The 57169-nt window shown below is 64.3% G+C and carries 50 protein-coding genes and 1 tRNA gene (1 of these 51 cut by a window edge); 36 read left to right on the top strand and 15 right to left on the bottom strand.

The window, feature by feature from the left end; translation table 11 throughout:
* Positions 1-1373, bottom strand: partial view of a CehA/McbA family metallohydrolase gene (locus AC1RDJ_RS16965; protein WP_493028191.1) — the 5' portion only. 466 nt of this gene lie to the left of the window's left edge; 1373 of the gene's 1839 nt are visible here — the first part of the coding sequence; it begins with the start codon at positions 1371-1373; its stop codon lies beyond the left edge, outside the window.
* 332 nt (positions 1374-1705) lie between these two features.
* On the opposite strand from AC1RDJ_RS16965, the gene AC1RDJ_RS16960 reads away from it, so the two are divergent.
* The 7 genes from AC1RDJ_RS16960 (at position 1706) to AC1RDJ_RS16930 (ending at position 12493) form a co-directional block, all read left to right on the top strand.
* A complete protein-coding gene (locus AC1RDJ_RS16960) occupies positions 1706-3001 on the top strand; it encodes an MFS transporter (RefSeq protein ID WP_493028190.1) in 1296 nt (431 codons plus the stop codon).
* Between the two features lie 10 nt (positions 3002-3011).
* Entirely contained in the window at positions 3012-5564 is a 2553-nt protein-coding gene (nirB, locus tag AC1RDJ_RS16955; RefSeq protein WP_493028189.1) for a nitrite reductase large subunit NirB, read from the top strand.
* A 3-nt stretch (positions 5565-5567) separates the two neighbouring features.
* Positions 5568-5930, top strand: coding sequence for a nitrite reductase small subunit NirD (gene nirD, locus AC1RDJ_RS16950; protein ID WP_071322976.1), 363 nt, complete (start codon positions 5568-5570; stop codon positions 5928-5930).
* Positions 5927-7153, top strand: a complete 1227-nt coding sequence (locus AC1RDJ_RS16945) for an NAD(P)/FAD-dependent oxidoreductase (RefSeq protein ID WP_493028188.1) — start codon at positions 5927-5929, stop codon at positions 7151-7153. Before nirD ends, AC1RDJ_RS16945 begins: the two co-directional genes overlap by 4 nt.
* An 11-nt stretch (positions 7154-7164) precedes the next feature.
* Positions 7165-9852 carry a molybdopterin-dependent oxidoreductase gene (locus tag AC1RDJ_RS16940; RefSeq protein ID WP_493028187.1) on the top strand — a complete coding sequence of 896 codons (2688 nt, stop codon included), beginning with the start codon at positions 7165-7167 and terminating at the stop codon, positions 9850-9852.
* A 95-nt stretch (positions 9853-9947) separates the two neighbouring features.
* Entirely contained in the window at positions 9948-10487 is a 540-nt protein-coding gene (cysC, locus tag AC1RDJ_RS16935) for an adenylyl-sulfate kinase (RefSeq protein WP_071322979.1), read from the top strand.
* Positions 10484-12493: a diguanylate cyclase domain-containing protein gene (locus AC1RDJ_RS16930; protein WP_493028185.1), complete on the top strand. Its 2010-nt coding sequence runs from the start codon at positions 10484-10486 to the stop codon at positions 12491-12493. Before cysC ends, AC1RDJ_RS16930 begins: the two co-directional genes overlap by 4 nt.
* Positions 12494-12497: 4 nt before the next feature.
* Here the strand turns inward: AC1RDJ_RS16930 and AC1RDJ_RS16925 are convergent, their stop codons facing one another.
* Positions 12498-13415, bottom strand: a complete 918-nt coding sequence (locus AC1RDJ_RS16925) for a pyridoxal-phosphate dependent enzyme (RefSeq protein WP_071322980.1) — start codon at positions 13413-13415, stop codon at positions 12498-12500.
* Positions 13416-13588: 173 nt separating this feature from the next.
* Here AC1RDJ_RS16925 and AC1RDJ_RS16920 point away from each other — a divergent pair, with 173 nt between their 5' ends.
* Complete coding sequence (locus tag AC1RDJ_RS16920; RefSeq protein ID WP_071322981.1) at positions 13589-13924, top strand: hypothetical protein; 336 nt, start codon at positions 13589-13591, stop codon at positions 13922-13924.
* Positions 13925-13991: 67 nt separating this feature from the next.
* On the opposite strand, the gene AC1RDJ_RS16915 is transcribed toward AC1RDJ_RS16920, so the two are convergent.
* Together AC1RDJ_RS16915 and AC1RDJ_RS16910 are read right to left on the bottom strand one after the other, a co-directional pair.
* Positions 13992-14495 carry a MarR family winged helix-turn-helix transcriptional regulator gene (locus tag AC1RDJ_RS16915; protein ID WP_071322982.1) on the bottom strand — a complete coding sequence of 168 codons (504 nt, stop codon included), beginning with the start codon at positions 14493-14495 and terminating at the stop codon, positions 13992-13994.
* 340 nt (positions 14496-14835) lie between these two features.
* Complete coding sequence (locus AC1RDJ_RS16910; protein ID WP_493028184.1) at positions 14836-15594, bottom strand: DeoR/GlpR family DNA-binding transcription regulator; 759 nt, start codon at positions 15592-15594, stop codon at positions 14836-14838.
* Between the two features lie 191 nt (positions 15595-15785).
* Between AC1RDJ_RS16910 and glpD the strand changes: the two genes are divergently transcribed.
* The 8 genes from glpD to glpK all read left to right on the top strand — a co-directional run bounded on the left by glpD (position 15786) and on the right by glpK (position 25040).
* On the top strand, positions 15786-17336 hold the full coding sequence (gene glpD / locus AC1RDJ_RS16905) for a glycerol-3-phosphate dehydrogenase (protein ID WP_493028183.1): 1551 nt from the start codon (positions 15786-15788) through the stop codon (positions 17334-17336).
* An 81-nt stretch (positions 17337-17417) separates the two neighbouring features.
* Positions 17418-18521, top strand: coding sequence for an ABC transporter ATP-binding protein (locus AC1RDJ_RS16900; RefSeq protein ID WP_071322984.1), 1104 nt, complete (start codon positions 17418-17420; stop codon positions 18519-18521).
* Between the two features lies 1 nt (position 18522).
* Positions 18523-19626 carry an ABC transporter ATP-binding protein gene (locus AC1RDJ_RS16895; RefSeq protein ID WP_493028182.1) on the top strand — a complete coding sequence of 368 codons (1104 nt, stop codon included), beginning with the start codon at positions 18523-18525 and terminating at the stop codon, positions 19624-19626.
* On the top strand, positions 19626-20510 hold the full coding sequence (locus tag AC1RDJ_RS16890; protein ID WP_493028180.1) for a carbohydrate ABC transporter permease: 885 nt from the start codon (positions 19626-19628) through the stop codon (positions 20508-20510). The genes AC1RDJ_RS16895 and AC1RDJ_RS16890 overlap by 1 nt, the downstream gene beginning before the upstream one ends.
* Positions 20507-21313 carry a carbohydrate ABC transporter permease gene (locus tag AC1RDJ_RS16885; RefSeq protein WP_442905900.1) on the top strand — a complete coding sequence of 269 codons (807 nt, stop codon included), beginning with the start codon at positions 20507-20509 and terminating at the stop codon, positions 21311-21313. The genes AC1RDJ_RS16890 and AC1RDJ_RS16885 overlap by 4 nt, the downstream gene beginning before the upstream one ends.
* A 31-nt stretch (positions 21314-21344) precedes the next feature.
* On the top strand, positions 21345-21620 hold the full coding sequence (locus AC1RDJ_RS16880) for a DUF2160 domain-containing protein (RefSeq protein ID WP_071326346.1): 276 nt from the start codon (positions 21345-21347) through the stop codon (positions 21618-21620).
* Between the two features lie 117 nt (positions 21621-21737).
* Positions 21738-23465, top strand: a complete 1728-nt coding sequence (locus AC1RDJ_RS16875; protein WP_493028179.1) for an ABC transporter substrate-binding protein — start codon at positions 21738-21740, stop codon at positions 23463-23465.
* Between the two features lie 81 nt (positions 23466-23546).
* Complete coding sequence (glpK, locus tag AC1RDJ_RS16870; RefSeq protein WP_493028178.1) at positions 23547-25040, top strand: glycerol kinase GlpK; 1494 nt, start codon at positions 23547-23549, stop codon at positions 25038-25040.
* 199 nt (positions 25041-25239) lie between these two features.
* Here glpK and AC1RDJ_RS16865 read toward each other — a convergent pair whose 3' ends face one another.
* On the bottom strand, positions 25240-25800 hold the full coding sequence (locus AC1RDJ_RS16865; RefSeq protein WP_493028177.1) for a YdcF family protein: 561 nt from the start codon (positions 25798-25800) through the stop codon (positions 25240-25242).
* Positions 25801-25951: 151 nt separating this feature from the next.
* Here AC1RDJ_RS16865 and AC1RDJ_RS16860 point away from each other — a divergent pair, with 151 nt between their 5' ends.
* A complete protein-coding gene (locus tag AC1RDJ_RS16860) occupies positions 25952-26461 on the top strand; it encodes a hypothetical protein (RefSeq protein WP_493028176.1) in 510 nt (169 codons plus the stop codon).
* Positions 26462-26470: 9 nt separating this feature from the next.
* Here the strand turns inward: AC1RDJ_RS16860 and AC1RDJ_RS16855 are convergent, their stop codons facing one another.
* Entirely contained in the window at positions 26471-27118 is a 648-nt protein-coding gene (locus tag AC1RDJ_RS16855; RefSeq protein WP_493028175.1) for a cysteine hydrolase family protein, read from the bottom strand.
* Positions 27119-27260: 142 nt separating this feature from the next.
* On the opposite strand from AC1RDJ_RS16855, the gene AC1RDJ_RS16850 reads away from it, so the two are divergent.
* Positions 27261-28223, top strand: a complete 963-nt coding sequence (locus tag AC1RDJ_RS16850; RefSeq protein WP_493028317.1) for a GlxA family transcriptional regulator — start codon at positions 27261-27263, stop codon at positions 28221-28223.
* On the opposite strand, the gene AC1RDJ_RS16845 is transcribed toward AC1RDJ_RS16850, so the two are convergent.
* The 3 genes from AC1RDJ_RS16845 to AC1RDJ_RS16835 all read right to left on the bottom strand — a co-directional run bounded on the left by AC1RDJ_RS16845 (position 28220) and on the right by AC1RDJ_RS16835 (position 31910).
* Entirely contained in the window at positions 28220-29086 is an 867-nt protein-coding gene (locus AC1RDJ_RS16845) for a tetratricopeptide repeat protein (RefSeq protein ID WP_493028174.1), read from the bottom strand. The two genes, AC1RDJ_RS16850 and AC1RDJ_RS16845, sit on opposite strands and share 4 nt — an antisense overlap.
* Before the next feature lie 99 nt (positions 29087-29185).
* Positions 29186-29830, bottom strand: coding sequence for a response regulator transcription factor (locus AC1RDJ_RS16840; protein ID WP_493028173.1), 645 nt, complete (start codon positions 29828-29830; stop codon positions 29186-29188).
* Positions 29823-31910, bottom strand: a complete 2088-nt coding sequence (locus AC1RDJ_RS16835) for a sensor histidine kinase (protein WP_493028172.1) — start codon at positions 31908-31910, stop codon at positions 29823-29825. Before AC1RDJ_RS16835 ends, AC1RDJ_RS16840 begins: the two co-directional genes overlap by 8 nt.
* 193 nt (positions 31911-32103) lie before the next feature.
* Between AC1RDJ_RS16835 and AC1RDJ_RS16830 the strand changes: the two genes are divergently transcribed.
* Positions 32104-33204 carry a GGDEF domain-containing protein gene (locus AC1RDJ_RS16830; protein WP_493028171.1) on the top strand — a complete coding sequence of 367 codons (1101 nt, stop codon included), beginning with the start codon at positions 32104-32106 and terminating at the stop codon, positions 33202-33204.
* A gap of 74 nt (positions 33205-33278) precedes the next feature.
* Entirely contained in the window at positions 33279-34931 is a 1653-nt protein-coding gene (locus tag AC1RDJ_RS16825) for a methyl-accepting chemotaxis protein (RefSeq protein WP_493028170.1), read from the top strand.
* A 26-nt stretch (positions 34932-34957) separates the two neighbouring features.
* Here the strand turns inward: AC1RDJ_RS16825 and AC1RDJ_RS16820 are convergent, their stop codons facing one another.
* Both AC1RDJ_RS16820 and AC1RDJ_RS16815 read right to left on the bottom strand, forming a co-directional pair.
* Positions 34958-35305, bottom strand: a complete 348-nt coding sequence (locus tag AC1RDJ_RS16820) for a hypothetical protein (protein WP_156894739.1) — start codon at positions 35303-35305, stop codon at positions 34958-34960.
* 148 nt (positions 35306-35453) lie between these two features.
* Positions 35454-35954, bottom strand: a complete 501-nt coding sequence (locus tag AC1RDJ_RS16815) for an Lrp/AsnC ligand binding domain-containing protein (RefSeq protein WP_071322999.1) — start codon at positions 35952-35954, stop codon at positions 35454-35456.
* Positions 35955-36059: 105 nt separating this feature from the next.
* Between AC1RDJ_RS16815 and AC1RDJ_RS16810 the strand changes: the two genes are divergently transcribed.
* The 13 genes from AC1RDJ_RS16810 (at position 36060) to AC1RDJ_RS16750 (ending at position 49934) form a co-directional block, all read left to right on the top strand.
* The gene (locus tag AC1RDJ_RS16810) at positions 36060-37349 is read left to right on the top strand and encodes a D-amino acid dehydrogenase (RefSeq protein WP_071323000.1); all 1290 of its coding nucleotides are present in this window, start codon (positions 36060-36062) and stop codon (positions 37347-37349) included.
* Between the two features lie 13 nt (positions 37350-37362).
* Positions 37363-38481, top strand: coding sequence for an alanine racemase (alr, locus tag AC1RDJ_RS16805; protein WP_232251193.1), 1119 nt, complete (start codon positions 37363-37365; stop codon positions 38479-38481).
* Between the two features lie 88 nt (positions 38482-38569).
* Complete coding sequence (locus tag AC1RDJ_RS16800) at positions 38570-39127, top strand: NADPH-dependent FMN reductase (protein WP_071323002.1); 558 nt, start codon at positions 38570-38572, stop codon at positions 39125-39127.
* A gap of 195 nt (positions 39128-39322) precedes the next feature.
* Entirely contained in the window at positions 39323-40897 is a 1575-nt protein-coding gene (locus AC1RDJ_RS16795) for a diguanylate cyclase (protein ID WP_493028168.1), read from the top strand.
* 134 nt (positions 40898-41031) lie between these two features.
* Positions 41032-41577: a hypothetical protein gene (locus AC1RDJ_RS16790; RefSeq protein WP_493028167.1), complete on the top strand. Its 546-nt coding sequence runs from the start codon at positions 41032-41034 to the stop codon at positions 41575-41577.
* Between the two features lie 33 nt (positions 41578-41610).
* Positions 41611-42048 (top strand): hypothetical protein, encoded by a 438-nt coding sequence (locus AC1RDJ_RS16785; RefSeq protein ID WP_071323005.1) that lies wholly within the window; start codon positions 41611-41613, stop codon positions 42046-42048.
* A gap of 113 nt (positions 42049-42161) precedes the next feature.
* Entirely contained in the window at positions 42162-42554 is a 393-nt protein-coding gene (locus tag AC1RDJ_RS16780) for a hypothetical protein (protein WP_493028166.1), read from the top strand.
* A gap of 1 nt (position 42555) precedes the next feature.
* Positions 42556-43914 (top strand): TolC family protein, encoded by a 1359-nt coding sequence (locus AC1RDJ_RS16775; protein WP_493028165.1) that lies wholly within the window; start codon positions 42556-42558, stop codon positions 43912-43914.
* 2 nt (positions 43915-43916) lie between these two features.
* Positions 43917-45299, top strand: a complete 1383-nt coding sequence (locus tag AC1RDJ_RS16770; RefSeq protein WP_493028164.1) for a multicopper oxidase family protein — start codon at positions 43917-43919, stop codon at positions 45297-45299.
* Between the two features lie 202 nt (positions 45300-45501).
* A complete protein-coding gene (locus AC1RDJ_RS16765; RefSeq protein WP_289885981.1) occupies positions 45502-47157 on the top strand; it encodes a methyl-accepting chemotaxis protein in 1656 nt (551 codons plus the stop codon).
* A 117-nt stretch (positions 47158-47274) separates the two neighbouring features.
* On the top strand, positions 47275-48012 hold the full coding sequence (locus AC1RDJ_RS16760; RefSeq protein ID WP_493028163.1) for a transporter: 738 nt from the start codon (positions 47275-47277) through the stop codon (positions 48010-48012).
* A gap of 93 nt (positions 48013-48105) precedes the next feature.
* Positions 48106-48615 carry a hypothetical protein gene (locus AC1RDJ_RS16755; RefSeq protein WP_493028162.1) on the top strand — a complete coding sequence of 170 codons (510 nt, stop codon included), beginning with the start codon at positions 48106-48108 and terminating at the stop codon, positions 48613-48615.
* 20 nt (positions 48616-48635) lie between these two features.
* On the top strand, positions 48636-49934 hold the full coding sequence (locus tag AC1RDJ_RS16750; protein WP_493028161.1) for an NAD(P)/FAD-dependent oxidoreductase: 1299 nt from the start codon (positions 48636-48638) through the stop codon (positions 49932-49934).
* A gap of 58 nt (positions 49935-49992) precedes the next feature.
* Here AC1RDJ_RS16750 and AC1RDJ_RS16745 read toward each other — a convergent pair whose 3' ends face one another.
* Positions 49993-50508 (bottom strand): DUF6265 family protein, encoded by a 516-nt coding sequence (locus tag AC1RDJ_RS16745; RefSeq protein WP_071323012.1) that lies wholly within the window; start codon positions 50506-50508, stop codon positions 49993-49995.
* 146 nt (positions 50509-50654) lie between these two features.
* On the opposite strand from AC1RDJ_RS16745, the gene AC1RDJ_RS16740 reads away from it, so the two are divergent.
* On the top strand, positions 50655-51251 hold the full coding sequence (locus AC1RDJ_RS16740) for a hypothetical protein (protein ID WP_493028159.1): 597 nt from the start codon (positions 50655-50657) through the stop codon (positions 51249-51251).
* A 12-nt stretch (positions 51252-51263) separates the two neighbouring features.
* On the opposite strand, the gene AC1RDJ_RS16735 is transcribed toward AC1RDJ_RS16740, so the two are convergent.
* The gene (locus AC1RDJ_RS16735; protein ID WP_493028158.1) at positions 51264-51977 is read right to left on the bottom strand and encodes a sensor histidine kinase; all 714 of its coding nucleotides are present in this window, start codon (positions 51975-51977) and stop codon (positions 51264-51266) included.
* Positions 51978-52298: 321 nt separating this feature from the next.
* Here AC1RDJ_RS16735 and AC1RDJ_RS16730 point away from each other — a divergent pair, with 321 nt between their 5' ends.
* Positions 52299-52694 (top strand): hypothetical protein, encoded by a 396-nt coding sequence (locus AC1RDJ_RS16730; RefSeq protein WP_493028157.1) that lies wholly within the window; start codon positions 52299-52301, stop codon positions 52692-52694.
* Positions 52695-52768: 74 nt separating this feature from the next.
* Here the strand turns inward: AC1RDJ_RS16730 and AC1RDJ_RS16725 are convergent, their stop codons facing one another.
* Positions 52769-53752, bottom strand: a complete 984-nt coding sequence (locus AC1RDJ_RS16725; RefSeq protein ID WP_071323016.1) for a GGDEF domain-containing response regulator — start codon at positions 53750-53752, stop codon at positions 52769-52771.
* 331 nt (positions 53753-54083) lie between these two features.
* Complete coding sequence (locus AC1RDJ_RS16720) at positions 54084-56585, bottom strand: hybrid sensor histidine kinase/response regulator (RefSeq protein WP_493028156.1); 2502 nt, start codon at positions 56583-56585, stop codon at positions 54084-54086.
* A gap of 507 nt (positions 56586-57092) precedes the next feature.
* Here AC1RDJ_RS16720 and AC1RDJ_RS16715 point away from each other — a divergent pair.
* Positions 57093-57169 (top strand) — tRNA-Arg (locus AC1RDJ_RS16715).

Raw genomic sequence — 57169 nt, 5'->3', positions numbered from 1 at the left:
CCGGCCGCCAGGGCCCGGTTGCAGGCCGCCTCGTAATTGCTGCGCCGGTTTTCCGTTTCCTGCTCATTCGTGGAAAACGCGGACGTGTTCATCACCTCGCACAACACCATGGCGGCATCGCCAGCGGGCGTATAGCCGAGCGGCTGGCCGTTGACGAGAAACTGGCCCGCGTAGGCAGGGTGGTTGAACTGGCCCAGCCAGCCGCGCTCGCGCATCAGCGCGTACAGGGCCGCGTAGTCGCCCTTGGGCGTCTCCACATCGGCCAGCAGCTCGCCGCGGGCATTTTTTTCCCAGCCCAGCAGCTGGTCGCTGTTGAAGAGATTCAGGTGGCCGCCCTTGTTGATGACGCCCCATTCCATGCCGTACAGGGCCAGGAAGCCGGGATGGGCGGCCGTATAGGCCGCCGCTTCGGCCAGGCCCGTCTGGAACAGGGCTTTCGCTTCGGCAGGATTGGCAAGTGGATTCGTGCCGTCCGAACCGTCATACATATGGTTGTGCTCGGACGCCAGCAGCACGTCCAGCCCATGGTGTTGCGCATACAGATAGGCATCGATGGGGTCGAAAGGCGCCGTCTGCGGCTCCTGCGCGCCGCGGCAGGCGTCGAGTGCCGCACCGCCATCGCTGTGGCGCGTCTGGCTGTGCAGGTTGGCGTAGGCGATGCGGTAGTCCGCCTGGCCATCGAGACTGGGCAACTGTTGCAGTCCGGTATTGAAGGCGGGCACGCGCGGTGCCGCGCTGCGTCCCCGCTGCACCTGGATTTGCCATTGCTGCTCCACCTGCGCTTCCTGCGGCGTGCCGGGATCCGCCACGGCCAGCAGGCGCAGCTGGTACAAGCCGTCGGCGACCTGCGCGCGCCGCCCGCGCGCATCGGCGTCGGCGCGGCCATCCCAGGGCAGCGCCAGGCTCACGGTGCGGGCGCCGACGCTTGCGCGTCCCGACCACTGGCGCCGCACCGCCCCCTGCGGGCCGGGTCCCGACAGGGTCAGGCGCCAGGCGACCGGGTGTGCCATGTGTGCCGGAAGGGCGCCCGCGCTGCCCACGCTGCCCACGCCCGCCGCGCCCGCCGTGTCGCCAGAACCGGCAGCGCGGCCAGTGCCCCCTGTGTCGCCACTTTCAGCAGTGCGGCCTATGCCGCCAGGATAGGCGAGGCGCACGATGAAGGTGCGCGCCTGCGTGGCGCGGGCGCCGGGCGCGGCGTGGAAGGGCGCTTGCACCGTTGCATCGAGCTCGCTATGCTCGCCGGGCTCGACGCTGCCAGCAAGCGGCGCTTGCGCTGCGGCGCTATTGCTCCAGACAAGCATGAAGACGCCGATGCACGCGCACGCCACCCATTTGGCTTGCCGCCAGAGTTGCCCGCAGAGTTGGCCACGCATTTGGCCCTCCCGCTTCTTGCTGTCGATAATATTTAGACAAGCGTGATCCCTGGCGGTTCCCCGCATGCACCAACAAGTGGCGTGTTTGCACCGCCATCGGCCATGATCTGGCGCAAAGCCCGTGCAGTTTGGGGCCAGAGCGCCTGGTTGCCCCGGAACCGATCTGGCACGGCGCTTGCTAAACAGGAGATACGGATCAACGGCGATCCCCTGAACACAACGGTCCAACGACGGACCACATGGACAACGGCGTCCGCCCAGGCTGATTCTCATCGGCAGGGGCGGGCGCCGTTTTGTATTTTTGTGATTAACGGGATACTTCGGGAACCATCATGGCCAGCCAAAAAGCAACGCGCATCGCGCTCTTCTCCCTCGCCACGCCGCCCATGCGCGCATTCCACCTGACGTGGATGGCATTTTTCGTGTGTTTTTTCGCCTGGTTCGCCTGCGCGCCCCTGATGCCCGTCATCAAGGGCGAATTTGGCCTGTCCCTGGCGCAAGTGGCGAATATCAATATCGCGGCCGTCGCCATCACCATCCTCGTGCGCCTGATCGTCGGGCCATTGTGCGACCGCTACGGCCCGCGCAAGACGTATACGGGCTTGCTGCTGCTGGGCGCCATTCCCGTGCTGGGCGTGGCCGCTTCGCAAAGCTATGAAAGCTTTCTGTTCTTCCGCCTGGGTATCGGCGCCGTGGGCGCCAGTTTTGTCATCACGCAATATCACACCTCCGTGATGTTCGCGCCCAGGGTCGTCGGCACGGCGAATGCGGCCGCCGCCGGCTGGGGCAATGCGGGCGGGGGCGCGGCGCAGGCGCTGATGCCGCTGCTGCTCGGTGCCGTGCTGATGCTGGGCGTGTCCGAATCGCTGGGCTGGCGCGTGGCCTTGCTGGTGCCGGGCATCTTGATGCTGGTCATGGCCGCGCTGTACTGGCGCTATACGCAGGATTGCCCGGAAGGAAATTATTCGGATTTGCGCGCGGCCGGCGCGGCCATCGAGGGTGGAAAAAAGGGCGGCTGGGACAGCTTCAAGGCGGCCAGCAGCAACTATCGCGTGTGGCTGCTGTTCGTCACCTACGGCGCCTGCTTCGGCATCGAGATCTTCATCCACAACATCGCCGCCGTCTATTACGTCGACCATTTCGGCCTGTCGCTCAAGTCCGCCGGCCTGGCCGCCGGCAGCTTCGGCCTGCTGGCCCTGTTTGCCCGCGCCCTGGGCGGCTGGCTGTCGGATAAATTGGCCCTGTGCGGCAACCTGAACAGCCGCGTGACCCTGCTGTTCATGCTGATGATAGGCGAAGGCGTGGGCTTGCTGTGGTTTGCCAAGGTCGACAGCGTCACCTGGGCCGTCATCGCCATGCTGGTCTTCGGCCTGTTCACCCACATGGCGTGCGGCGCCACCTACGCGCTGGTGCCCTTCATCGACAGCCGCGCCCTGGGCGGCGTGGCCGGCATCATCGGCGCGGGCGGCAACGTGGGCGCCGTGGCGGCCGGCTTCCTGATGAAGGGCACGGGCGACATCCGCCAGACCCTGATCATCCTCAGCGTGCTGGTCGTGCTCTCGGCCCTGTGCGCCATCGCCGTGCGCTTTACCCGCGAGGCGGCCGAACCAAACATGGCCGCGGCCTGAGGAGACAGCGATGAACCACCCCCTGAAGATCGTCGTCCTCGGCCATGGCATGGTCGGACACAAATTCCTCGAGCGCCTGGCGCTGGAGCATGCGCCGCAGCTGCAAGTCACCGTGCTGTGCGAAGAGCCGCGCCCCGCCTACGACCGCGTGCACCTGTCCGAATTTTTCAGCGGCAAATCGGCCGACGAGCTGTCGCTGGTGGCGCCCGGCTTCTTCGACAAGGCTAACCTGGTGCTGAAACTCAATGCGCGCGCCATCGGCATCGACCGTGCGGCAAAGACCGTCACGGCCAGCACGGGCGAGGTGCTCGCCTACGACAAGCTGGTATTTGCCACCGGCTCGACGCCGTTCGTGCCGCCGCTGCCGGGCAAGGATCGCGACGGCTGCTTCGTCTACCGCACCATCGAAGACCTGCAAGCCATGCTGGCCTGGGGCGCCAAGTCCGCCACGGGCGTGGTGATCGGCGGCGGGCTGCTGGGCCTCGAATGCGCGAAGGCGCTGCGCGATTTGAAACTCGACACCCACGTGGTGGAATTCGCGCCGCGCCTGATGGCCGTGCAGGTCGACGAGGGCGGCGCGCGCGTCCTGCGCCGCAAGATCGAGGAACTGGGCGTGACCGTGCACACGCAAAAGAACACGCTGGCCATCGTCGACGGCGAATCCGCCACGCACCGCATGCAGTTTGCCGACGGCAGCCACCTGGAAGCGGACATGATCGTCTTTTCGGCCGGCATCCGCCCGCGCGACGAACTGGCGCGCGCCTGCGGCCTGGAAGTGGGGCCGCGCGGCGGCATCGCCATCGACGACAGCTGCGTCACCTCCGATCCCGACATTTACGCCATCGGCGAATGCGCGCTGTGGGGCGGCCTGGTCTTCGGCCTGGTGGCGCCCGGCTATGAAATGGCGCGCATTTGCGCGCGCCATGTGCTGCAGGAAGAGGGCGAGGCATCGTTCAAGGGCGCCGACATGAGCACCAAGCTCAAACTGATGGGCGTGGACGTGGCCAGCCTGGGCGACCCGCACGGCAATGCGCCGGGCAGCCGCTCCTACCAGTTCATGGACGAGCGCAAGCAGATCTACAAGAAGATCGTCGTCTCCGACTGCGGCAAATACCTGCTGGGCGGCGTGATGGTGGGCGACGCCAGCGAATACGGCACCTTGCTGCAGATGATGCTGAACAAGGTCGAGCTGCCGGCGTCGCCGGAATTCCTCATCCTGCCGCAAGCCGATGGACAGCAAAAAGTCGGCCTGGGCGTGGACGCCTTGCCCGAGTCGGCGCAAATCTGCTCCTGCAACGACGTCTCGAAAGGCGCGCTGTGCGCGGCCGTCGCCGGCGGCGCCACCACGATCGGCGCCCTGAAAAGCTGCACCAAGGCGGGCACGGCCTGCGGCGGCTGCGTGCCCCTGGTGACGCAGATCATGAAGGCGGAAATGCAGAAGCAGGGCCTGGCCGTCAATAACCATGTGTGCGAGCACTTTGCGTATTCGCGCCAGGAGCTGCACCACCTGGTGCGCGTCGGCAAGATCCGCAGCTTCGGTGCACTGCTGGCCGCACATGGCCAGGGACTCGGTTGCGACGTGTGCAAGCCCGTGGCGGCGAATATCCTCGCCTCTTGCTGGAACGATTTCGTGCTGTCTCCCGTGCACGCCAGCCTGCAGGACAGCAACGATTACTTCCTCGGCAATATCCAGAAGGATGGCACGTATTCCGTCGTACCGCGCATGCCCGGCGGCGAGGTGACGGCCGACGGCTTGATCGCCGTGGGCACGGTGGCGAAAAAATACGGCCTGTACACCAAGATCACGGGCGGCCAGCGCGTCGACCTGTTCGGCGCGCGCGTCGACCAGCTGCCGGCCATCTGGGAAGAGCTGATCGCGGCCGGCTTCGAATCGGGCCACGCCTACGGCAAGTCGCTGCGCACGGTGAAATCGTGCGTCGGCTCCACCTGGTGCCGTTACGGCGTGGCCGACAGCGTGGGTTTTGCGATTCAACTGGAAAACCGCTACAAGGGCTTGCGCACGCCGCACAAGATCAAATTCGGCGTCTCCGGCTGCACGCGCGAATGCGCCGAGGCACAGGGCAAGGACATCGGCCTGATCGCCACGGAAAAGGGCTGGAATCTGTACGTGTGCGGCAATGGCGGCATGAAGCCGCGCCACGCGGAACTGCTGGCGTCCGACCTCGATGAGGCGACCCTGGTGCGCTATGTCGACCGCTTCCTGATGTTCTACGTGCGCACGGCCGACCGCCTGCAGCGCACCAGCGTGTGGCGCGACAACCTCGAAGGGGGGCTCGATTACCTGAAGCGTGTCGTCATCGACGACAGCCTGGGCGTGGCCCACGAACTGGAGGCGGACATGCAGCACGTGGTCGATACCTATGCCTGCGAGTGGCAAGCGGCCGTCACGGACCCCGCCGTGCGCCAGCGCTTCCGCCATTTTGTCAACAGCGACAAGAACGACGAGAACGTGGTGTTTGTCGAGGAGCGGGGCCAGATCCGTCCCGCCACGCCGGGCGAGCGCCGCAACGGCGTGATCCCCATCCTTGCCGTGGAGGCTTGAGCCATGAACGCGATTAACGAACTTTCCGGCGTCACCGCCGACAACTGGATGGCGATCTGCCCGCTGGCCGACATCGTGCCCGATACGGGCGTGTGCGCCTTGCTGAACGGGCGCCATGTGGCCGTGTTCCGCGTCGGCGATGCCGCGCCGCGCGTGTACGCCATCGACAATGTGGACCCGAACGCGGGCGCCTCGGTGCTGTCGCGGGGGCTGGTGGGCAGCATCGGCGAACGCATCGTCGTCGCCTCGCCCATCTACAAGCAGCATTTCGACCTGGCCAGCGGCGAGTGCCTGGAAGCGCCCGAGCATTCCGTCGCCACCTGGCCCGCGCGCGTGTTTGCCGACATGGTGTGGGTGGCGCTGTGAACGCGCCCGCGCGGCCGTCCCTGGTCGTCGTCGGCAACGGCATGGCCGGCATGCGCACGGTCGAGGAATTGCTGAAACTCGCGCCCGAGCTGTACGACATCACCGTGTTCGGCGCCGAACCGCACGGCAATTACAACCGCATCTTGCTGTCCCCGGTGCTGGCCGGCGAAAAGACGGTGGACGACATCATGCTGCACACGCGCGACTGGTATGCGCAGCACGGCATCACCCTGCACGCGGGCGACCCGGTGGTGCGCATCGACCGCCAGGCGCGCACGGTACAGGCCCTGTCCGGCATCGAAGTGCGCTACGACCGCCTGCTGCTGGCCACGGGATCGACGCCGTTCATCGTGCCCGTGCCGGGCCACCAGCTGCCGGGCGTGATCGGCTTTCGCGATATCGACGATGTCGACACCATGCTGCGCGCGGCGCGCCAGCACCGGCATGCGGTGGTGATCGGCGGCGGCTTGCTGGGGCTGGAGGCGGCCAACGGCTTGCAGCGCCAGGGGATGGCCGTCACGGTGGTGCACATGAGCGGCAGCCTGATGAACCAGCAGCTGGATGCGCCCGCATCGATGCTGCTGAAAACGGCACTGGAAGCGCGCGGCCTGCGTTTCCTGATGCACGCGAGCACCAGCGCGATCACGGGCACGCGGCGCGTCGAGGGCGTGCAGTTCGCGGACGGCAGCAGCATTCCCGCCGACCTGGTGGTGATGACGGCCGGCGTGCGGCCGAACATCGCGCTGGCGCAGGCGGCAGGCCTGCACTGCGAACGCGCCATCGTCGTCGACGACTGCCTGCAAAGCTATGATCCGCGCGTGTACGCCGTGGGCGAATGCGTGCAGCACCGGCGCGCCACCTTCGGCCTGGTGGCGCCCATCTGGGAGCAGGCGCGCGTCTGCGGCGCGCACCTGGCCGGCGCGGGCCACCGGCGCTATGTGCAGCAGGCCAGCGCCACCAAATTGAAAGTGACGGGCATCGACCTGTATTCGGCGGGCGACATCATCGGCGGCGAGGGCAGCGAAGACCTGGTGCTGCGCGATCCGCACCGCGGCGTCTACAAGCGCCTGGTGGTGCAGGGCAGCCGCCTGGCCGGCGCCGTGCTGTATGGCGACGTGCAGGACGGCCCCTGGTATTTCGACCTGATCCAGCAGCGCCGCGACATCAGCAAGCTGCGCGCCCATTTATTGTTTGGCCAGGCCTTGTGCGCCCAGGCCGCATGACAGGAAACCCCATGACCAGCTGCATGCCCGTGAAAACCACCTGCCCGTATTGCGGCGTCGGCTGCGGCGTGGAAGCGACACGCCTGCCCGACGGCGCCATCCGCATCGCCGGCGACGGCAGCCACCCGGCCAACCAGGGTCGCCTGTGCGTGAAAGGCTCGGCCCTGGGCGATACCCTGGGGCTGGAGAACCGTTTGCTGCAGCCGCAGGTGCGCGTCGATGGCGAGTTGCGGCGCGTGTCCTGGGATGCCGCGCTCGACAAGGTGGCCGGCGGCCTGCGCGCCATCATCGACGCCCACGGGCCCGATGCGGTGGCCCTGTATGTCTCGGGTCAGCTGCTGACGGAAGATTATTACGTGGCCAATAAATTCATGAAAGGCTACGTGGGCAGCGCGAATATCGACACCAATTCGCGCCTGTGCATGTCGTCGGCCGTGGCCGGCCACAAGCGCGCATTCGGCGAAGACATCGTGCCAGGCTGCTACGACGACCTGGAACTGGCCGACATGATCGTGCTGGTGGGGTCGAACACGGCCTGGTGCCACCCGATCCTGTTCCAGCGCATCGCGCGTCTGAAGGAACGCCGGCCCGAAGTCAAACTGGTGGTGATCGACCCGCGCCGCACGGCCACCTGCGAGCTGGCCGATGTGCACCTGCCGGTGAAGCCCGGCACGGACGTGTGGCTGTTCAACGGCTTGCTGTGCCATCTGGCGCGCGAAGGCATGGTCGACGATGCATTCGTCACCCAGCACAGCCGCGGCCTGGACGAGGCGCTGGCGGCCGCGCACGTGGACTGCGGCGATCCGCTGCAGGTGGCGAAGATATGCAAGGTCGATCCGCACGCCTTGCTGGCGTTCTACCGCGACTTCGCCGCCACGCGCAAGGTCGTCACCGCCTTTTCGCAGGGCGTGAACCAGTCTTCCAGCGGCACGGACAAGGTCAACAGCATCATCAACTGCCACCTGGCCACGGGCCGTATCGGCCAGCCCGGCATGGGGCCATTCTCGCTGACGGGCCAGCCGAACGCCATGGGCGGGCGCGAAGCGGGCGGCCTGGCCAACATGCTGGCGGCGCACCTGGAGCTGGACAACCCGCTGCACCGCGACACCGTGCAAACGTTCTGGGATGCGCCGCGCATCGCCAGCAAGCCAGGCCTGAAGGCGGTGGACCTGTTCCACGCCATCGAGGCGGGCACGGTGAAAGCCGTGTGGATCATCGCCACCAATCCGCTGGTGAGCATGCCGGACGCCGACCAGGTGCGCCGCGCGCTGGCCCAATGCGAGCTGGTGGTGGTGTCCGACATCAGCGCGCAGGCGGACACGAATGCCCACGCCGACGTGCTGCTGCCCGCCCTGGGCTGGGGCGAGAAGGATGGCACGGTGACCAATTCCGAGCGGCGCATCTCGCGCCAGCGGGCCTTCTTGCCGGCGCCGGGCGAGGCGCGCGCCGACTGGCAGGTGCTGTGCGCCGTGGCCACGCGCATGGGCTATGCCGGTTTCGATTTCGCGGCGCCGCAGGCCATTTTCGACGAGCATGCGCGCCTGTCCGCCTTCCGCAACGAGGCGGAAACGGCGCGCCTGTTCAAGCTGTCGGATCTGGTGGGGCTGAGTGACGCGCAGTACGATGGCTTGTTGCCGCAGCAGTGGCCGCAGGGCCGGGCGCGCCTGTTCGGCGATGGCCGCTTCGCGCATGCGGACGGCCGTGCGCGTTTCGTGCCGACGGCGCCGCGCGCGCCGCGCCATGCGCCGGACGAAGACTATCCGCTGATCCTGAACACGGGCAGGGTGCGCGACCAGTGGCATACCATGACGCGCACGGGCAAGGCGGCCAGGCTGTCGGACCATGTGGCCGAGGCGTTCATCGACATCCACCCGCAGGATGCGCTGCTGTACAGCGTGCGCGAAGGCGAGCTGGCGCGCGTTTCCAGTGCCTGGGGCGCGATGGTGGCCAGGGTCGTGCATGGCGGCGGCATCGCGCGCGGGCAGGTCTTCGTGCCGATCCACTGGAGCGATGCGAATGCCTCCGACGCGCGCGTGGGCGCCGTCGTCAACCCGGTGGTCGATCCGGTATCGGGCGAGCCGGAATTCAAGCATACGCCCGTGCGCATCGAGCAGTTCCGCGTGCACTGGCATGCGTTTGTCCTGAGCCGCACGCCGCTGAACCTCGACGGCGTGGCGCACTGGACGCGCATCCAGGGCGAGCAGTTCCTGCGCTACGAGCTGGCCGGGCGCCAGCGCGTCGATGACCTGGGCGCCTGGGCGCGTTCCCTGCTCGGCGTGGCGGACCCCGACGCCGACTGGCTCGATTATGCCGACGCCAGCGCCGGCGTGTATCGCGCCGTGCACCTGGAGGCGGGGCGCATCGAACAGTGCGTGTTCATTTCGCCGCGGCCCGACCTGCCGTCGCGCGCCTGGCTGGCGGGCCTGTTTGCGCATCCGCTCATGGATGCGGCCGACCGCGCCGGCGTGCTGCTGGGCCAGCCGATCGGCAAGGGAGTGGACGCCGGTCCCACCGTCTGCTCGTGCTTTGGCGTGGGGCGCAACACCATCTGCGCCGCCATCCGCGAAAAAGGACTGACGACCGCGGCGCAGGTGACGGCTTGCGTAAAGGCGGGCGGCAACTGCGGTTCCTGCGTGCCGGAGATACGCCAGCTGCTGGCCGTCACCCTGGCCGAAACGCTGGCGCAGAGCGCGCCGTAGCGTTGCCGTAGGCTGCATGCGTCGCGCTGCTCCCCGCGACTGTCTTTTTCCGGCTGCCTTTGTTATATTCGCCCTCACAGAGTCGGGGAGACAAGATGAGGGATTACACAGGGATGGCGCCGGCCACTGTCTGGCTGACGGGTCTGAGCGGCGCCGGCAAGACCAGTATCGCCCATGCGCTGGCACACCGCTTGCAAGCCGAGGGGCGCGCCGTCGCCGTGCTCGATGGCGACCAGCTGCGCCATGGCCTGAACCGCGACCTGGGTTTCACGCCGGCCGACCGGCATGAAAATATCCGCCGCACGGCCGAAGTGGCCCGCCTGATGAACATGGCGGGCGTGCATGTCATCGCGGCCTTCATTTCGCCGTACCGCGCCGACCGTGCCATGGCCGCGAGCATCATCGGCGCAGGCAATTTCATCGAAGTGCATGTCAGCACGCCACTCGACGTATGCGAGGCGCGCGATGCCAAGGGCCTGTATGCGAAGGCGCGCGCGGGGCAGATTGCGCAATTTACGGGCATATCCGCGCCCTATGAAGCGCCGCTGTCGGCCGCGCTGACGCTCGATACGCAGGCGCTGGCGCTGGACGAATCGGTCGAGCGGATTTGCCGGCACCTGCAGCGACAATCGTGACGACCTGGCGAAAATGGCTGCGCCGGCGCCTGCCCGCCAGCCTGAAGGCGCGCATGAGCGTGGTCGTCTTCCTGCTGGTGCTGGGCGCCGTGGCGCTGCTGGCGCTGGCCACGCTGGCCGTGGCCGAACGCGGCATGCGCGACGTGACGGGACGGCAGCAGTACGTGTCGCTGGCCAGCGCCGCCGTTTTCATCGACGAGGAACTCAATGCCAAGCGCAACGTGCTGCGCGTGATCGCCGACAGCCTGGCGGCCAGCGGCGTGCATGACGGCGCCGGCCTGCAGCGCTTCCTGGCCGCGCAAACGGTGCTGGGGACGGAGTTTTTCACGGCCGGCGTGGTCGCCGCCGATGGTTCCCTGCTGGCCAGCCTGAGCCCCTTCAAGCCGCAGGCGGGGCTGAACCTGAAAGGCCGTTCTTATTTCGAGCAGACGCTGGCGACCAGGCGTTCCGTCATTTCCGCGCCGCTCAATGGCAGCATTTCCGGCATGCCCATCGTGGTCGTGACGCAGCCCGTGTTCGATGCGCAGGGCGCCGTGCGCTACGTGCTGGCGGCCAGCGTCAACCTGCGCCAGCCCGATTTCCTGGGCCGCCTCGAAGCACTCAAGCCGGGCACGGGCGGCTACCTGTACATCATGACGGATGCCGGCATCATCGTCGAGCATCCCGACAAGTCGCGCATCATGCAGCATATCGAGGCGCATGGCCCGATCAGCATACCCACGCGGCGCGCCATGCAGGGCTACGAGGGCTGGCTGACCGGCACCACGACGAGCGGCGTCGACGCCCTGTTTGCCTACCAGCGCATCGCCTCGACGGGCTGGATACTGGCTTCCGTCTACCCCATGCGCGACGCCTTCGCGCCGCTGCATGCGATCCGCAGCAAGATCCTGCTGGCCGCCGTGCTGCTGGCGGCGCTGGCGGGGCTGGCCGGCTGGCGCGTGGTGCTGCGCCTGTTGCAGCCGCTGGAGCGCTTGCGCCGCCAGGTGCACCAGATCCGCCGCCAGCGCCTCGGCATCGAGGTGCTGCAAATCGAGCGGCGCGACGAAATCGGCGACTTGAGCCGCGATTTTTACTCGCTGGTGGCCGAGCGCGAAATCGCCGAGGCGCAGACGCGCGACAGCGAACGGCGATTGAAGCTGCTGACGGACCACGTGCCCGTGGTGATCGTGTACATCGACCGCGAGCACCGCTACCAGTTCATCAATGCGACGTTTGAAAAATGGTTCGGCCGCTCGCAGCAGGAAAGCCTGATGCAGTCGATCCGCGAGGTGCTGGGTGAAGAAGCCTACCAGCTGCGCGAGCAGTACCTGCAGCGCGCCTTTGCGGGCGAAGAGGTCGAATATGAATTCACCATCGATGGCGAGGGGGAAGGGGGGCGGCGCGCCTTCCAGACCAGCTATGTGCCCGATGTGGGCGAGAGCGGCGCGGTGGAGGGCGTGTATGGGCTGATCCACGAGATCACCAAGGTCAAGGCGGCGCACACGGCGCTGCAGTTTGCCGCCGCCACCGATACCCTGACGGGCATCGCCAACCGGCGCCGCTTCGATGAACAGCTGGCGCAAAGCATGCAGCGCACGCGCGCCACGCGCGCGCCGATGGCGCTGGCCTACCTGGACATCGACCGTTTCAAGGCCATCAATGACAGCCTCGGGCACCATGCGGGCGACGAGGTGCTGAAGGAATTCGCGGCCCGCCTGGCGCGCAGCGTGCGCGCCAGCGACCTGGTGGCGCGCCTGGCCGGCGATGAATTCGTGATCGTCCTGGAAGGCGTGAAAAGCGCGGCCGAAGTGCGCCAGATCGGCGCCAAGATCATCGACGCCATCCGCCTGCCGTTCACCCTGGCCAGCAGCGCGCTGCCGGTGACGACCAGCATCGGCATCGCCATCTTCCGCGACGGCGCGCTGACGCCGGCGCAGCTGCTGGACCTGGCCGACCAGGCCCTGTACGAGGCCAAGGGGCAGGGCCGCGACAGCGTGGCGCTGATCGAGGCGGCCGCGCCGTCGTGATTGCCTACAGGCTGGCAGCCCAGTGGTCGAGCTGCTGCGCGGTGGCCGTCACGCCGCCGCAGACGATGACGAGCACATTTCGGTAGGGCGCCAGCTGCGGCGCCTTGCCGTAGACGGCCGCCAGGGCCGCGCCGCAGGCCGGCTCCACCACCAGGCGCTGGTCGCCGATGAAGCGCTGGCAGGCGTCGACGGCTGCCTTGTCCGACACCACCACACTGTGCAGCGGGCGCGTCTGGCTGATGGCGAACGCCTGGGCGCACACCTGGCGCGCGCCCAGCGAGGTGGCGATGCTGGTCACGGCCGGCAAGGCCACGTGTTCGCGCGCGGCCACGGCGGCGGCCAGCGAGGCCGCGCCTGCGGTTTCCACGGCCACCAGCGCCACGTCGTCCCAGCCATTGCGCCGCAAGCCCTCGGCCACGCCGGCCAGCAGGCCGCCGCCGCCCACCGACAGCACGACGGCATCCGGCTTCAGGCCCGTGCGGGCCACTTCGTCGATCATGCCGGCATGGCCTTGCCACAGCAGCGGGTCGTCGAACGGGTGCAAAAAGGCGTCCTGCGGCGTGAGCATCGATTGTGCCAGCGCGTTCGCTTCCTGCCAGGCGGCGCCATGCACGATCACTTGCGCGCCTTCCTGCACGATCAGCGCCTTCGCCCGCTCGCTGGTCGTTTCCGGCACCACCACGATGACGGGGATGCCCAGCTGGCGCCCCGCGTAGGCGACGGCGATGCCGGCATTGCCGCCCGACGAGGAAATGAAGCGGCTGGCGCCGCGCCGCGCGTATTCTTCGCAGGCCAGGCCGATGCCGCGGATCTTGAAGGAACCGGGCGGCTGCAGCGCTTCGAGCTTGAGCCAGATGGCGCGTTCGCTGAGCAGGCTCAGCGCGCGGGAGTTGAGCAAAGGGGTTTCGATGTGCAGGGCCATGCTTTTTCCGGAAAAAGAGTCAGGCCGGCATCTTAGCGCAGATGGGGCGGCGGGCGGATTCGGCTGCCAGCCGGGAAAACCGTGTCGCTCAGAAAAATTTCCACACGGAAATATGTGAAGGTTGATAAAATGGAATTGTAATTTTTTCTACTTCAAAAAACAAAGGAACAGTAATGGCAACTCGGATTGCAATGAAGCACAAGGACACGGGCTTGATGAAAGACGGCTTTTACGGCTTTTCGTGGACCACGTTCTTCTTCGGCTTTTTCCCGGCCCTGTTTCGCGGCGACTTCATTACTTTTATCGGCGCCTTCGTCGTGACGGTGATCATCGGCCTGTTCACGGCCGGCTTCGGCATGTTCATCGTCGGCGTCGTATGGGCCTTCTTGTACAATAAATACTACACGGGCAAACTGCTCGAGCGCGGCTATGTGCTGGCCGGCTCGCCCAGCGAGAACGCGGAAGCGGCGGCCGCCATCGGCATCGCCCTGCCGTCGCCCGCCGCCTGAGGTGCAGGTCCGGACAGTCCAAAGGACGCTGCGGCGTCCTTTTTTATTACTGTTCTCTTGCCGGCGATCAGTTCAGCGGGGCGCTTTTCAGCTGGTGCGTGCGCGCCACTTCCTTCATCGCTTCGAGCAGGTCGTCGCGCAGCTGGCGCGGCAGCTTGCCGAAGAATTCCTCGTCGTTCTGGTCGGCCATGTCGGCCAGCACGGGCACCAGGGCCTCGCCTTCCGTGGTCAGCTCGATCGAATGCTGGCGGCGGTCGGCCAGCAGGATCGATTTGCTGACCATGCCCTTGCTTTCCAGGCGGTCGATCAGTTTCGATACGGCGCCCTTGCTCATGCCGGCCACTTGCGCCAGCACCGTGGGCGAGGTGCAGCCGAGGCGGAACATTTCGCGCAGCACCACCCACTCGGACACCGTCACGCCATTGGCTTCGGCTTTCTTCTGGAAGCTGTGGGAGACGTGGTTGGAGACGAAGCGCAGCCAGTAACCCAGGTGTGCTTCCAGTTCGCTGACGGCGACGCTGTTGGGATGGGAGATTTGCGGCGTAGCGGCCGCTTCAAAATTATGGCTCATTTCTTTTCCTTCACTGGGCGGCGCATCCGGCATGGTTAAGGCCTTCGCACTTGCTGTCGAGTGGTTTGTTTAGGGACGCAGCTTGCTTTGAGGTAGTTCTAACACTGATTTCACAGGAAATCATTTACGCTCAATGCGTTTTTCTTCATTTCCTTGCTCTGGATATATAAAAAGCAATATCAAGCAAATAATCGTATTACCAGAGAGGAAGATTAAAAAAATAACGCATGTTGCCTCAATGGTAACAGCATTTTTGCCGAATTGATAAATATTTCATATCATTCAGTGAAGTCGCCCACATATGGCGTATTGCCTGCGCGACAGGGCGTCTCCCATGCCGTCAGGCTACCACCACCTTCACGCCCGCGTCGCGCAAGACCTGGGCAAAGCGGGGCGGCGGCGGCGCATCCGTAAACAGCATGTCGACCTGGGCCAGGTCGGCCAGGCGCACGAGGGCCTTGCGGCCGAACTTGTGCTGGTCGGCCACCAGCCACACTTCGCGCGACTGCTCGATGATGGCTTGCGCCACCTTCACTTCGCGCGCGTCGAAGTCGCGCAGGCTGCCATCCTCGTCGATGCTGGAAATGCCGATGATGCCGATGTCGACCTTGAACTGGCGGATGAAGTCGATGGTGGCTTCGCCGACGATGCCGCGGTCGCGCCCGCGCACCACGCCGCCGGCCACGATCACTTCGCAGGCGGCATTGTCGGCCAGGATGGCGGCCACGTTCAGGTTGTTCGTCACCACGTGCAAGCCAGTGTGCTGGCCCAGCGCGCGCGCCACTTCCTCGGTGGTGGTGCCGATATTGATCAACAGCGAACAGCCATGCGGCACCTGCGCGGCGACGGCGGCCGCGATGCGCCGCTTGGCCCCGCTGTTGAACACCTGCCGCTGGCTGTAATCGATGTTTTCCACGGACGAGGGCAAGCCGACGCCGCCGTGATAGCGGGCCAGCAGGCGCGCCTCTTCCATCTGCTTGACGTCGCGGCGCACGGTCTGCGGCGTCACGTCCAGCTGCTGGGCCAGCTCTTCGACCGACATGGTGACTTTCTGGCGCACCACTTCGAGCATGCGGCGCTGGCGGGGATTCAAGATCATGGTTGTCTCTTTAAAAGTCAAAAACGAACAGAAACGAACAAATAGTATTAAAAATATGTTGCTATGAGTTCGAATTCTGGCGTATCTTATTCATATTGCATTCGTATTAGCTATATATCGATCTTAACGACAGTCGCCGGCGATGCCTAGTCTTTCCTCGCCAGCGCGTCCCCGACAAGCACGGAGTTCCGATGGCGGCAGCACAGCAGGACGTGGAAGCGGCAACAGGCACGATCGCATGCGACGTGCTGGTGGTGGGCGGCGGCATCAACGGCGCCGGCATCGCGCGCGACGCGGCCGGACGGGGCCTGTCCGTGCTGCTGTGCGAAAAAGACGACCTCGCTTCCCACACCTCGTCGGCCTCCACCAAGCTGATACACGGCGGCTTGCGCTACCTCGAATACTATGAATTCGGCCTCGTGCGCAAGGCGCTGATCGAGCGCGAAGTGCTGCTGCGCTCGGCGCCGCACATCATGCGGCCCTTGCGCTTCGTCATGCCGCACGCCCAGGGTCAGCGTCCCGCGTGGCTGATACGCGCCGGCCTGTTTCTCTACGATATGCTGGCGCGCCGCGAAATCCTGCCCGCCTCGAGCGGCATCGACTTGCGTCGCCACGTGGCGGGCCAGCCCTTGAAGCCCGAGTTCAAGCGCGGCTTCGTGTATTCCGATGGCTGGGTCGACGATGCGCGCCTGGTGGTCCTGAACGCCGTCGATGCGGCGCAGAAGGGCGCGCGCATCCTCACGCGCACGCGCTGCACGGCCCTGCGGCGCGATGGCGACGCCTGGCTGGCTACCTTGCTGCAAGGCGACGGACATGCGCTGTCCGTGCGCGCGCGCAGCGTCGTCAATGCGGCCGGGCCGTGGACGGCCGAGTTCCTGCAGCAGGCGGCGCCCGGCGGACAGGGCCGGCATTTGCGATTGATCAAGGGCAGCCATATCGTCGTCAAGCGCCTGTTCGCGCATGATCATGCCTACATCTTCCAGCATCCGGACGGCCGCATCGTGTTTGCCATTCCGTACGAGCACGATTTCACCCTGATCGGCACCACCGATCTCGACTATCACGGCGACAGCGGCAAGGTGGAAATCGACGACGAGGAAATTCGTTACTTGTGCGAGCTTTCCAGTTACTATTTCAGCAAGCCCGTCAAGCCTGCCGACGTGGTGTGGACGTATGCGGGCGTGCGCCCGCTGGTGGAGGACGCGGCGGCCGACGCCAAGGCCGTCACGCGCGATTACCGTTTCGAGCTGGACCAGGATGGCGCGCCGCTGCTGAGCATTTTCGGCGGCAAGATCACGACGTTTCGCAAGCTGGCCGAGGAGGCGCTCGATTTGCTGGCGCCGGTGCTTGGCAATGCGCGGCCGGCGTGGACGGAGCAGGCCTGCCTGCCCGGCGGCGACGTGTTCGGCAGCACGCCGCAGAACCGCGCGGTGCGCGAGTTTGGCCAGTTCGTGCAAGGCTTGCAGCGCGACTATGCGTGGCTGCCGGCGGCGCTCGTGGCCCGCTATGCGCGCGCTTACGGCACCCGCATCCACCTGCTGCTCGAGGGGCGGCGCGAGATGGCGGCCATGGGCGAGGAGCTCGCCGCCGGCCTGTACGCGGCGGAGGTCGATTACCTGCGGCGCCATGAATGGGCCGTGAGCGCCGCCGATATCCTGTGGCGGCGCTCCAAGCTGGGCTTGCACCTGCCGCGCGAGACGGCGGGCAGGCTCGACGCCTGGCTGTTGCAGCATCCGTTGTAACCTGGAACAAGATGACGCTGGCGACCGTGCTCCGCAGAGGGCGCGGCGAAGAATAAGAACACATCACTGGAGGAGAAGCGCGTGCAACTGGTACTGGACAAGATCAGCAGGAAGCAGGGGGCTGACGACTATTTATATCCGATGTCGCTGGCGCTGGTGCCGGGCGCCATCAATGTCTTGCTGGGCACGACGCGTGCCGGCAAGACGACCCTGATGCGCGTCATGGCGGGCCTGGACAAGCCCAGCGGCGGCAGCGTCACGGCCGATGGCGTCGATGTGACGGGCGTGCCCGTCAGCCGCCGCAACCTGGCCATGGTGTACCAGCAATTCATCAACTATCCGGCCTTCACCGTCTACGACAATATCGCTTCGCCCCTGCGCTTGCGCAAGGTGCCGGAAGAGCGCATACGCGAGAAAGTGCTGGCGCTGGCCGAGCGCCTGCACATCACGCCCTACCTGCAGCGCACGCCGGGCGAACTGTCGGGCGGCCAGCAGCAGCGCACGGCGCTGGGACGCGCGCTGATCAAGGATGCGTCCTTGCTGCTGCTCGACGAGCCGCTCGTCAACCTCGACTATAAATTGCGCGAGGAATTGCGCCGCGAATTGACGGAATTGTTTTCCAGCGGCAGCACGACCGTCGTGTACGCCACCACGGAACCGCTGGAAGCGCTGCAGCTGGGCGGTCACGTGGCCGTCCTGCACGAAGGCCGCCTGCTGCAGCAGGGACCGACGCTCGACGTCTTCAACGCGCCCAATTCCATCGATGTGGCGCGCACCTTCAGCGATCCGCCCATCAACCTGATTCCCGCCCGCATCGATGCGCACGGCGTGGCGCAGGCGGGCGACGGCCTGGCCATCCACCTGAGCGGCGAACAGCGCGCGCGCCTCGGCGCGCAGAGCAGCGTGATCCTCGGCGTGCGCGCCCACAGCCTGCACCTGGCGCCGCAATCCGATGGCGACGTGCCCATCGCCGCGCAGGTGGACCTGGCGGAAATCAGCGGCTCGGAAACCTATGTGCATGCGCGCCGCGGCGAACTGGCCCTGGTGGCGCAGCTCGGCGGCGTGCACAACCTGGAAATCGGCAGCGCCTGCACCGTGTATTGCCAGCCGCATGCCTTGCTGATCTTCGCGGAAGACGGCGGCCTGCTGTTCGCTCCGGGACAAGCCACGGCAGGGGGAGCCTGACATGGCGCGCATCGAACTGGTCGACCTGGCCCACGCCTATAAACCGAACCCGGCGGCTGCCGCCGACTACGCGCTGCGGCCCATGAGTATGGCGTGGCATGACGGCGGCGCGTATGCCTTGCTGGGACCGTCCGGCTGCGGCAAGACGACCTTGCTCAATATCATCTCCGGCCTCGTGAAACCGTCGCATGGCAAGGTGCTGTTCGACGGCAAGGATGTCACGCAGTTGCCGACGGAAGCCCGCAATATCGCGCAAGTGTTCCAGTTTCCCGTCATCTACGACACCATGACCGTGCACGACAACCTGGCGTTTCCGTTGCGTAATCGCGGCTGGAAAGAGATCGAGGTGAAAAAGCGCGTGCAGCAGGTGGCGCAGATGCTGGAATTGACGGGCGACCTGAAGTTGCGCGCCAGCGGCTTGTCCGTGGACGCCAAGCAAAAGATTTCGCTGGGACGGGGGCTCGTGCGCCCCGACGTGGCCGCCGTGCTGTTCGACGAACCGCTGACGGTGATCGACCCGCATTTGAAATGGCTGCTGCGCAGAAAATTGAAGGAAATCCACCACGAACTGAAATTGTCCTTGATCTACGTCACGCACGACCAGGTGGAAGCGCTGACCTTTGCCGACCAGGTGGTCGTCATGACGCAGGGCGAAGTAGTGCAGACGGGCAGCGCGCAAGCGCTGTTCGAGGAACCCGAGCACACGTTCGTCGGCTATTTCATCGGCAACCCGGGCATGAACTTGCTCGATTGCACGGTCGAGGATGGCGTGGCGCGGGTGGCGGGCCAGCCTTTGGCGCTCGCTGACGCGGCGCGCGCGGCCCTGCTGGGCGCGCAGGGAAAGATCACGGTGGGCGTGCGGCCCGAATTCGTCGAGTGTCTGACGGCAAGCGATAGCGGCGATGCGGGCGGCGGCGATACCGTGGCCGCCACGGTCACGGCCGTGCGCAACATGGGCACGCACTACCTGGCCGAGTTTCGCCTCGGCAGCGCCACGGTGGCGGCCAAGCTGCGCGCCATCGATGCCGTCGCCGGCGACGCAGTACGGCTGCGCTTTCCCCAGCAACGCACTTTGTTCTACGTCAACGACAAGCGGGTGGCCTGATGATCAATACTGGTAAAACCGATAATAATCGCCGCGCCTGGCTGCTGATCCTGCCCGTGCTGCTGTGCGTGGCCTTTTCCGCCATCCTGCCCCTCATGACGGTGGTTAATTATTCCGTGCAGGATATCCTGAGCCCCACGCAAAAGGTGTTCGTCGGCACCGAGTGGTTCCGCATGGTCATGCTCGACGGCGACCTGCACAGCGCGCTGTTGCGCCAGCTGCTGTTTTCCGGCTCCGTGCTGGCCATCCAGATTCCGCTGGGCATCCTGATCGCCCTGTGCATGCCGGCCGACGGCTGGAAGGCGTCGCTGGCGCTGGTGCTCATCGCGCTGCCCCTGCTGATTCCCTGGAACGTGGTCGGCACCATCTGGCAAATCTTTGGCCGCGGCGACATCGGCCTGATGGGCTATACCTTGAACCAGCTGGGCTTTGACTACAATTACAACGGCAATTCGCTCGATGCGTGGCTGACCGTGATGGTGATGGATATCTGGCACTGGACGCCCCTGGTCGTGCTGCTGTGCTATGCGGGCTTGCGCGCCATTCCCGACGCCTATTACCAGGCGGCGCGCATCGACGGCGCCTCGCGCCTGGCCGTGTTCCGCTACATCCAGCTGCCGAAGCTGCGCAAGGTGCTGATGATTGCCGTCCTGCTGCGCTTCATGGACAGCTTCATGATCTACACGGAACCGTTCGTGCTGACCGGTGGCGGGCCGGGCAATGCCACCACCTTTTTGTCGCAATACCTGACGCAAAAGGCCGTGGGCCAGTTCGACCTGGGACCTGCCTCGGCCTTCTCACTGATCTATTTCCTCATCATCCTGCTGTTCTGCTTTGTGCTGTACACGTGGATGCAGCGCGTCGGCACGGGAGACCAGAAATGATGAACCGTAAAATCAGCGGCGCCATCCTCGCCGTCTTCCTGCTGGGCTCGCTGTTGCCCATCTACTGGATGCTCAACATGTCGCTCAAGACGAACGAGGAAATCGTCGGCGTGCTGAGCCTGTGGCCCGAGCAGCTGACGTTCGCCAACTACCAGACCATCTTCACGGACCCGTCGTGGTACAGCGGCTACATCAATTCCATGATCTACGTGGCGCTGAACATGGTGATGTCGGTGACGGTGGCCTTGCCGGCCGCGTATGCGTTTTCGCGTTACAACTTTGTCGGCGACAAGCATTTGTTCTTCTGGCTGCTGACCAACCGCATGACGCCGCCCGCCGTCTTCCTCGTGCCCTTCTTCCAGCTGTATTCGACGGTGGGACTGATGGATACGCACCTGGCCGTGGCGCTGGCGCACATGGTCTTCAACGTGCCGCTGGCCGTGTGGATACTCGAAGGCTTCATGTCCGGCGTGCCCAAGGAAATCGACGAGACGGCGTATATCGATGGCTACAGCTTCCCCCGCTTCTTCATCCGCATCTTCTTGCCGATGATCAAGTCGGGCGTGGGCGTGACGGCGTTCTTCTGCTTCATGTTCAGCTGGGTGGAACTGTTATTGGCGCGTACCTTGACCTCGGTCAATGCCAAGCCCATCGCCGCCACCATGACGCGCACGGTGTCGGCGGCCGGCATGGACTGGGGCGTGCTGGCGGCGGCCGGCGTGCTGACCATCGTGCCCGGCGCGCTGGTGATCTGGTTCGTCCGCCATTACATTGCCAAGGGCTTCGCCATGGGGAGGGTGTGAGATGGAAAACAATATCGACAGCACCGCCAGCCTGTTCGGCTGGATGGCGTGGACGCCGGAAGTGGCCGTCTTTTTCATCGGCATCGGCCTGATGCTGGCCGGCATGACGATCTGGCAAATCCGTTCGCCCAGCATCGAGCGCAAGGGCTTTTTGCCCATGCCCACCACGCGCGGCGACCGGCTGTTCATCGGCCTCCTGCTGGCCGCGTATGTCAACCTGGCCTGGGCGGGATTCACGGAAATGCAGCAGGCGATCGGGGCTGCCATCAGTTTTGTGTTGTTGTTAATTGTAATGCGTTGGGGGTGAGGGCACCTGGCACAAGCTGCGCTTGCGTCAGGTGCTACAAGTTAGGTGTATGACGTCGTAGATGAAAAACCGGCCCGCCCATGGCAGGCCGGATGACAACTAAAAAGGAGATTCACGATGAAATTGAAGTTCACGGTCTTCGCGGCCGCGGCCATGCTCGTGTCGAATGCGGCCCTGGCCGACGCCAAGCAGGCGCAAACCTGGATCGACAAGGAGTTCCAGCCCTCCAGCCTGAGCAAGCAGCAGCAGCTTGCTGAAATGAAATGGTTCATCGATGCGGCCGCCAAGCTGAAAGCCAAAGGCATCAAGGAAATTTCCGTGGTCTCGGAAACCATCGACACCCACGTCTACGAATCGAAGACCCTGGCCAAGGCCTTCGAGGACATCACGGGCATCAAGGTGCGCCACGACATCATCCAGGAAGGCGACGTGGTGGAAAAGCTGCAGACGTCCATGCAGTCGGGCAAGAGCATCTATGACGGCTGGATTTCCGATTCCGACCTGATCGGCACCCACTACCGCTATGGCGCCGTGGAGCCGCTGTCCGACTACATGGCCGGCAAGGGCAAGGATTACACGAATCCTGGCCTCGACTTGAAGGATTTCATCGGCATCAGCTTCACCACGGCGCCCGATGGCAAGGTGTACCAGCTGCCCGACCAGCAATTCGCCAACCTGTACTGGTTCCGCGCCGACTGGTTCGCGCGCAAGGATCTGCAAGCCAAGTTCAAGGCCAAGTATGGCTACGAACTGGGCGTGCCGCAGAACTGGTCCGCGTATGAAGACATCGCCGACTTCTTCACGAATGACGTGAAGGAACTGGACGGCAAGAAAGTCTATGGCCACATGGATTACGGCAAGAAGGATCCTTCGCTGGGCTGGCGCTTCACCGATGCGTGGCTGTCGATGGCTGGCGCGGCCGACAAGGGCATTCCAAACGGCATGCCCGTCGACGAGTGGGGCATCAAGGTGGCGGCCGACAAGTGCACGCCCGTGGGCGCGTCGATGTCGCGCGGCGGCGCCACCAATTCGCCGGCCGCCGTGTTTGCGCTGACGAAATATATCGACTGGATGAAGAAATACGCGCCGCCGCAGGCGAACGGCATGAATTTCTCGGAATCGGGCCCCGTGCCGGCGCAGGGCGAAATCGCCCAGCAAATCTTCTGGTACACGGCGTTTACGGCCGGCATGACGAAACCGGGCTTGCCAGTGGTCAACAAGGACGGCACGCCGAAATGGCGCATGGCGCCGTCGCCGCACGGCCCGTACTGGAAGGAGGGCATGCAGAACGGCTACCAGGACGTCGGTTCCTGGTTCCTGTTCAAGTCCACGCCGGACGACCGCAAGGCCGCCGCCTGGCTGTACGCGCAATTCGTCACCTCGAAAACCGTGTCGCTGAAGAAATCGATCGTCGGCCTGACCTTCATCCGCGATTCGGACATCCGCCACGATTACTTCACGAAACATGCGAACGAATACGGCGGCTTGATCGAGTTCTACCGCAGCCCGGCCCGCGTGGCGTGGACGCCGACGGGCAACAACGTGCCCGACTATCCGAAACTGGCGCAGCTGTGGTGGAAGAACGTGGCCACGGCCATCACGGCGGAAAAAACGCCGCAAGCCGCCATGGATAACCTGGCCGAGGAAATGGACCAGGTCATGGCGCGCCTGCAGCGGGCCGGCATGAAGGCGTGCGCGCCCAAGCTCAATCCGAAAGGCGACCCGAACCAGTACCTGTCGGACCAGCACGCCCCATGGAAAAAGCTGGCGAATGAAAAGCCGAAGGGTGAAACGATTGCCTACGACAAGCTGCTGCAAGCCTGGAAAGAAGGCAAGGTAAAGTAGTCGTGTAAACTCCTGCCGCCGTTGTTCCGGGGCACGGGCGTTTGCCCGTGCCTTTTTTACTGTATAGCCGTAGTAGCGACCATGACCAAATACATACTTGCTTTAGACCAGGGCACCACCAGTTCGCGCGCCATCCTGTTCGACCACGCTGGCCGGCCGCACGCCAGCGCGCAGCGCGAGTTCCGCCAGATTTTCCCCCAGCCGGGCTGGGTCGAGCATGATGCCGGTGAAATCTGGGCCTCGCAGGAAGGCGTGCTGCGGCAGGTGCTGCGCGACAGCGGCGTGGCGGCGTCCGACGTGGCCGCCATCGGCGTGACCAATCAGCGCGAAACGACGGTACTGTGGGACCGCGCCACGGGCGAGCCTGTCGCCAACGCCATCGTCTGGCAAGACCGGCGCAACGCGGCCTTTTGCGAGCAGCTGGTCGAACAGGGCAAGGCGGACTTGATCCAGCGCAAGACGGGTCTCGTGCTGGACGCGTATTTTTCCGCCACCAAACTCAAATGGCTGCTCGACAATGTGCCGGGCGCCCGCGCGCGCGCCGAGCGGGGCGAGCTGGCCTTCGGCACGGTCGACAGCTGGCTGATCTACAAGATGAGCGGCGCCCACATCACGGACACGAGCAACGCTTCACGCACCATGCTGTTCAACATCCACACCTTGCAGTGGGACACGGACTTGCTGGCGCTGCTCGATATTCCCGCTTCCTTGCTGCCCGACGTCGCGCCATCGAGCGGCGTGGCCGCGCACACGCATGCGGCCTTGCTGGGCGTGCCCGTGCCCATCGCCGGCATCGCGGGCGACCAGCAGGCGGCCACGTTTGGCCAGGCCTGCCTGAAGCCGGGCATGGCGAAGAATACCTACGGCACGGGCTGCTTCATGCTGATGAACGTGGGGAAACGGCCGCTGCAATCGAAAAACCGGCTGTTGATGACGGTGGGCTGGAGCCTGGGAGCGGGCCCTGACAACACGGATTACCTGTTGGAAGGCAGCGCCTTCATCGCGGGCGCGGCCGTGCAGTGGATGCGCGACGGCATCGGCATCATCCGCGACTCGTCCGAAGTGGAAGCGCTGGCCACCAGCGTGCCCGATTCGGGCGGCCTGGTCTTCGTGCCCGCGTTCGCGGGCCTCGGCGCGCCGTACTGGGACCCGTATGCGCGCGGCACCCTGATCGGCATCACGCGCGGCACGGGCAAGGCGCACATCGCGCGCGCGGCGCTCGAAGGCGTGGCGTACCAGAACGTCGACGTCTTGTCCGCCATGCAGGATGATGCCGGCATTGCGCTGTCCGAGTTGCGCGTCGACGGCGGCGCGGCCCGCAACGACATGCTGATGCAGTTCCAGGCCGACATCTTGAATGTGCCCGTGGTGCGTCCCGTGGTGACGGAAACGACGGCCCTGGGCGCCGCCTACCTGGCGGGCCTGGCCGTGGGCTTCTGGACTTCCGAGGAAGAAATCGCCGCCCAGTGGCAGGTGGGACGCCGTTTCGAACCGGCCATGGCGGCCGACGAGCGCCTGACGCGGCTGCACAAATGGCAGCGGGCCGTGGAGCGTTCGCGCGACTGGAGCGAGTGACCGCTTACTGGCCTGGCCTTGCCACGCGTTTTAGCAGGCCCGGCGTTGCGCCAGCGCGCCAACGGCGGCGATGCAGACGCCCAGCATCAGGGCGCCAGACAGGGCCAGGCAGGCAGCGGCGCCCAGCGGCTCCGCATCGGCGGCACGGCACAGGCGGCCACCAGGATAAAACTGGCCGTAAAGGCGAGTATTGTCGTGCTCAGGATTTCACGTAATACACAAGGTAGCCCACCGTTTCACGGGGGATGGAATACAGGTCGCGCCGCTCGAAGTAGGGCGCGTGCACGTTGCCGCTGACATCGATGCCGCTGCGCTCCAGCGCCAGCCGGAAGCGGGGCACGTGAAAATATTGCGTGGCGACCATGGCCGTGCGCCAGCCATGCGCGCGCATGAGCAGCGCCGCGTTGCGGGCCGTGGCGTCCGTGGTCCAGCCTTGATTATCTTCAAGAATGGCGCCGGCCAGCATGCCGCGCGCTTGCAGGTAGCGCGCCATGGAAGCGGCCTCGTCGAAGCCTTCCTTGCCCGTGGCGCCGCTGACGAGGATGCGCGGCGCCCGGCCCGCCTGGAATTGCGCCAGGGCCGCATCGAGGCGCGCCCGCAGGCGGGGGCTGGGCGTGCCGTCGGGGGCGATGGTATTGCCCGGCACCACGATCACATCGGCGGGCGCCAGCTTGTCGTCGAGTCCCGTCAATACCAGTGCTGTCGTGGCCAGCAGGAAAGTGATCAGCGCCAGCAGGGCGGTCCATCGTATTGTTCGCATCGCTATACATCCAGCAGGTTTTTCGTGAGCGCGACTGTAGCAGATGGCGGATGACTTGCGCGTTCTCAAGCCAGCGCAGGGGGATGTTCGTCTATGCTAAGCTTGGTTATCTGGCAACCCTGGACCACCCACCCTGTATTGGAGAAGCAGCATGACAGCCGTATCCAGCATCCTGATCGCCATGGCCTTCGCCGCGCAAACGGGCCAGTCCGACCCTTCGAACCAGTATGACCGCGCCGGATCCGCCGGGCGCGGCGACGATATCCAGCTCGTGTGTTATGGCGAAGCGGAAAAAATTGTCATGGAAAACCGTTCCGGCATGGAATGGGACAACGACAGGCACAAGTATGTGCAGAAATCCACCCTGGAGACGGGCAAGAGCAATTTCGATACGGCCGTCAATGTGTCCATCCACGGCGGCGCGGCGCAAATCCGCTTGCCGAAGCAGCTGATTCCACCGATCCATGCCGACAGCAGCGATGGCTGGTGGGACGTAATGGACCTGATCGTTGGCCACGATGAAATCCGCGGCCGTTTCCAGCTGAACGCCTTGAACCGTCCCACCGTCGTCATCAACCGCCGCAGCGGCGTCATCACGGTCGATGGCATGATCAAGTTCAGCGGCCGCTGCGACGCCGATGACGGGCACCGGCGCTTTTAACATCTACGCTCAGACGATGCCGCCCACGCCCCGCGCGCGCTGGTTCGACAGATAAATATTATCCTTATCCAGCGGCTTGCCTGCGCGCACGGCATCGAGCCAGTCGCGCGTGCTGACGACGGCGGCGAAATTCGAATGGAATACGGCGCTGAACACGCGGTGGATTTCCTCGGCGCTGGCCGCGCCGCCCGCATTGGCGTAGGGCAGGGTGCCGGTGGCGTCCTGCAGGAACTCGACCTGCAAGCCGTCGTGCGCGGCCTGGTAGATGGTGGCGGCGTCGCAGTTGTGCGTCATGTAGCCGATCACGCTCAGGGTGTCGATGCCGTGGCTGCTTAGCCAGGCGCTTAAGTCCGTGCCGGCAAATGCGCTGCCCATGTTCTTGTTGATGCGGTGGTCGGCGGCAAAGGCGGCCACCTGCGGGTGCAGTTGCCAGCCGTCGCTGCCTCTGGCGAAGATGGGCGAGGCTTCCGGCGCATCGTGCTGGACGACGATGACGGGCACGCCGGCGGCGCGGGCGGCATCCATGGCCTGGACGATGTTCGGCAGGGAAATGTCGACGGACGGATATTCGATGGGCATCTGGCCCGTGAAGTATTCATTTTGCACGTCGATGACGAGCAGGGCGCGGCGTGGTGCGGTGGCGGCTTGGGTGGACATGGGTTCTCCTGGAAGGGGGGACAGAGGAAATGGCTCCTCGATAAGGCCATTGTCAGGCCGCGCACTGCAAACAAAAAGTGGCCCGAAGGCCTATCTGCGATAAAATCGGGCCATGCCTATTTCCATCTCCCATTGCGCCCCCTTGACGGTGGCCGTGATTGCCTTCGACGGCATGACGCCTTTCCACCTGTCCGTGCCTTGCCTCGTGTTTGGCGCCCAGACGGACGAGATCGACCTGCCGCGCTTCCACGTGCGCGTCTGCGCCGCCGACCCCGCGCCCCTGCGCACGGCGGCTGGCTTTGCCATCACGCCCGAATTTGGCCTGGAAGGCCTGGACGGCGCCGATATCGTCATCATGCCGGCCTGGCACGACGATTGCCGCGAGGCGCCGGCCAGCTTGCTTGACGCGCTGCGGGCTGCCAGCGGGCGCGGTGTGCGCATGGTGGGCCTGTGCCTGGGCGCGTTTCCCCTGGCGCAGGCCGGCTTGTTGGATGGCAAGAGCGCCGCCACGCACTGGGGCATGGCCGATCAACTGGCGGCGCGCTACCCGGCGGTGCGGGTCGCGCGCGACATGCTGTACGTGGACGATGGCGGCATGCTGACGTCGGCCGGCGTGGCGGCCGGCCTCGATTGCTGTCTGCACCTGCTGCGCCAGCTGGCGGGCGCCGAGGTGGCCAACCGGGTGGCGCGCCGGCTGCTGGTGGCGCCGCACCGCCAGGGCGGCCAGGCCCAGTTCATCGAGCGCCCGCTGCCCGTGTCCGGCAGCGAGGGGCGCTTTGCCGACGTGCTTGCCTGCGTGACGGCCAATCTGTCCATGGTCCACAGCATCGATGCGCTGGCCGAGCGGGCCGCCATGAGCCGGCGCAACTTCACGCGCCACTTCCGCCAGGCGACGGGCACGTCTTTTAAACAATGGCTGCTGAACCAGCGCCTTGCGCATGCGCAAGGCATGCTCGAGAAAAGCGCGGCGTCGATCGACGTGGTGGCGCAGCAAGCGGGCTTCGGCACGGCCCTGTCGCTGCGCCAGCATTTCCGCGCGCACTTGCAGACGTCGCCGTCGGCCTATCGCAAGCTGTTCCGCGAGAAACTGGCGCTACAGGCTTAAGTGTCGCGGGTGGCCGATAGCCTTGCCGTGTCGCGGCTGCCGTCGGGCAGCTTCGCGCTGACGGCGATCTGCCGCGCGATGAAGGCGGCCGTGTCGAAACCGTGACGCTCCCGGAACGACACGGTTTCGGCGCTCATGAGTTCCGCATACGTCTGCATCAGGGTCGAGGCGGCAATCACCTTGCCTTGGGCCAGGTAGTCGTCGATGGCCCCCAGCAGCACGGGGTAATCCCCATTGTCCTTGCTGCCGCCGAACTGCAGCGACAGCTGCCCGCATGCGCGCCAGATGGGGTCGGCCGCGCCGGAGGCGGGAGCGGGCTGCGCGCGCAGCCACTGCAAGGCTTTCAGCGGCCTGGCGCCGAAGCAGGGCGGCGAGATGATGGCCTGGATGGCCACCTTGCGCGCCTCCTCGCTTCTGCCTGCGCGCACGTATAGTCCATGCAGCAGCGCCAGCGCGTCCGTGTATTCGGGCAAGATGGCCAGCGCCGCTTCCAGCAAGCCGATGGCGGCGGCCGGCTCGCGCTGCGCGACGTGCTGCTTTGCCGCCAGGAAGGCGGCGCGCGGCGAGGCGGGGTCGTCGGCTAGCGCAGGCATTTCCACGATGTCGTCCTCTTCCGACGCGGCGTAGGCGCGCAGGAAAGCAGCAAGGCTGGAAAAGTTCGGCTGCAGGCGCCATTCGTCGTGCCACGTATCAACCACGATGGGTTCGCTCGCTTCGCGTCCGATGGGCCAGTACAGGCCGAAAGTGTCGCCGTTGCCGAGCGCGCCTTCGAAGAAAGGGCTGAAGCCGAGCGGCGGGTAGGGCGTGTCGTGCCGCCAGTCGTGGTCAGTGGAAATGTGCGCGAGGTGTGCGGGTAATTGCATGGAGGTAGCGGAGGATAAAACGCCAGTGTAGAGCAAGAGCGTGCCGTGGGGCGCCCTGCATCGGCGCCTGCCGCTGCAGGCGGGCCTGGCGCGCCTTGCTCAGCGCCCGCTCGATGGGCTGGTCAGCGAGCGCAGGGTATTGATGGTGGTCACCAGGTCGGAGAAGGAATCGGCGTGCATCTTGCGCATGACGCTGGCGCGGTGCAATTTGATCGTGTGTTCCACCGTGCCCAGTTCGGCCGCGATCTGTTTGTTCAGCCGGCCTGAGACGACGAGATCCATGACTTGATGTTCGCGTTTCGTCAGGCTGCCCAGGCGCAGTTCTATCGAGCGCAGCAGGGCCTGGTCCGCGATCAGCCTGCGGTTCAGCGCCAGCGCCAGTTGCACGGCCTCGAGCAGGCAGTGGGCATCGACGGGCTTGGTCAGGAAATCAAACGCGCCCAGCTTCATGGCCTTGACGCTGCTGGCCACGTCGCCATTGCCCGTCAAAAATATGACCGGCAGCAACGACTTGTTGCGCAGCAGGTGCTCCTGCAGCAGGGAACCGGACATGGCGGGCATGGACAGGTCGAGCACGAGGCAACCCGCTTGCTGCAGGTCGGCCATGGCCAGGAAATCCTCTGCGGAAGAAAATGTCTGGACAGAATAACTACTGCTGGAAAAGATTCTTTCCAGCGCACGCAGGATGGACAGGTCGTCATCGACGAGGAAAACGCGGGGGGCGGCGGCGCTGGATTTACTCATCGGTGGGCAGGGTAAATTCGATGATGGAGCCGAAGGGGTAGGAGGAGCGGGCCCAGATTTCACCATAGTGGGCCACGATGATTTTCTTGCAAATATTCAGGCCCAGTCCCATGCCGCCTTCCTTGGTGGTAAAGAACGCGTCGAATATCCTGTCGTGTTGATCGGGAGGCAAGCCCACTCCCGTATCGCTGATGGTAAATAGCGCGTATTTCCCCAGATAGGCGCGTACCGACAGGTACACGCATTTGCGCTCGTCGGGCAAGTCCTTGACCGCTTCGATCGCATTGGCCAGCAGGTTGATCATCACTTGCTGGATCTGTACCAGGTCGCCGCTCACATGCAGCGCATGGTCGCCATATTCCGTCAGGCGGATATTCTTGAGCGTCAAGTCGTGCTGGAGAAATAACCGGGCGCTGGCCAGCACGTCATTGACGCGGATGCGGTCGGTACTTCGTTTGCCGGGATAAAGCAGCTTCCTGATTTTCGCGATGACCGTGGCGGCCAGCTTGGCCTGGTCGATGATGTCGCGCGTGATGGCCAGTTGTGCCGATTCATTGAAATGCCGGTTGCGTATCATGAATTCGGCAGCCTGGGCATTGCTGAGGATGGAGGTGAGCGGCTGGCTTAATTCGTGGGCGATCGCCCCGCTCAACTCGCCTGCCAGGGTGACGCGCGACAGATGCAGCAGCTTGAGTTCATTGTCTTGCAGCGCGATCGTCGATTCCAGTTCGCGCGACCTGGCTTTTTCCATCGCCAGCCGCATGATTTTCATGGAATGGGCAATGGAGAAACTCAGGGCCACCACGGAAAAAATCGTGCTTTCCGCCAGGTAGAAATTATTTTCAATCAGATGCTGAACGGTGATGAAATTGTCCAGGCTAAGCAGTTTCAAGGAAAGGGATGTTCCAAGTGGAAAGAACGCGATAAATAAAAAAATGGCATTCATATTTTTTTTCCAGCATAGGCGAATGGTCAATAGCAGAAGAATCAATATGTTGCATAGCACGAGAGTGGCATTGGCGGCATAGGCGATGGCATAGCCAAGAAGAAATGCCAGGGGCGATATCAGTAACAGAAGCGTGATGATGACATTGTAGGTTTCGATGAGAATATTGGGCGGCAGGTCCGGTATTTTCAGATAGGTTCTGGCGAAAATGAAAAAGAAGAACATGCACAGAGAAAAAAAGAAGGGCAGCAGTGCATTGTTGAAATCGGCATTGATGGAATGAAGGAGTCCGGTGCTGGCGCCATAATAGATGAAAGTGGTAAGGCTCAGCAGGAGAAGAAATGCCGCATAGGTGATATGAATATTTTCTTTGGTTGAAATAAAAAGAAAGATACTGTAAATGCAGAATGCCAGCAGGCAGCCAAAATACATGCCTGTTAATAACAGCTCCCTGGATTTTGCGAGGGAAAAGGCATCGCTGCTGCGCACGGCAAGGGCCAGCGGTTCCTGAAAGCCGTCAAAGGTGGCCAGCCTGGCGTACACGGCCAGTTGTTGTCCGGCAGCCATGGCCAGCGGCAATGCCAAGGTCAGCGATTGTTGATAGCGGAAATTGAAGTCGCGCCGGTCGCCGCTGCGGACGCTCGTCAGGAGGCGGCCATCGCTCCTGTCAAGCACATGCCAGTCAACAAAATCCTGCAAGGGCGTGCCCAGGTCCACCGTCACTTGCGCCGGCTGCGGGCCGGAATTGTCGAGATTGAACCTGATCCACCAGCAGGCGCTGGTGAAGCCGAAATTGGGCGACCGATCCGCCACGTCGATCCAGTGCTGGCTAGACCTTGCCGTCTCGAGGTGCAGTGCACAATCGCTGTCTTCCAGCGCCTGATAGCGCTGGACCACGCCCAGGCCCGCCGCTTGCCCGGCATCCATCGCAGCCCCTTCCTGCGGCCCGGCATGTGCCGCAAACCCAACGATACCGATAAGTGTTGAAAAGATGATGTAGGTAATGAAGAGGCAGTAATTTCGCTTGAAAATAATTTTCTCATATTCCCCAAAAAGCAACATTGTAATTATTCCCATGAATGAAGCGATTGAGTTGAAATTGCCGAGCGCGATGCTACGGGTTTCGGGTGCCACTATCAATAGAACCAAAGTGTAGTACCGCTTGTTTAAGGATAAATGTACCGTGTCCAGGTTGGCTTTCCAAGAAGAAATATTTTAAATATGTGGCAAATAAGAAAATATTAATGAATTTTAATTTATCAAAAACACACTCTTGCTTGAATGGGAAGTGGATTTTTGCCGATAACGGCCAGGTGGGGGAGCAGCGATGCATGCATTACACAGGAAAATGGCGGAGATATGCAGGGTGGTGGTCCATGCCGGGGTACATGAGATCTCGCAGCAGCGATATTTTCATCGGGAATTAAAGGCGCCGAGCCTGGCGTTGCAGGGCATGGCCTTTGTGGGCGTGCTGGCGTCATATTTTCTGGCAAGGAAATTGTTTTATGTGGTTGGGCGCGAGTATTTAATCTGTATTGCCGGTGTCTTTCTTGGAATTATCATCAGCTACAAGGCATGCAATTTACGCTATTTGAATATTGGCGGCCTGGTGACCACGATTTTTTCATGTGTCGGCTTTCGCCTGCTGCTGTCGGCGAGCGGCATAGGCGAATACTGGCTGTTTCCGCTGGGAGTCCTGATGACGGTTTCCATTTCGGCCATCGCCAGCGATCCGTTGACCTACCTGGTCCTGATACTGGTGGTGTGGCTGTTATTGGGGCTGGGCGGTTTCGAGCAGGCGCTGCTGGCCAGTGGTGACTGGTCGGCGATGTATGTGGTGGCGGCCGTGCTGATCGGCCTGTTCTTCAGCGGTTATTTTTTCCGCCTGCGCTATTCGAATCATGTCGCCACGGCGCGCCTGGAAGACATGGCTTACCGCGATTATCTGACCGGCATACCCAACCGCCGCTGTTTTCTCGACGCGCTGCATGCGGCGGCCAACGACGGCAAGCCATCGCCTGGTTATCTGCTGATGGCCGATGTCGATGATTTTAAAAAAATCAATGATGAATTGGGACACGATGCCGGCGATATCGTCCTGCGCGAACTGGGGCGGATTATTGCCGCGTCGGCGGCCGGCTGTCCGCACGGGCGCATCGGCGGCGAGGAATTTGCCATGCTGATCGATGCCGACCTGGCTTGCGTGGCGTTCATGGCGGATCAGTTACTGGACGCGGTACGGCGCTCAACGGTGGTCAGGCGGGGCGCGACGATCAGCGTCGGCATTGCGCGCGTGCAGGGAAAGGCGGTGGCGGAGAGCTTGCGCCAGGCCGATGAGGCGCTCTATGGCGCGAAACTGTCCGGCAAGGATTGCGTGGTCTTTTTTTCCAATGCGCCGGGCAGGATGGACGCCAGCCTGGATACATGAACGCAAAAGAATGTGCAGGCAGGTGCGCGGGTCGCCGCAGCCAGCTTGCTTAGCTTCATTACGGGGAGAATGAGATGAATATCAAGACGATCAAGGGTAAATTGGCCATGGCGTTCGCCGCACTGGCGCTGATGGTATTAGTCGTTTCCGGCATTTCCATCAAATCGCTGCACGATGCGAATGCGCGTTTCGATACCTATCTGTCCGAAACGAATACCCGCCTGGTACTGGTGAATAAATTCATCGACGCCGTGAATAACCGGGCCATTGCAGCGCGCAATTTGCTGTTGTTTACAAAGGCGGACGCGCTTGCATTGGAAGCCGAACGGGCAAAGCAGGCGCATGCTGACGTAGGCTCGTATCTGCGCCAGTTACAGCGCAGCTTTGCACAGTCGGGTGGCCGCGGCGATGCCGGCCTGGCGCTGTTCAAGGAAATGGAGCGCATCGAGGCCATTTACGGCCCTGTTGCGCTCGATATCGTTGCCATGGCATCCGTCGGCCAGAATGCGGCCGCCATTCAAAAGCTCAATGATGAATGCCAGCCTTTACTGCTGGGGCTGGGCAAGGCGACAAATGCCTATTCTCAATATGCCCAGGCGCGGGCCGGCGAGCAGGTGGCGGCCGGCACGGCCGCCTTTCTCGCGCAGCGCGCGCTGCTCGTGGGCGTTTGCATGGCCGCCTTTTGCGCCGCCGCCGCCGCAGGGATCTGGATTGCGCGTACGCTGTTTCGTGCGCTGGGCAGTGAGCTTGCGTTGCTCGGTGCAGCCGCGACAAAAGTCGCCAGCGGCGACTTGAGCCGGGTGCGCGGCCTGGCATCGCCGCCGCCGGACAGTGTCATGGATTCCTTGCTGGCAATGCAGGGGGCACTGGCGCAGATGGTGGGACAGGTGCGCGAGGCGTCGCAGGCGATTTCCACGGGATCGGCGGAAATCGCCACGGCAAATACCAGCCTGAGCCTGCGTACCGAAGAGCAGGCATCCAGCCTGGAGCAGACGGCGGCCTCGATGGAGGAATTGACTGGCGCGGTCAGCAATACAGCCAGCGTGGCCAGGAAGGCCAGCGAGCTGGCCACGTCCGCCTCGCAGGTCGCCTGCCGGGGCGCCGACGTCGTCTCCCGCGTCGTCGAGACCATGACGGCAATTAATGCCGGCTCTCAACGAATTGCCGATATTCTCGGCACCATCGATGGCATTGCCTTCCAGACCAATATCCTGGCCTTGAATGCGGCGGTCGAGGCGGCGCGCGCGGGGGAAGAAGGACGGGGCTTTGCCGTGGTGGCCAGTGAAGTGCGCAACCTGGCGCAGCGCAGCGCGGTGGCCGCCAAGGAAATCAAGGTGCTGATCGACGCCTCCGTGGCCAGCGTGGCCTCGGGCAGCCGCCTGGTGCAGGATGCGGGCGTGACCATGGGGGAAATCGTCGACAGCGTCGGCCATGTGGTGGCCATGATAGGCGAAATCAGTACTGCGGCCCGGGAGCAGAGTGAAGGGATCGGGCAGGTCAACGTGGTGGTGAGCCAGCTCGACCGCATGACGCAGGAAAACGCGGCGATGGTGGAGCAAACGGCGGCCGCGGCCGAGCAGCTGAAGGAGCAGGCCACCCAGATGGCGGCGCTGGTCGGCACGTTCAGGCTCGGGGACGAGCGCGATGGGGCGGGCAGTGCGGGCCCGGCGCTGGCCAGGAATCCTGGCGCGCGCAGGGTTGCCCTGGGCGCAGTGGGCGCGTCATAGGCGGGCTGAGCCGCTCGCCGAACCGCTTACTTGCGCGGCTCGTGGATGCGGTACTTGCTGACCACGCCCGCCTGGTCGAACACGACGGCTACTTCGCGCGTGCCTTTCTGGCCCAGCAGGGGCAGCAGGCGCGCCACGCTCGGTGTCTGCAGCTGGTTCTTGTAGACCCACACTTCATAGCCGGGATCGAAGCTGACGACGGTGGCGTTGCCCAGGGCCGCGTCGAGGTCGAGGCGGGTGGTCTTGCCGACGGTAATGCTTTGATAGATGGCGCCGTTGGCTGGCGCGCGGTTGACTTTGTATTCACTGGCGGTGCACATGGCCACGGCCAGGCCCGCGAGGCAGGAAAATGCCAGTTTCATCAATGTGTTCATAAGGACTCCCGGTGTGCATCACTGCTTCCAATCTCAGAGGGGACGGGCGTGATGTCATGACAGGAGTGTGCTTGCGAAGCGGCTAATGTGCTACCAGATTATACAAAGTCGCAAAATTCGATGCTGTCGGTACCGGTAACCGGTACCTTTACCGGTTCTGCAGCACCTCGGTCGAGAGGGCCAGGGTTTCCTTGATTTCTTCCATCACCACGTAGCTTTTCGACTGGGCGGCGCCGGGCAGCTGCAGCAGCATGTCGCCGAGCAATTTGCGGTACTCGGCCATTTCATGGATGCGCGCCTTGATCAGGTAATCGAAGTCGCCCGACACCAGGTGGCATTCCTGCACTTCGGGAATTTGCAACACTTCGCGGCGAAATTGCTCGAAGGCGGACGCCGATTTCTGATTCAGCGTAATCTCCACAAAGACGAGCAGCTTGGCGCCCAGCGCGGCCGGGTTCACCTTGGCGTGATAGCCGGTGATGACGCCGTCGCGCTCCATGCGCTTGACCCGCTCGATGCAGGGCGTGATGGACAGGCCCACCTGTTCGCCGAGGTCTTTCATCGAGATACGGCCATCCTGCTGCAGGATGCGCAGGATGTGGCGGTCCAGCTTATCCAGTCCGCGTGCCGATTCTTTAAGTATTCTCATGATTTATTGCTGAAATTCTCGATTTATACGTGAACAAATACTGGGTCATTCCCAATATGATAGCGGTAAATCTGGCACTAGCCTAAAAAATATAATGAGGAAACTATGCGTATCGTGATTCTGGGTAGCGGCGTCATCGGCGTCACCAGTGCTTACTATCTGGCCAAGGCAGGACATGAGGTCACCGTCATCGACCGCCAGCCGGGCCCGGCACTGGAAACCAGCTTCGCCAACGCGGGGCAAATCTCGCCCGGCTACGCGTCGCCCTGGGCCGCGCCCGGCATTCCGCTGAAGGCCGTGAAGTGGATGATGCAGCGCCACGCGCCGCTGGCCATCTCGCTCGACGGCAGCGCTGCCCAGCTGAAATGGATGTGGCAGATGTTGCGTAATTGCACACCGGAAGCGTATGCCGTCAACAAGGAACGCATGGTGCGCCTGGCCGAATACAGCCGCGATTGCTTCAAGGTGTTGCGCGCCGAAGCCGGCATCACGTATGAAGGCCGCCAGCAAGGCACGATGCAATTGTTCCGTACTGAAAAGCAATACAACGACGCTGCCAAGGATATCGAAGTGCTCAAGGATGCGGGCGTGCCGTATGAAGTGCTGCAGCGCGATGAACTGTCGCGCGCCGAGCCGGCCCTGGAAGCCGTGAAAGGCAAGCTGTTCGGCGGCCTGCGCCTGCCCAACGATGAAACGGGCGATTGCCAGCTGTTTACCACGCGCCTGTCCGAGATGGCCGTGGCGCTGGGCGTGAAGTTCCGCTATGGCGTGGCGATCGACGCGCTGCTGACGCAGGGCGATGAAATTGTCGGCGTGCAATGTGGCGCGGAAATCGTCAAGGCCGATTCCTACGTGGTGGCGCTCGGTTCCTACTCGACGGGCTTCATGAAGCCGCTGCTGGACATCCCCGTGTATCCGCTGAAGGGCTATTCGATCACCGTGCCTATCGTCAACGCGGCCAAGGCGCCCGTGTCGACCATCCTCGATGAAACCTACAAGATCGCCGTGACCCGTTTCGACGACCGCATCCGCGTCGGCGGCATGGCGGAAATCGCCGGCTACAACCTGGGCTTGAACCCGCGCCGCCGCGAAACGCTGGAAATGGTCGTCAACGACCTGTTCCCCGGCGGCGGCAACACGGCCGAGGCCACGTTCTGGACGGGCTTGCGCCCGATGACGCCGGATGGCACGCCCATCGTCGGCCGCACGCCGCTGCGCAACCTGTTCCTGAACACGGGCCACGGCACCCTGGGCTGGACCATGTCCTGCGGTTCGGCACAATTGCTGGCCGACCTGATGTCGTCGAAAAAGCCGGCCATTCTGGCCGACGACCTGTCCGTCAGCCGCTACAGCGGCGCGCAGGGCAATGGCAAACTGCAACACGCGGTGGCCTGAGATGGCGGCCAGCATGCCCCCGAAGGAGCGTAGCGGCGCTATTTTGACGGTAGACCTCGACGCCGTGCGCGCCAACTACCGCTTGCTGCGCGACAAGGCCCATCCGGCAGCCTGCTCGGCCGTCGTGAAGTCCGACGCGTACGGCCTGGGTGCCGCGCAAGTGGGCGCGGCCCTGTATGAAGAGGGTTGCCGCCACTTTTTCGTGGCCCACCTGGAAGAGGGCATCAGCCTGCGTCCGCACGTGGCGCCCGACGCCGACATCTTCGTGCTGCACGGCCCGCCCGTCGGCACGGAAGGCGAGTTCACGGCCCATGGCTTGACGCCCGTACTCAACAGCGAACCGCAGGTGGCCGGCTGGCGTGCCCACGCAAAAGCGCTGGGCACCACCCTGAACGCCATCGTGCAGGTCGACAGCGGCATGTCGCGCATGGGCCTGTCCCCGCAGGAAATCGACGGCTGGCTGGCCGATGAACACTTTCTTGACGGCATCAAGGTGCGCTACATCATGAGCCACCTCGCTTGCGCCGACGAGCGCAGTAACCCGATGAATGGCGAGCAGCTGGCGCGCTTCATCGCCATCCGCGCCCGTTTGCCGCAATACCGCGCCAGCCTGGCCAATTCCTCGGGCATCTTTTTGTCGCCCGATTTTCATTTTGACCTCGTGCGGCCCGGTGCCGCGCTGTACGGCATCGCCCCGCACCCGGACGCGCCGAACCCGCTGCGGCCCGTGGTGCGCCTGCAAGGCAAGGTCATGCAGACGCGCACGATCGCCGCCGGCGACCACGTGGGCTACAGCCGCCGCTACACGGCCAGCGAGCCGCGCCAGGTGGCCACCGTGTCCGTCGGCTACGCCGATGGCTGGCTGCGCAGCATGAGCAACCAGGGCCTGGCCATCGTCGACGGCGTGAAAGTGCCGCAGATCGGCGCCATCTCGATGGATTCCATCACCCTGGACGTCAGCGCCATCGCCCGGGAGCGCGTCGCGCCGGGCAGCCTGGTCGACCTGATCTGCGCCGAACACCCGGTCGACGCCGTGGCGGCCATGGCCAATACCATCGGCTATGAAGTGCTGACCAACCTGGGCGGGCGTTATTACCGCGAATACAGGGGCCTGGCCCAGAGCGCACGCTAGGCAGCGCGAAACCGATGATTGTGTGGCAAGATAGCCCCGGTGTGAGCTTCACTCCGGGGCTTTTCTTTAACCATCAGCGGGGATTTCTATGAGTCAATATAACGTTGCGATCATCGTCGGCAGCCTGCGCAAGGATTCCTTCAACCGCAAGCTGGCCGACGCCATCATCAAGCTGGCGCCGCCCGAGTTTTCTTTCAAGCATATCGAGATTGGCGACTTGCCGCTGTATGACCAGGACGATGACGGCGCGCAGGCCGAGCAGGTGCTGCGCCTGAAAACGGAAATTTCCGACGCGCAAGCCTTGCTCTTCCTTACTCCCGAATACAACCGTTCGATTCCCGGCGTGCTGAAAAACGCCCTCGACCATGGCTCGCGGCCGTATGGCCAGAGCGTGTGGGGCGGCAAGCCGGGCGCCGTGCTCGGCGTCTCCGTGGGCGCCACGGGCACGGCGCTGGCGCAGCAGCATTTGCGCAATGTGCTGGCCTACCTCGATGTGCCGCTGCTGGGCCAGCCCGAGATGTTTATCCAGGCCAAGGACGGCCTGTTCGACGAGCATGGCGGCATCGGCCCCGCCAGCCTGGGCTTCTTCCAGGGCTGGATGCAGCGCTATGTGGACTGGGTCCGCAAGCACGCGATCCACGCCTGAGGCGGCGTGCTGGAAGGTGCGGGCTCGATGCCTGGCCTTTGACGCAGATCAAGGCGGCAGCGCATGTCGTTGCCGCCTGTACACATTCCCCGCTGATTGATGCCAAGATTTCAATGTTGGCACGGCTGTCTCGGTATAATGCGCCCTTTCTTTAGCGCAACACCACCCGTACACTACCTACTTCCCGCTGACGCCATGTGGACTAAACCTGTTCTGCGCATGAACTTGCGCCGCCTGATCGTGCTCGTGGCCTTTGCCAGCGCCCTGGTTGCGCTGGCCAATACGTTTTACGCCAGCTACCGCGTGCAGCGCCAGTTGCTGATCGACACCACGCTGGAAGCGAACCATGCGTATGCGAGCAAGCTGGCCAGCACGGCCGAGGATTTCCTGCAGTCGGCGCGCCAGCAGCTGGCCTACAGCGCCGGGGGCCTGCCGTCGCGCATGGGCGACGACGCCTGGCTGACGGCCGAGGCGCAGCGGCTGCGCCTGCAAACGAACAGCTTCAATTCCGTGCTCATCGTCGACGCCCATGGCAAGGTGCTGGGCGTGTCGCCGGAAACGCTGGCCCTCAAGCACCGCCAGCTCGATTCGGCGGGCGCCGTGCAGGCGCTGCGCGAACGCCGGCCCCTCGTCACGCAGCCGTACGTGTCCTCGGCAGGCAACCTGGTCGTGTTCGTCTCGCATCCCATCGTCGGCAAGGACGGGCGCTACCTCGGCTATGTGGGCGGCAGCATCTACCTGAAACAGAAAAACATCCTGTACACCATGCTGGGCCAGCACTACTACCGCGACGGCTCCTACCTGTACGTGGTGGACCAGAAGCGGCGCCTGCTGTACCACCCGGATCCCGAACGCCTGGGCGACCTGGCGGGCCGCAATGAGGTGATCGACGCCATCATCGCGCAGCAGGGCGGCGGCAACCGGCGCATGGACAACAGCCTGGGCGTGGACATGCTGGCCGGCTACGCCGTCATGCCGTCGACGGGCTGGGGCATCGTCGCGCAGCGCCCGACGGCCATGACCCTGGCGCCGCTGAACCAGCTGATGCTCAACACGCTGTGGCATTCGCTGCCGATCGCCTTGCTGAGCCTGCCATTCATCTGGTGGCTGGCCAGCCTGATTTCGCGGCCGCTGGTACAGCTGGCCGACGGCGCGCGACGCATGGATGCAGCGGGTACGGCCGAGCACATCGCGGCCATCCGCTCCTGGTATGTGGAGGCGGCGCAGATCAAGAAAGCCTTGCTGAAGGGCTTGGCCTTGTTGCAGAACAAGATCGGCAAGCTGAAGTCCGACGTGCAGACGGACCCGCTGACGGGCTTGTCCAACCGGCGCGGCATGGCGGCAGCGCTGGACGCCTGGCAGACGCAGGCGCGGCCGTTTTCCGTGATCGCCATCGATATCGACCATTTCAAGCAAGTCAACGACCGCTGGGGCCATGGCGTGGGCGACGACGTCATCCTGCGCCTGGCGCAGCTGATGCGCGCCTGTTCGCGCGATGCCGACGTGCTGTGCCGCAACGGCGGCGACGAATTCATCATGCTTTTGCCCGACGCCGACCTCGACGTGGCCATGCAGGTGGCCGAGCGCCTGCGCGCCAGGGTGGCCGACGCCGTCATTCCCGGCGCGGGAGCCGTGACGGTATCGCTGGGCGTCGTCTCGTCCGAGCAGGCGGCCGGCGATGCGGATGCCGTGCTGCGCGCCGCCGATGCGGCCCTGTATGTCGCCAAGGAAAATGGGCGCAATTGCGTGGGCATCACGGAACCAGCCTGACAGGCGTGCCGTGCGGCATAAACTGATCCGCTGTTTTTCGCTGCATCTGAGCCTGTCCGGTTTGTCCGCCAGCACTTACCATGTGGCCCTGAGACGCACAATGAGGATGACGGGCATGGCAGGGTTGGATATCGATGACGTTTAAGCAAAAATTTGGCATCCGCTGCGATGTCAATGGGCGGCCACATCCGCTGGCCTTCCTCGACTGCCGCGAACTCAACTATGGCCAGCACAGCGTGCTGCCGCTGCACCCGTTTCGCCTGAGCGTGCCGGAAACGGCGCTGGCGGGCCTGCTCGACGGGCCGTTCAACAGCTTCATCCAGACTTGCCGCGAAGATGACCTGCGGTACGAGGAAAGCGACTTGCCCCAGCTGATGCAGGCCGGCTATCCCGACATCACGGCCATGCTGGCGGGCCACCGGCCACTGCTGGCCGAGATGCTGGACGACTTCATGATCGGCGACCTGATGTGGGCCATCGGGCGCGCCAGCGGCTACTGCCGGCCCCGCGCCCGCTACTGGGGCGACGTCGAGGCGGCCGATGGCCGCGCGTATTTCACCGTCAATCAAGTGGAGAAAATCCATTTTGCCGATGGCCAGGTCCTATTCGAAGGGCAGGGCTACTACGGCGTGTACCTGATCTGGCTGACGCATGGCAAACGAACTGAAATAGGGACTTGACCTTCCTCGTGTGGGAAGGTTTATAGTCATGCCATGAACCGTGCCTTTTTCCGCTTTCTCGCCCGCTCGCTGCTCTGGCTGCTGGCCGTCACGCTGCCCCTGCAGGGCTTTGCGTCGGCCATGCGCAGCTGCTGCGTGGACGAGCTTGCGGTGGCCGTCAGCGTCGCCGCCATGCAGGCGCCGGCGCAGGCGCAGGCCCCCGAGTGCCACGACATGGGCGATATGGCCGGCATGCACATGCAGGACCAGCCGATGAAAATGGCCATGGACGATGGCGGCGCCACGCACCATGGCCACGATTGCAGCAACCATGGCGCCTGCACGGCGGGTGCCACGGCCCCGCCCGGCATGCCGCCGCTGCAAGCCTTGACCCTGCGCGCGCCGCCTCCGGCGCTGGCGCCCGATTCCCTGTTCGCCGGGCACATACCGTCCGGTCCCGAACGTCCCCCGAGAAGCACGCACTCCGCCTGACCGCCCGTTGAACCTGGCGGCGCCGCCGTCGCACGTCCCTGCACGTCGCGGCGGCCGCCCCGGCGTTCCTCCGGCGCGCTTGCCGCGCCATACCCTGTCATTCTAGGAATATCATGAAACACCTGTTCAGCCTTGCGCTGGCCACCGGCGTTGCGCTTGCGGCGCTACCGCTGGCCGCCAGTGCCGCCAGCCCTGCCGCCGCAACGCCCGGCCCCGCCGCGCCGCAAGCGGCGCAAGCAGCCGTGCCGGCCACCACTTACCGCTCCGCCTTCGCCGGCTACCGTCCCGCCGTCGAAGACGACGCCACGCCGGACCAGTCCTGGCGCGCCCTGAACCGGAAGGTTGGCGACGCCGGCGGCCACATGGGCATGATGAAGATGGACGGCCACAAGATGGACGGCCATGCCATGCCGGGTCACACGATGCCGATGGGGCACGCCATGCCCAAGCCCGATGCCAAGCCGGCCGACCAGCCGGCCCCGCAACACCACCATGAGGGGCATTGAGATGAGCCGTTTCAAGACATCGTATTGCCTGACGCCGCTGGCCCTGGCCGCCGCCCTGCTGCTCGGCGGCTGCGCCAGTTTCAGCCAGGATGGCGGCATGCAGGAAGTCGCCGCGCTGGCCGATGCCCGCACGGGCGCTCCCGCCGCGCTGGCGGACAAGGGCGGCGAGGACAAGCTGGCGCAGCTGCTGGCCCAGCCGCTGGATGCCGACAGCGCCGTGCGCATCGCCCTGATGAACAACCATGGCATGAAAGCGGCGCTGGCCCAGCTGGGCGCGTCCGAGGCCGACCTCGTGCAGGCGGGGCGCTTGCGCAACCCGGGCCTGTCGTTCGGCCGCTCGCACGGCAGCCACGGCAATGAAATCGACCGCGGCGTCAGTTTCGACCTGGCCGGCTTGCTGACCATGCCCCTGCGCGTGAACATCGAGCGGGGCCGCTTCGAGCAAGCCAAGCTGCAGGCGGCATCGTCTGCCGTGCAACTGGCGGCGGACACGCGCCGCGCCTACTTCACCGCCGTCGCGGCCGTGCAGACGGAAGCGTTCATGCAGCGGGCGCTGGTGTCGGCCGAGGCGGGCGCGCAGCTGGCCACGCGCCTGCAGCAGGCGGGCAACTGGAGCCGCCTCGACCAGGCGCGCCAGCAAGTGTTTTACGCGGACGCCGTCGGCGACCTGGCGCGCGCGCGCCACCAGGCGACGGCGACGCGCGAGCACCTGACGCGTTTGCTGGGCCTGTGGGGCAAGCAGACCAGCTTCACCTTGCCGTCGCGCCTGCCCGACTTGCCGGCCACCCCGGCCGACGCTCGCAATATCGAAGCGCAGGCCATGGAGCAGCGCCTCGACGTGCAGATGAGCAAACTCGACGCGCACGCGACGGCCGACGCGCTGGGCCTGTCGAAGGTGACGGGCTTCATCAACGTGCTCGACGTGGGTTATACCAACAAGAGCAGCAGCGAAGCGCCGCGCGAGAATGGCTACGAGGTCTCGCTGGAACTGCCCCTGTTCGACTGGGGCACGGCGCGCAACGCCAGGGCGCAAGCCTTGTACGAGCAGTCGCTGCAGCGCACGGCGGGCACGGCCGTGCGGGCCCGCTCGGAAGTGCGCGAGGCCTACTCCAGTTACCGCACGGCTTACGACCTGGCGCGCCACTACCGCGATGAAGTCGTGCCGCTGCGCAAGACGATCTCGCACGAAGTATTGCTGCGCTACAACGGCATGCTGGCCAGCGTGTTCGAGCTGCTGGCGGACGCCCGCGAGCAGGTGAGCAGCGTGAATGGCGCCATCGAGACCCAGCGCGATTTCTGGATCGCCCAAACGGCATTGCAATCGGCCATCAATGGCAGCGGCCCTGCCGACAAGGACTAATGATGATTACACGTAGAAACTTTTTCATGAATGCGGGCGCCGTCGCCCTGAGTGCGGCTGCCGTCAGCCGCGTCGGCGCGGCGTCGCTGCCGGAAGCCGTCAGCATGGCCGGTGCGGCAACGACAGCGCCGCCACCGCCGCCGAACGGCCGCCCCTTCCATCCCGTCGTCACCCTGAATGGCTGGTCCTTGCCCTGGCGCATGAACAACAACGTCAAGGAATTCCACCTCGTGGCCGAGCCCGTCGTGCGCGAACTGGCGCCCGGCATGCAGGCCAACCTGTGGGGCTACAACGGCCAGTCGCCGGGGCCCACCATCGAAGTGGTGGAGGGCGACCGTGTGCGCATTTTCGTCACCAACAAATTGCCGGAGCACACGAGCGTGCACTGGCATGGACAGCGCTTGCCGAACGGCATGGATGGCGTCACGGGGCTGACGCAGCCAGGTATTCCGCCTGGCAAGACCTTCGTCTATGAATTCGTTGCCAAGCGGCCCGGCACCTTCATGTACCACCCGCATGCCGATGAAATGACGCAGATGGCGATGGGCATGATGGGCTTCTGGGTGACGCACCCGAAAGACCCGAATTTCATGAAGGTGGACCGCGATTTCGTCTTCTTGCTCAGCAACTACGACATCGACCCCGGCAGCTACACGCCGAAGATCATGACTATGACGGATTTCAACCTGTTCACCTTCAACAGCCGCGTCTTCCCCGGCATCGACCCGATGGTGGTGCGCCAGGGCGACAAGGTGCGCGTGCGCGTGGGCAACCTCACCATGACGAACCACCCGATCCACATGCATGGCCATGAATTCGAGGTGACGGGCACGGATGGGGGCTGGACGCGCCCCGAATCGCGCTGGCCCGAAGTGACGACGGATATTGCCGTGGGTCAGATGCGCGCCGTGGAATTCATGGCCACGGACCTGGGCGACTGGGCTTTCCACTGCCATAAGTCGCACCACACGATGAATGCCATGGGGCATGACGTGCCGACCATGATCGGCGTCGACCACCAGGGCGTGGCGGCAAAGATCAACCAGCTGGTGCCCGGTTACATGGTAATGGGCGAGCGCGGCATGGCCGACATGGGCGAGATGCAGATGCCGATTCCCGACAACACCTTGCCGATGATGGCCGGCGACGGCCCGTTCGGCGCCATCGGCATGGGCGGCATGTTTACCACGGTAAAGGTGCGCAAGGACCAGAAGCCCGGCGATTACCGCGACCCTGGCTGGTACAAGCATCCGGCCGGCAGCGTGGCCCATGAATGGACGGGCGCCTTGCCGGAACCGGTGCGCGCCCAGGGGACGGGCAAGCCGGCGGCCAGGCGTGGCGTCGAGATGACGGTACGCAAGCCGGGCGGGCACGCGGGACATTAATCCGCAGGAACGGCTTGCCTAGCATGGCAAGCCGTTTTGCATGTTGCCCTAAATCAAGGAATTGTCGTTTGGTGACAATCCGAGCATTTTTTCTGCCCTTTTTTCTTTATATTCAAGCTATTACGTTTCTTGTAAACGCTGATCGTCCCCGTTGTGCCGCCGTACCAGGCGGTGGCGCCGGGCAAGGTGAAAAGGGGAAATCATGCTGAATCAGATGAAGGTGGGAACGCGCTTGCTGGCGGCATTTTTCTGTGTCGCCCTGATGGGGGCCATCGTGGCCGGCATCGGTATCTTCAACATGGGCAAGATCGACACCATGGCTGGCCAGATGTACAACAATGAATTGCTGGGTTTGTCGTATATCAAGGAAGCCAATATCGCCTTGATCAAGGTGGGCCGGGCGCGCAGCAATTTCCTGCTGGCTACCACGGCCGAGGAGCGCAGCCGGCGCCAGGCCGATATCGCCAAATTTCTCGAAACCAATAAAAGCAACCTGGCCAAGGCCCAGCCCCTGTTCGTCACGGCGGCCGCCAAGGAGCTGTTTGCCCGCTTTGCCACCGTCGAAGCCGAATACACGGCGACCATGCAGCAGGCGCTGACCCTGGCGGCAGCCGAGCCGCTGGCCCAGCGCAGCACCGCATTGACGGAGCTGCTGAACAAGACGCGCCAGCATGCCGACGAACTCGATGGCGTGCTGGAAAAACTGTCCTTGCAGAAAGAGGAGCGGGCCAAGGCGGCGGCCGACCAGGCGTCCAGCGTGTACCAGGCCAGCCGTACTTTCATGATCGCGCTGGTGCTGGGCAGCATGGCCGCCGGGCTGGCCCTGGGCGCGCTGATCACGCGCGCCCTGACGCGCCAGCTGGGCGGCGAACCCGCGTATGCCGTCCGGATCGCGGGCGCCATCGCCGAGGGCGACCTCACCGTGGATATCCGCACGGCAAGCCACGACAGCGCCAGCCTGCTGTACGCCATGAAAACCATGCGCGACAAGCTGGTGGGCATCGTCAGCCAGGTGCGCTCGGGCACGGATACCATCAATACGGCGTCCGGCGAAATCGCCCAGGGCAACCTCGACCTGTCGTCGCGCACGGAAGAGCAGGCCAGTTCGCTGGAAGAAACGGCTTCGTCGATGGAGGAACTGACGTCGGCCGTGCGCCAGAACGCGGACAATGCGCGCCAGGCCAATGTGCTGGCCGGCGCCGCCTCGGACGTGGCCGGCAAGGGCGGCGCCGTGGTGGGGCAGGTGGTGCAGACGATGGAATCGATCAACGCCTCTTCGCGCAAGATCGTCGACATCATCAGCGTCATCGACGGCATCGCCTTCCAGACGAATATCCTCGCCTTGAACGCGGCGGTGGAAGCGGCCAGGGCGGGCGAGGAAGGGCGCGGCTTCGCCGTCGTGGCGGCCGAAGTGCGCAACCTGGCGCAGCGCTCGGCCAGTGCCGCCAAGGAAATCAAGATCCTGATCGGCGACTCCGTCGAACAGGTGGAAATCGGCTCCAGGCTCGTGCATGACGCGGGCAGGACGATGGATGAGGTCGTCACCAGCGTGCGCCAGGTGGCCGACATCATGCAGGAAATCACGGCCGCCAGCGCCGAGCAGAGCGCCGGCATCGAGCAAGTCAACCAGGCCGTGCTGCAAATGGACCAGGTGACGCAGCAAAACGCGGCCCTCGTGGAAGAGGCGGCGGCCGCCGCCGAATCGCTGCAGGATCAGGCGCAAACCTTGACGGAGCTGGTGGGCGTGTTCCGCCTGCATGCCCAGGCCGAACGCATCGCCGTGCCGCCGGCCAGCAATGTGACGCCGCTGCGCCGGCCGGCGCCAGCGTTCAGGCACGGCGTGCGCCGGCTGGCCTGACGGCCGTTGGCCAGGCATAAGTGGCGCAGCGGTGGTAGGCTGTCGCCATCGCCTACTTTTGCCGGGACTCGTATGCCGCCGCTGTCACGCCTCTTGCCGCTCTTGAGCCCGCTATTCATGCTTTCCCTGCTGCTGGCGCCGCCGGCGCAGGCGCAGGACGGCGATCCCGTCCTGCCTTACCGTCCTTCCGTCGCCAGTCCCGCCCAGCTGCCCGCGCCGGGCCAGCTGGAATTCGAGGCCGGCGGCCTGCTGTCGAAAACGGACGGCGCGCGCCGCGCCAGCCTGCCGTACACCTTCAAACTGGCGTTCAGCCCCGAGTGGGGCATCTTGTTCGAAGGCGAGGCTTTCGTCCGCGCGCGCGATGAAACGGGGCGGCGTGAAACGGGCGTGGGCGACACGACCGTCGTGCTCAAGCGGGCATTCGTGCTCGACAGCGCCACGGCGCTGGGCCTGGAACTGGGCTGGAAGGCGCCGACGGCCAAGGACGCCATCGGCAGCGGCAAGAGCGACGTGTCGCTCAATGGCATTTTCAGCCGCGACCTGGGCGCCGTGCACATGGATATGAATCTGAACGCCACGCGCCTGGGCGCATCGGACCCCGGCACGGGCACCGTGCAAACGGGCTGGGCGGCGTCGTTTTCCACGCCCGTCAGTACGCGCTGGGGCGCCACGGCGGAAGTGTCGGGCACGCGCCTGCGCGGCGCGCCAGCCACGGCACAGCTCTTGCTGGCCGCCACCTACAGTCCCACGCCGCGGCTGGCCATCGATCTCGGCGTGGCGCGCGGCCTGACGGGGGCGTCGCCGGACTGGTCGCTGTTCAGTGGCTTGGTCGTACCCTTGGGCAAGTTGTGGTGAAATGGAAACGGCTATCCCTATGTGTCCTTGCGAACAAACGGCTTGCTGCACAAGGTCTACAATTGAGACATAACTGATAAAAGGAGTGTCTCCATGAAAACCCTCATTCTCGCTGCCGTCCTGCTGTCGGCAGCCACCGCAGCCGTTGCCCAGGTCGGCGTCTCCGTCACCGTGGGCCAGCCCGGCTTTTACGGACGCCTCGACATAGGCGACTATCCCGCGCCGCAATTGATCTATGCCCAGCCTGTCATCGTGCAGCGCCCCCAATACTATTCGGCCCGCCCCATCTATTTGCGCGTGCCGCCCGGCCATGCGAAAAACTGGTCCAAGCACTGCCGCAAGTATAATGCCTGTAACCAAGAAGTATATTTCGTCCAGGATAGTTGGTATAACAACCAGTATGTGCCCCGTTACCGCCAGCAGCATGGCGACCATGGCCGTCCCGATTACGGCGACCGCGGCCGTCATGACGACAGGCGCGACAAGCATGACAAGCACTTTGACAAGCATGATGACAAGCGCGATAAACATGAAGGCAAGCGCGACAAGCATGATGACAATCCGGGCAGAGGCCATGGCAACGGTAACGGGCGCAGGGACTAAACAAGCAAGCAGGAGGATCTTTGCATAGTAAAATCGTAATCGTAGGTGGCGGAGCAGGCGGCCTGGAGCTGGCCTGCAAACTCAGCCGCAAGCTCGGCGCCGGTCAGGTAACCCTGGTCGACAGCCGCCTGTACCATATCTGGAAACCGTCGCTGCATGAAGTGGCGGCGGGTACGCTGGACATCCACCAGGAAGGCCTGTCGTACCAGATGCTGGCGCACGACAATGGCTTTACCTATGTGTATGGTCCCCTGATCGCGCTCGACGCGGCATCGAACAGCCTCACCGTGGGCGCCATCGCCACCGACAAGGATGAACAATTGTTGCCGCAGCGCCAGGTCAGCTACGACCAGCTGGTGCTGGCCGTGGGCAGCACGTCGAATTATTTTGGCGTTCCCGGCGCCCAGGAAAACACGATTTCCCTGAATGCGACGGAAGATGCCGAGCGTTTCCGTCTGACCCTGCTCAAGCTGCTGGCCATGGCCGAGCAGCGCCAGGGCGACGCCGGCCATCCCGGTGTCGACATCGTCATCATCGGCGGCGGCGCCACGGGCGTGGAGCTGGCCGCCGAGCTGCGCGAAGCGAGCGGCGTGTACGCGGCCTACGGTTTCCAGAATCTGAACGCCATCAAGGATGTGCGCATCACCCTGCTCGAAGGGGCGCCGCGCATCCTGGCGCCGCTACCCGAGCGCGTCTCCATCGCCGCCTCGAAGCTGCTGCACAAGCATGGCATCACGGTGGTGACGGACACGCGCGTGACGGCGATCGAATCCGACCAGGTGACGGTGGCCAGCGGCACCAGCTATGCGGCCGATATCTGCGTGTGGGCCGCCGGCATCCGCGCGCCCGAATTTCTCTCGACTCTGGGCTTGCCGACGAACCGCGCCGGCCAGCTGGAAGTGACGGGCATGCTCAATGTGCAGGGCCATGCGAATATCTACGCGCTCGGCGATTGCGCCGCCTGTGCCGGCGCCGATGGCAAGCTGGTGCCGCCGCGCGCCCAGGCCGCCCACCAGCAGGCCGATTACCTGCTGAAGACTTTCGTGTTGCAGGCGAAGGGCAAGCCGCCGCAAACCAAGCCATATGAATACCTGGACTACGGTTCGCTCGTGTCGTTCGGCCGCACCACCTCGGTCGGTACCCTGATGGGGTCGCTCAAGGGCTTGAGCTGGTTCGTCGAAGGCTTTGTCGCGCGCATGATGTATGTCAGCCTGCACCTGATGCACCACAATGCCGTGCTGGGCAGCGTGCGCACGGCCGTCATGGCCATGGGACGCTTCCTGATCAAGCGCAGCACGCCGCAGGTCAAGCTGCATTAATCAAGCTGCACTAAGCGGCTTGTTCTGGATCAGAAGAGGGGCCTTGCGGCCCCTTTTTTTATTTGCCGCGCGCGACTGGCGCCGCCTCGCAGCGGCCCCGCGTCATGGGGAAGTCGATGGTGGCGGGCTTGCCCTTCAAGCTGCCGGTGATGCTGGCGTGCAAGATGCGCTCGCTGTCGCGGCGGTAGATGATGCGGCTGGGGAAGTCGTTGTCCAGGTTGGCGAAGATGAATTCATTCGGTTTGTCCTGGCGCAACAGATTGAAGACGACGGGCGGCTGGCCCGACGGTTGCACGATGTAGGCCAGCTGGCCCGGCTCGGTGAGGCGGATCTGCACGAATTCAAAGGCCGTCGTCTTGCCGCCCTTGACGGTGCGGCTGGTGCCGAGGATGGTGCCGCCGGCGGCCGTGCTCCATTGTTCGCCGGAACCGGGTTCGGCGCCGTCGACCAGCCAGCAGCCGGCCAGCCACGCCAGCTTGTCGACCGTGTCCGGCGGCGGCGCGGCCTTTTCGGCGGCCTGGGCGGCGCCCATGCCCATCAGGGCTGCCAGCAAGGTTGTGATGAGTCGTTGCATGTCATCTCCTGTCGTTGATTGCTTGATGTCCCAAGGGCGCGCCGGGGGCGCACCTGCCCAGTGTAGCCGATGCTGGGTTGCACACTGCAAACACTTTATACTCAGGCAAGATGCCAGCCTTCCCCACCACCATGCAGAGGACAACCATGCAAGACACTTCCACGCAGCCGTCCGGCGCCGCCATGCCGGCCCCGTTCGATTACCGCTTCATCAGCCTGGCCAGCCTGGGCCTGGAGCCGGCGCAGCTCGACTTTTACCAGTTGCTGCTGTCCTGCGCGGGCGAGGATCATGCGGAAGAGAAAATGCGGCAGGTATTGCGTTTCCGCATGGATGGCTATGGCAGGGCCAGCTTCATAGGGCGCCTGGATGCGCTGCCGGCGCCGCTGGCGAGCTTCCCCCAGTGGCGTCCCGAGCTCGAAGGCTGGCTTGGCGAACTGGCGCGCGAAGACTTGCTGGCACGCGCGGGTGTGCTGCTGGGTCAGCCTGCCGGCGCCTTCCTCGCCTCGGCCGGCTGGCGGCAGGCGCTGCCTGATGTCTGGCAAAGCTTGCTGGCGCTGGCCTGGACGCAGGCGGGCAATCCTGCCGATGCCGCCCTGGCGGCGCCATTGACGGAGGTGCTACGTGTTGGACATTTTTTGCACGTGCTGGCGGGCGACCGGGCCAGCCTGGCAAGTCAGGGCCAACGCCGCGCCGCGCTCGCCGCGCAGCTGGTGCTGCCGGACATGGTGACGCCGCCGCGCTGAGGCGGCGGGGGATTATGCTTTTGGCGTGATGCGCGGCAAGACCACGGTCAGGGCCGTGCCGCCTTGCGGGTTGGCCGCCAGGCTGAGGCTGCCGCCCAGGTAATGCACGCGCTCGCGCACGGAACGCAGGCCGTGCTTGCTCATTTCGACCGCTTCGCTGGCCGGCAAGCCCACGCCGTTATCCTTGATGGTCATCATCAGCGCTTCCTCGTTGTCGTCGATGATGATGTCCACTTCCGTTGCCTGGGAATGGGTGGCGATGTTGCTGAGCGCCTCTTCCAGGGTGCGCAGCAGGGCCACGCCCACGTTGCGCGGACAAATCAGTTCATCTTCGGGCAAGCTGCAGCGCACGGTGATCTTGTGCTGTTCGGCAAATTGCGCGGCCAGTTCGCCCAGCGCCACATTCACGCCCAGGAATTCCAGCTTGTCGTTCCACAGCTTCATCTGCATCTGGCGGTTGGTCTCGATCACATTCAGCAGCAATTGCTTCATGGTCGCCGCGCGGTCGAGCAGGGCCGCTTCCTGCGGCATCTTTTGCGTCAGCAGCGACAAGTGCATGGTCAGCGCCGTCAGCGAGGAGCCGAGGCTGTCGTGCAGCTGGCGCGACAGGGCGCGCCGTTCATTGTCCCAGCTGGTGTTGACATGTCCCAGCAACTCGCTGAGATCGGCGGCGCGTTCCGCATCGGCCTGGGCCGCTTCCTTGTTCGGATCTGTTTGTGCGGACATAGCGCCCCGTGAATGGTGAGAGGAGAGGACCAAATTCAAGTTGTGGATCATACATGAGGATTTCATCGCAGGGCGCATGGATGGAAAATTTCTGTCTTTTCGGCAATTTTAATCTCTATCCATCATTTTTATGCTAAGCACAACATTATGTTACATGCACGGCGGCAAATATTCTTCCATCCCTTGCGTACGGCTGCGCACATACCGGCCCGCACGCTGCTGCCATAGTGTGGCTGTGCGTCATTCATCTCAGTGCAGCATCGCCGCCATCGTGGCGCAGGGCGCGGTACCGGCCCTTTTACCGTAATGAAAGGATATGCCATGAATATCGATACCATCGTAGACCAGGACTATGCCGGCAAAAGCTTCCGCGACATCGTCAATGCCCCCATCAGCGCCTTGCGCGGCGTCAGCGCGAAGGACGCCAAGGCCTTGCAGCAGGCGTTCGGCGTGACCACCGTGCGCGAATTGTCCAACCTCAATTTCGTCAAGTGGGCCAGCGCGCTGGCCATCCTCGCCGATGAGGAAGGCATGAGCGGCGAGGAGCGGGCCAAGGAGGAATTGCTCGACGATGCCGTGGAAATGACGTTTCCCGCCAGCGACCCGATTTCCGTCGATGCCGGCATCACGCGCATCGAAGTATCGCCGGACACCGTGAACGCGCAGACGGACCACCAGCATGCGGGCAAGCATGAAGTGACGGCCGGTAAGAAATAACGTGGTGTAACAGGCAAAAACCGGGTCGCCGCATGGCCGCCCGGTTTTTTTTGCGTGCGTCATGGCAACGCGGGTCAGGCGATCGAGGGAATACTGCTTTTCTGCATGTTGACTTGCGGTACGATCACTTCGTGCGGCGAGCAGCAAAAGCGGTTCTTGCCAGCGCGCTTGGCTTCATACAGGGCCGTGTCGGCCGCGCCCAGCAGCGATTCGACGGAGCTGGCGTCGTCCGGATAGATGGCGATGCCGATGCTGGTCGACAGGCGCAAGGTCAGGTCGTTGATGAAATACGGCTCGGAAATGACTTCGATCAGCTTGGCGGCCGGTTCGCGCGCGTCGCCCTTGCCGGCCAGGTTGCCCAGCACGATGACGAATTCGTCGCCGCCGATGCGCGCCACCGTGTCTTCCTTGCGCGAGGCGCCGACCAGGCGCGTTGCCACCATTTTCAGGATTTCGTCGCCATAGCCGTGGCCGTAGCTGTCGTTGATGGCCTTGAAGCCGTCCAGGTCCAGGTACAGGATGGCCGACTTGCCGCGGTTGCGGGCCGAATGCTGCAAGGTGTGCTCGATGCGGTCTTCCAGCAGGCGCCGGTTGGGCAGGCCCGTCAGCGGGTCATGCAGCGCCAGTTCCTGCTGCTGCTTGCTGTATTGCGCCAGTTCCTTGTACAGCAGGCGCACTTCCAGCATGTTGTGGATGCGCTTGTGCACTTCCATCAGGTCGAAGGGCTTGCTGATGAAGTCGCGCGCGCCCGCTTCCAGGGCGGCGATCTTGAAGCTTGGCTGTGCCGTCAGCGCCAGCACGGGCAGGTAGCCGCCATGCTCGATTTCTTTCAAGCCTTTCATGACCTGGAAACCGTTCAGTTCAGGCATTTGCAAGTCCAGCAGGATCAGGTCGTAGCAATGCTCCAGGTGCAGCGGGCAGACCTGGGCTGGCCGCATGGTGGCCGTGACGTTGGTATAACCGGCATCGCGCAGGATTTCCAGCATCAGGTCGACATTGTCGGGTGAATCGTCGACGACCAAAATTTTGGCTTTCAAAATCTCATCTTGGCTGGGCATGTGTGGTCTCGGTTAATACGGTCAATGCAACGCTGGCTTTCACCGCAGCGTATGGGCTGGCGGCGCGGCTGACGGCGGGTCGGAAAGATAGTAGCGCCTTGCAACAAGATAGGGCGCACAACAGCGCATGAACTCGCCGTCGCCGCTCTTGGCAGCCAAGGTCGCCTGTCTCCAGCCTGCCGTACAGGTGTACTTCTACGTTTCAGTGTAGCAAAGTTGACGTAAGTTGCTTGTAGGACAGTGCCGCGTGTGCAAGTAGGAAGGCTAACCCATAGCAATGATCATTTTGTTCTGGGTAATTTATTTCTTTATATCATCTTTGTGGGCGGTTTCAGGACTGGGCGTCGGCCAGGCGGGATGCCGCCAGCTGCGCCACGGCCGCCAGCAGCTCGAGCGGGTCCAGCGGTTTGGAAATGTAGGCCTGGAAGCCGCTGTCGAGCGCCTGCTGGCGGTCTTGCGGCCGCGCAAATGCCGTCAGCGCCAGCGCGGGCAGGGTGTCCGCGGGCGCGCAGGCGCGTAGCTGCGCCAGCAAGTCGAAGCCGTCCACGCCTGGCATGCCGATGTCGCTGACCAGCACATGCGGCTGCACGCTGGCCAGCAGTTGCAGCGCTTGTGCGGCGCTGTCGGCGCTGTGTACGTCAGCATGGCTGTCGCGCAAGATGCGCTCCGTCAGCTCGCGCGCATCGGCCTCGTCATCGACCAGCAGCACCGTGACGCCGCGCAAATCGCGCAGGGCGGGCGCGCCGCCGTCGGGCCTGCGTACCGCCGCGGCTGGCGGATTCACGGGCAGGCGCACGGTGAAACTGGCGCCCTGCATGTCGCCGGCGCTGCTGGCCGTGGCCGTGCCGCCGTGCAGCTCCACCAGATGCTTGACGATGGCCAGTCCCAGCCCCAGCCCGCCATGCTTGCGCGTGGTCGAGGCGTCGGCCTGGCGGAAGCGGTCGAACACATGGGGCAGGAACTCTTTCTTGATGCCGATGCCGTTGTCGGCCACCGTGATGGCCAGGCGCGCGCCATCGCGGCGCACGCTGATGTCGACCTGTCCCCCTTGCGGCGTGAATTTCAGGGCATTCGACAGCAGGTTCCAGATCACCTGCTGCATGCGGCTGGGGTCGGCCGGGATGGTGCCGGCATCGCTGGCGATGTCGCTGTGGATGGCGATGTGCTTGGCGTCCGCCGCCGGGCGCAGGGTTTCGACGGCCGAGGCGATGATGTTGGCGGGCACGAGGGTTTGCAGGTCGAGCAATACCTTGTCGGAAGTGATGCGGCTCATGTCGAGCAAGTCTTCGATCAGTTGCGCCTGCGCGCGCGCATTGCGTTCGATGCTTTGCAAGCCGCGGTGCAGGTCGGCCTGGTCGCGCGTGCCGCGCCGCAGCACCTGGGCCCAGCCGAGGATGGCCGACAGGGGCGTGCGCAGTTCGTGCGACAGGGTGGCCAGGAAATCGTCTTTCAGCTGGTTCGTGCGCTCGGCCTCGGCGCGCGCCTCGCGTTCGCTGTCGAGCAGTGCCTTGCGTTCCTCGGCGGCGCGCGTGGCGGCCGCATACAGGCGCGTGTTGTCGAGCGCGACGGCGGCCTGGGCCGCGATGGCCGAGACGATGCGTTCGCTGCGGGCGCTGAACATGCCCGGCTGCGGGTGGCCCAGCAGCAAGCGCCCCAGCAGCTGGCCCGAGCGCGAGCTGACGGGCAGGCTCAGGCAGCTGCGCAGCGGTGGCGCGCCGTCACCGTTGCCGTCCGGCGCCGTCTGCAAGTCATTCTGGCGCGTTGCCGGCCCCAGGCGCAGTTCGGCGGCGATGGCGTCGGCCTGGGCCAGGCTGATGCCGCTCACGGCGCGCGCCGCCGGCAAGGCTGGCGTCTGGGCGCCGCGCGCCGCGTTGTGGCGGTGTACGGCGTGCTCGTCGCCATGGTAATAAAAAGCGCCGAAGCGCGCGCCGCTGATGTGCGTGGCCGCATCGACGGTTTCCTGCAGCAGGGCGGGCAGGTCGAGCGTGCCGGCCAGCGCTGCGCCCGTGTTATTGAGCAATTCCAGCACGCGCGTCTCGTCGCGCAACGCTTCCTGCGCCCGCTTGACCTGGTCGACGTCGGTACTCGTGCCAAACCAGCGCAGCAGCTGGCCGCCGCGGTCGTGCACGGGATTGGCGCGCGTCAGGAACCAGCGGTACTGACCGTCGCGGCCGCGGATGGGGAATTCCATCTCGAACGGCGTGCCGTCGCGCAGGGCGGCCTTCCAGCCCAGCAGCATTTGCGGCAGGTACTGCGCGTCGTAGGCGATGCTCCAGCCGTCGCCCGCCATCTGTTCGGCGCTGGTGCCCGTATAGTCGTGCCAGCGCTGGTTGTACCAGGAAAGCGTGCCATCGAAGCTGGCGATCCATGCCAGCTGCGGTATGGAGTTGGCCAGCACGCGCAAGTTTTCCTCGCTCTGGCGCAGGCTTTCCTCGGCCGCCTTGCGCTGGCTGATATCCTGGATATACGCCGTCAGTCCTTCGCTGGAGGGGAAGATGCGCATTTCCAGCCAGCGCCCCAGCGGCGGGTAAAACAGTTCGAAGCTGCCGCCGTGCTGCTGCGCCATGGCGTGCCGGTACTGCGTTTCCACTTCCGTGCCCGGCAGCCCGGGACAGGCATGCCACAGGCTGCTGCCGGCCAGGCTGGCGCCCAGCGGCCGCTGTGGCGCCAGCATGTCGGCGCCGCGCGTGTTGATATAGCGGATGGTCCAGTCGCGGTCGAGCAGGCAAAAACCGTCGGTGATGCCTTCAAGCAAGTTGCTCAGGTGCTCGTCCGATAGGCTCGGCAGCGCCGATGGCGGTAGCAGATCTTGCTTGCGTTCATGCTTGGCCATCGGAAATCCTGCAACAGTTAGTCTGCCGCACAAGCTGCCTTGCCCTGCCGGGCCGCCGTTTCCCGGCGGGCCGGCACGCCGCGCTGCCGTCGCTGAGCTCAGTTAAATGGGTCATGATGGGAAGTGCCCGCCGTCATGTCAGTGTGTAAGTGCAAGCGCCCTTATCTGGCTGGTATTGTAGCCCCAAGCGGCGCGCCGCCACCACACGCTTGCGCGCCCCGGGCCCGGCCCGTGGCGACCGATGCCGGGCCCACATCGCGGCGGCGTGCAGATAGCACTGGACAGGCTGGAAAGCAGTCCCTATAATCCCGCTTCTTTCGAGACAGCAACTTCTCGATTCGCTGGATGCCCCCTGTGAAAGCAGAAGTGTTCGGCGATAAAAAGGCGCAAGCTTTTTGGCGGTGAAAAGGTAGTCGATCGTGCGGGGCGGTATTCTGCAAAATCAGCTAAGCGATTGAAAAATCGAACTTTTCAAAGCGAAATGAATACGCTATAATGTTTGCCTGCGCGGCTGTAGCTCAGCTGGATAGAGTACTTGGCTACGAACCAAGGGGTCGTGGGTTCAATTCCTGCCAGCCGCACCA

The sequence above is a fragment of the Janthinobacterium sp. GW822-FHT07H10 genome (assembly GCF_058798675.1).
The sequence above is the reverse complement of the archived record's forward strand: the minus strand, read 5'-3'. Positions and strand labels throughout refer to the sequence as shown.

Coding starts and splice junctions, on each gene's coding strand:
- AC1RDJ_RS16960 (WP_493028190.1), top strand. CDS start 1,706: ATGGCCAGCCAAAAAGCAACGCGCATCGCGCTCTTCTCCCTCGCCACG.
- nirB (WP_493028189.1), top strand. CDS start 3,012: ATGAACCACCCCCTGAAGATCGTCGTCCTCGGCCATGGCATGGTCGGA.
- nirD (WP_071322976.1), top strand. CDS start 5,568: ATGAACGCGATTAACGAACTTTCCGGCGTCACCGCCGACAACTGGATG.
- AC1RDJ_RS16940 (WP_493028187.1), top strand. CDS start 7,165: ATGACCAGCTGCATGCCCGTGAAAACCACCTGCCCGTATTGCGGCGTC.
- cysC (WP_071322979.1), top strand. CDS start 9,948: ATGAGGGATTACACAGGGATGGCGCCGGCCACTGTCTGGCTGACGGGT.
- AC1RDJ_RS16925 (WP_071322980.1), bottom strand. CDS start 13,415: ATGGCCCTGCACATCGAAACCCCTTTGCTCAACTCCCGCGCGCTGAGC.
- AC1RDJ_RS16920 (WP_071322981.1), top strand. CDS start 13,589: ATGGCAACTCGGATTGCAATGAAGCACAAGGACACGGGCTTGATGAAA.
- AC1RDJ_RS16915 (WP_071322982.1), bottom strand. CDS start 14,495: ATGAGCCATAATTTTGAAGCGGCCGCTACGCCGCAAATCTCCCATCCC.
- AC1RDJ_RS16910 (WP_493028184.1), bottom strand. CDS start 15,594: ATGATCTTGAATCCCCGCCAGCGCCGCATGCTCGAAGTGGTGCGCCAG.
- glpD (WP_493028183.1), top strand. CDS start 15,786: ATGGCGGCAGCACAGCAGGACGTGGAAGCGGCAACAGGCACGATCGCA.
- AC1RDJ_RS16895 (WP_493028182.1), top strand. CDS start 18,523: ATGGCGCGCATCGAACTGGTCGACCTGGCCCACGCCTATAAACCGAAC.
- AC1RDJ_RS16890 (WP_493028180.1), top strand. CDS start 19,626: ATGATCAATACTGGTAAAACCGATAATAATCGCCGCGCCTGGCTGCTG.
- AC1RDJ_RS16885 (WP_442905900.1), top strand. CDS start 20,507: ATGATGAACCGTAAAATCAGCGGCGCCATCCTCGCCGTCTTCCTGCTG.
- AC1RDJ_RS16875 (WP_493028179.1), top strand. CDS start 21,738: ATGAAATTGAAGTTCACGGTCTTCGCGGCCGCGGCCATGCTCGTGTCG.
- glpK (WP_493028178.1), top strand. CDS start 23,547: ATGACCAAATACATACTTGCTTTAGACCAGGGCACCACCAGTTCGCGC.
- AC1RDJ_RS16865 (WP_493028177.1), bottom strand. CDS start 25,800: ATGCGAACAATACGATGGACCGCCCTGCTGGCGCTGATCACTTTCCTG.
- AC1RDJ_RS16860 (WP_493028176.1), top strand. CDS start 25,952: ATGACAGCCGTATCCAGCATCCTGATCGCCATGGCCTTCGCCGCGCAA.
- AC1RDJ_RS16855 (WP_493028175.1), bottom strand. CDS start 27,118: ATGTCCACCCAAGCCGCCACCGCACCACGCCGCGCCCTGCTCGTCATC.
- AC1RDJ_RS16845 (WP_493028174.1), bottom strand. CDS start 29,086: ATGCAATTACCCGCACACCTCGCGCACATTTCCACTGACCACGACTGG.
- AC1RDJ_RS16840 (WP_493028173.1), bottom strand. CDS start 29,830: ATGAGTAAATCCAGCGCCGCCGCCCCCCGCGTTTTCCTCGTCGATGAC.
- AC1RDJ_RS16830 (WP_493028171.1), top strand. CDS start 32,104: ATGCATGCATTACACAGGAAAATGGCGGAGATATGCAGGGTGGTGGTC.
- AC1RDJ_RS16825 (WP_493028170.1), top strand. CDS start 33,279: ATGAATATCAAGACGATCAAGGGTAAATTGGCCATGGCGTTCGCCGCA.
- AC1RDJ_RS16820 (WP_156894739.1), bottom strand. CDS start 35,305: ATGAACACATTGATGAAACTGGCATTTTCCTGCCTCGCGGGCCTGGCC.
- AC1RDJ_RS16815 (WP_071322999.1), bottom strand. CDS start 35,954: ATGAGAATACTTAAAGAATCGGCACGCGGACTGGATAAGCTGGACCGC.
- AC1RDJ_RS16810 (WP_071323000.1), top strand. CDS start 36,060: ATGCGTATCGTGATTCTGGGTAGCGGCGTCATCGGCGTCACCAGTGCT.
- alr (WP_232251193.1), top strand. CDS start 37,363: ATGCCCCCGAAGGAGCGTAGCGGCGCTATTTTGACGGTAGACCTCGAC.
- AC1RDJ_RS16800 (WP_071323002.1), top strand. CDS start 38,570: ATGAGTCAATATAACGTTGCGATCATCGTCGGCAGCCTGCGCAAGGAT.
- AC1RDJ_RS16795 (WP_493028168.1), top strand. CDS start 39,323: ATGTGGACTAAACCTGTTCTGCGCATGAACTTGCGCCGCCTGATCGTG.
- AC1RDJ_RS16790 (WP_493028167.1), top strand. CDS start 41,032: ATGACGTTTAAGCAAAAATTTGGCATCCGCTGCGATGTCAATGGGCGG.
- AC1RDJ_RS16785 (WP_071323005.1), top strand. CDS start 41,611: ATGAACCGTGCCTTTTTCCGCTTTCTCGCCCGCTCGCTGCTCTGGCTG.
- AC1RDJ_RS16780 (WP_493028166.1), top strand. CDS start 42,162: ATGAAACACCTGTTCAGCCTTGCGCTGGCCACCGGCGTTGCGCTTGCG.
- AC1RDJ_RS16775 (WP_493028165.1), top strand. CDS start 42,556: ATGAGCCGTTTCAAGACATCGTATTGCCTGACGCCGCTGGCCCTGGCC.
- AC1RDJ_RS16770 (WP_493028164.1), top strand. CDS start 43,917: ATGATTACACGTAGAAACTTTTTCATGAATGCGGGCGCCGTCGCCCTG.
- AC1RDJ_RS16765 (WP_289885981.1), top strand. CDS start 45,502: ATGCTGAATCAGATGAAGGTGGGAACGCGCTTGCTGGCGGCATTTTTC.
- AC1RDJ_RS16760 (WP_493028163.1), top strand. CDS start 47,275: ATGCTTTCCCTGCTGCTGGCGCCGCCGGCGCAGGCGCAGGACGGCGAT.
- AC1RDJ_RS16755 (WP_493028162.1), top strand. CDS start 48,106: ATGAAAACCCTCATTCTCGCTGCCGTCCTGCTGTCGGCAGCCACCGCA.
- AC1RDJ_RS16745 (WP_071323012.1), bottom strand. CDS start 50,508: ATGCAACGACTCATCACAACCTTGCTGGCAGCCCTGATGGGCATGGGC.
- AC1RDJ_RS16740 (WP_493028159.1), top strand. CDS start 50,655: ATGCAAGACACTTCCACGCAGCCGTCCGGCGCCGCCATGCCGGCCCCG.
- AC1RDJ_RS16735 (WP_493028158.1), bottom strand. CDS start 51,977: ATGTCCGCACAAACAGATCCGAACAAGGAAGCGGCCCAGGCCGATGCG.
- AC1RDJ_RS16730 (WP_493028157.1), top strand. CDS start 52,299: ATGAATATCGATACCATCGTAGACCAGGACTATGCCGGCAAAAGCTTC.
- AC1RDJ_RS16725 (WP_071323016.1), bottom strand. CDS start 53,752: ATGCCCAGCCAAGATGAGATTTTGAAAGCCAAAATTTTGGTCGTCGAC.
- AC1RDJ_RS16720 (WP_493028156.1), bottom strand. CDS start 56,585: ATGGCCAAGCATGAACGCAAGCAAGATCTGCTACCGCCATCGGCGCTG.